Annotated in this window: 51 protein-coding genes (1 of these 51 running past the window's edge); 23 read left to right on the plus strand and 28 right to left on the minus strand. The window is 72.6% G+C overall.

Annotation, left to right across the window (positions count from 1 at the left end):
- Positions 1–186: 186 nt before the first annotated feature.
- The 6 genes from ACFVHO_RS16355 to ACFVHO_RS16380 all read left to right on the plus strand — a co-directional run bounded on the left by ACFVHO_RS16355 (position 187) and on the right by ACFVHO_RS16380 (position 7,389).
- On the plus strand, positions 187–1,239 hold the full coding sequence (locus ACFVHO_RS16355; RefSeq protein ID WP_385714127.1) for a BMP family protein: 1,053 nt from the start codon (positions 187–189) through the stop codon (positions 1,237–1,239).
- 246 nt (positions 1,240–1,485) lie between these two features.
- Positions 1,486–3,141, plus strand: coding sequence for an ABC transporter ATP-binding protein (locus tag ACFVHO_RS16360; protein WP_385714297.1), 1,656 nt, complete (start codon positions 1,486–1,488; stop codon positions 3,139–3,141).
- Complete coding sequence (locus ACFVHO_RS16365; protein WP_385714129.1) at positions 3,138–4,301, plus strand: ABC transporter permease; 1,164 nt, start codon at positions 3,138–3,140, stop codon at positions 4,299–4,301. The genes ACFVHO_RS16360 and ACFVHO_RS16365 overlap by 4 nt, the downstream gene beginning before the upstream one ends.
- Positions 4,298–5,560, plus strand: a complete 1,263-nt coding sequence (locus ACFVHO_RS16370) for an ABC transporter permease (protein ID WP_385714132.1) — start codon at positions 4,298–4,300, stop codon at positions 5,558–5,560. The genes ACFVHO_RS16365 and ACFVHO_RS16370 overlap by 4 nt, the downstream gene beginning before the upstream one ends.
- A gap of 82 nt (positions 5,561–5,642) precedes the next feature.
- The gene (locus tag ACFVHO_RS16375; RefSeq protein ID WP_385714300.1) at positions 5,643–5,984 is read left to right on the plus strand and encodes a cytidine deaminase; all 342 of its coding nucleotides are present in this window, start codon (positions 5,643–5,645) and stop codon (positions 5,982–5,984) included.
- 127 nt (positions 5,985–6,111) lie between these two features.
- The gene (locus ACFVHO_RS16380; protein WP_385714135.1) at positions 6,112–7,389 is read left to right on the plus strand and encodes a thymidine phosphorylase; all 1,278 of its coding nucleotides are present in this window, start codon (positions 6,112–6,114) and stop codon (positions 7,387–7,389) included.
- A gap of 180 nt (positions 7,390–7,569) precedes the next feature.
- Here ACFVHO_RS16380 and ACFVHO_RS16385 read toward each other — a convergent pair whose 3' ends face one another.
- A complete protein-coding gene (locus tag ACFVHO_RS16385) occupies positions 7,570–8,532 on the minus strand; it encodes a LysR family transcriptional regulator (RefSeq protein WP_385714138.1) in 963 nt (320 codons plus the stop codon).
- Between the two features lie 62 nt (positions 8,533–8,594).
- Between ACFVHO_RS16385 and ACFVHO_RS16390 the strand changes: the two genes are divergently transcribed.
- Together ACFVHO_RS16390 and ACFVHO_RS16395 are read left to right on the plus strand one after the other, a co-directional pair.
- Complete coding sequence (locus ACFVHO_RS16390) at positions 8,595–9,962, plus strand: MFS transporter (protein ID WP_385714141.1); 1,368 nt, start codon at positions 8,595–8,597, stop codon at positions 9,960–9,962.
- A 161-nt stretch (positions 9,963–10,123) separates the two neighbouring features.
- Positions 10,124–11,101 (plus strand): sigma-70 family RNA polymerase sigma factor, encoded by a 978-nt coding sequence (locus ACFVHO_RS16395; protein WP_385714144.1) that lies wholly within the window; start codon positions 10,124–10,126, stop codon positions 11,099–11,101.
- On the opposite strand, the gene ACFVHO_RS16400 is transcribed toward ACFVHO_RS16395, so the two are convergent.
- Positions 11,012–11,344, minus strand: coding sequence for an STAS domain-containing protein (locus tag ACFVHO_RS16400; protein WP_385714147.1), 333 nt, complete (start codon positions 11,342–11,344; stop codon positions 11,012–11,014). The two genes, ACFVHO_RS16395 and ACFVHO_RS16400, sit on opposite strands and share 90 nt — an antisense overlap.
- Before the next feature lie 367 nt (positions 11,345–11,711).
- Here ACFVHO_RS16400 and ACFVHO_RS16405 point away from each other — a divergent pair, with 367 nt between their 5' ends.
- The 4 genes from ACFVHO_RS16405 (at position 11,712) to ACFVHO_RS16420 (ending at position 14,619) form a co-directional block, all read left to right on the plus strand.
- Positions 11,712–11,849 carry a lasso RiPP family leader peptide-containing protein gene (locus ACFVHO_RS16405; RefSeq protein ID WP_385714150.1) on the plus strand — a complete coding sequence of 46 codons (138 nt, stop codon included), beginning with the start codon at positions 11,712–11,714 and terminating at the stop codon, positions 11,847–11,849.
- 34 nt (positions 11,850–11,883) lie between these two features.
- Complete coding sequence (locus tag ACFVHO_RS16410) at positions 11,884–13,788, plus strand: asparagine synthase-related protein (RefSeq protein ID WP_385714153.1); 1,905 nt, start codon at positions 11,884–11,886, stop codon at positions 13,786–13,788.
- Positions 13,785–14,114: a lasso peptide biosynthesis PqqD family chaperone gene (locus tag ACFVHO_RS16415; protein ID WP_385714156.1), complete on the plus strand. Its 330-nt coding sequence runs from the start codon at positions 13,785–13,787 to the stop codon at positions 14,112–14,114. The genes ACFVHO_RS16410 and ACFVHO_RS16415 overlap by 4 nt, the downstream gene beginning before the upstream one ends.
- A gap of 61 nt (positions 14,115–14,175) precedes the next feature.
- Positions 14,176–14,619, plus strand: coding sequence for a lasso peptide biosynthesis B2 protein (locus ACFVHO_RS16420; protein WP_385714158.1), 444 nt, complete (start codon positions 14,176–14,178; stop codon positions 14,617–14,619).
- Between the two features lie 58 nt (positions 14,620–14,677).
- Here the strand turns inward: ACFVHO_RS16420 and ACFVHO_RS16425 are convergent, their stop codons facing one another.
- On the minus strand, positions 14,678–16,528 hold the full coding sequence (locus ACFVHO_RS16425; protein WP_385714161.1) for an ATP-binding cassette domain-containing protein: 1,851 nt from the start codon (positions 16,526–16,528) through the stop codon (positions 14,678–14,680).
- A 207-nt stretch (positions 16,529–16,735) separates the two neighbouring features.
- Positions 16,736–17,497 (minus strand): alpha/beta hydrolase, encoded by a 762-nt coding sequence (locus tag ACFVHO_RS16430; RefSeq protein ID WP_385714164.1) that lies wholly within the window; start codon positions 17,495–17,497, stop codon positions 16,736–16,738.
- A gap of 103 nt (positions 17,498–17,600) precedes the next feature.
- Between ACFVHO_RS16430 and ACFVHO_RS16435 the strand changes: the two genes are divergently transcribed.
- Positions 17,601–18,794 (plus strand): adenosine deaminase, encoded by a 1,194-nt coding sequence (locus ACFVHO_RS16435; protein WP_385714167.1) that lies wholly within the window; start codon positions 17,601–17,603, stop codon positions 18,792–18,794.
- Positions 18,795–18,926: 132 nt separating this feature from the next.
- Positions 18,927–19,448: an ATP-binding protein gene (locus ACFVHO_RS16440; RefSeq protein WP_385714170.1), complete on the plus strand. Its 522-nt coding sequence runs from the start codon at positions 18,927–18,929 to the stop codon at positions 19,446–19,448.
- Positions 19,449–19,573: 125 nt separating this feature from the next.
- Here the strand turns inward: ACFVHO_RS16440 and ACFVHO_RS16445 are convergent, their stop codons facing one another.
- The 5 genes from ACFVHO_RS16445 to afsQ1 form a co-directional block, all read right to left on the minus strand.
- The gene (locus ACFVHO_RS16445; protein WP_030362876.1) at positions 19,574–19,774 is read right to left on the minus strand and encodes a PspC domain-containing protein; all 201 of its coding nucleotides are present in this window, start codon (positions 19,772–19,774) and stop codon (positions 19,574–19,576) included.
- A gap of 102 nt (positions 19,775–19,876) precedes the next feature.
- A complete protein-coding gene (locus tag ACFVHO_RS16450) occupies positions 19,877–20,428 on the minus strand; it encodes a VanZ family protein (protein ID WP_385714173.1) in 552 nt (183 codons plus the stop codon).
- Positions 20,429–20,517: 89 nt separating this feature from the next.
- A complete protein-coding gene (locus ACFVHO_RS16455) occupies positions 20,518–21,126 on the minus strand; it encodes a hypothetical protein (RefSeq protein WP_385714175.1) in 609 nt (202 codons plus the stop codon).
- On the minus strand, positions 21,123–22,730 hold the full coding sequence (locus tag ACFVHO_RS16460; RefSeq protein WP_385714178.1) for an ATP-binding protein: 1,608 nt from the start codon (positions 22,728–22,730) through the stop codon (positions 21,123–21,125). Before ACFVHO_RS16460 ends, ACFVHO_RS16455 begins: the two co-directional genes overlap by 4 nt.
- The gene (gene afsQ1, locus ACFVHO_RS16465; RefSeq protein WP_037659607.1) at positions 22,727–23,404 is read right to left on the minus strand and encodes a two-component system response regulator AfsQ1; all 678 of its coding nucleotides are present in this window, start codon (positions 23,402–23,404) and stop codon (positions 22,727–22,729) included. The genes ACFVHO_RS16460 and afsQ1 overlap by 4 nt, the downstream gene beginning before the upstream one ends.
- Positions 23,405–23,605: 201 nt before the next feature.
- Between afsQ1 and ACFVHO_RS16470 the strand changes: the two genes are divergently transcribed.
- Complete coding sequence (locus ACFVHO_RS16470; RefSeq protein WP_385714181.1) at positions 23,606–24,382, plus strand: SigE family RNA polymerase sigma factor; 777 nt, start codon at positions 23,606–23,608, stop codon at positions 24,380–24,382.
- A gap of 223 nt (positions 24,383–24,605) precedes the next feature.
- Here ACFVHO_RS16470 and ACFVHO_RS16475 read toward each other — a convergent pair whose 3' ends face one another.
- The 4 genes from ACFVHO_RS16475 to ACFVHO_RS16490 all read right to left on the minus strand — a co-directional run bounded on the left by ACFVHO_RS16475 (position 24,606) and on the right by ACFVHO_RS16490 (position 28,824).
- Positions 24,606–25,241: a uridine kinase gene (locus tag ACFVHO_RS16475; protein WP_385714184.1), complete on the minus strand. Its 636-nt coding sequence runs from the start codon at positions 25,239–25,241 to the stop codon at positions 24,606–24,608.
- A 210-nt stretch (positions 25,242–25,451) separates the two neighbouring features.
- Positions 25,452–26,684, minus strand: coding sequence for an alpha/beta hydrolase family protein (locus ACFVHO_RS16480; RefSeq protein WP_385714186.1), 1,233 nt, complete (start codon positions 26,682–26,684; stop codon positions 25,452–25,454).
- A gap of 152 nt (positions 26,685–26,836) precedes the next feature.
- Positions 26,837–27,511 (minus strand): response regulator, encoded by a 675-nt coding sequence (locus ACFVHO_RS16485; protein ID WP_385714189.1) that lies wholly within the window; start codon positions 27,509–27,511, stop codon positions 26,837–26,839.
- The gene (locus ACFVHO_RS16490; RefSeq protein ID WP_385714192.1) at positions 27,508–28,824 is read right to left on the minus strand and encodes a sensor histidine kinase; all 1,317 of its coding nucleotides are present in this window, start codon (positions 28,822–28,824) and stop codon (positions 27,508–27,510) included. The genes ACFVHO_RS16485 and ACFVHO_RS16490 overlap by 4 nt, the downstream gene beginning before the upstream one ends.
- A 340-nt stretch (positions 28,825–29,164) precedes the next feature.
- Between ACFVHO_RS16490 and ACFVHO_RS16495 the strand changes: the two genes are divergently transcribed.
- Positions 29,165–29,611 carry a hypothetical protein gene (locus tag ACFVHO_RS16495; RefSeq protein ID WP_385714195.1) on the plus strand — a complete coding sequence of 149 codons (447 nt, stop codon included), beginning with the start codon at positions 29,165–29,167 and terminating at the stop codon, positions 29,609–29,611.
- 353 nt (positions 29,612–29,964) lie between these two features.
- Here ACFVHO_RS16495 and ACFVHO_RS16500 read toward each other — a convergent pair whose 3' ends face one another.
- The 4 genes from ACFVHO_RS16500 to ACFVHO_RS16515 form a co-directional block, all read right to left on the minus strand.
- A complete protein-coding gene (locus ACFVHO_RS16500; protein ID WP_385714197.1) occupies positions 29,965–30,870 on the minus strand; it encodes an aldehyde dehydrogenase family protein in 906 nt (301 codons plus the stop codon).
- Entirely contained in the window at positions 30,863–32,299 is a 1,437-nt protein-coding gene (locus ACFVHO_RS16505; protein WP_385714303.1) for an aldehyde dehydrogenase family protein, read from the minus strand. The genes ACFVHO_RS16500 and ACFVHO_RS16505 overlap by 8 nt, the downstream gene beginning before the upstream one ends.
- Positions 32,300–32,319: 20 nt before the next feature.
- The gene (gene deoC, locus ACFVHO_RS16510; RefSeq protein ID WP_385714306.1) at positions 32,320–33,303 is read right to left on the minus strand and encodes a deoxyribose-phosphate aldolase; all 984 of its coding nucleotides are present in this window, start codon (positions 33,301–33,303) and stop codon (positions 32,320–32,322) included.
- A gap of 231 nt (positions 33,304–33,534) precedes the next feature.
- Positions 33,535–35,868 carry a glycosyl hydrolase family 18 protein gene (locus ACFVHO_RS16515; protein ID WP_385714200.1) on the minus strand — a complete coding sequence of 778 codons (2,334 nt, stop codon included), beginning with the start codon at positions 35,866–35,868 and terminating at the stop codon, positions 33,535–33,537.
- Positions 35,869–36,507: 639 nt separating this feature from the next.
- On the opposite strand from ACFVHO_RS16515, the gene ACFVHO_RS16520 reads away from it, so the two are divergent.
- Positions 36,508–37,083 (plus strand): PH domain-containing protein, encoded by a 576-nt coding sequence (locus tag ACFVHO_RS16520; protein WP_385714309.1) that lies wholly within the window; start codon positions 36,508–36,510, stop codon positions 37,081–37,083.
- A 102-nt stretch (positions 37,084–37,185) separates the two neighbouring features.
- On the opposite strand, the gene ACFVHO_RS16525 is transcribed toward ACFVHO_RS16520, so the two are convergent.
- The 5 genes from ACFVHO_RS16525 to ACFVHO_RS16545 form a co-directional block, all read right to left on the minus strand.
- Positions 37,186–38,247: an exo-alpha-sialidase gene (locus ACFVHO_RS16525; RefSeq protein ID WP_385714202.1), complete on the minus strand. Its 1,062-nt coding sequence runs from the start codon at positions 38,245–38,247 to the stop codon at positions 37,186–37,188.
- Between the two features lie 376 nt (positions 38,248–38,623).
- Positions 38,624–39,832: a hypothetical protein gene (locus ACFVHO_RS16530; protein ID WP_385714205.1), complete on the minus strand. Its 1,209-nt coding sequence runs from the start codon at positions 39,830–39,832 to the stop codon at positions 38,624–38,626.
- A gap of 193 nt (positions 39,833–40,025) precedes the next feature.
- The gene (locus ACFVHO_RS16535; RefSeq protein WP_385714207.1) at positions 40,026–41,693 is read right to left on the minus strand and encodes a phospho-sugar mutase; all 1,668 of its coding nucleotides are present in this window, start codon (positions 41,691–41,693) and stop codon (positions 40,026–40,028) included.
- Positions 41,694–41,799: 106 nt separating this feature from the next.
- Positions 41,800–42,624, minus strand: a complete 825-nt coding sequence (locus tag ACFVHO_RS16540) for a purine-nucleoside phosphorylase (RefSeq protein ID WP_030363584.1) — start codon at positions 42,622–42,624, stop codon at positions 41,800–41,802.
- 430 nt (positions 42,625–43,054) lie between these two features.
- Positions 43,055–43,492: a gamma-glutamylcyclotransferase gene (locus tag ACFVHO_RS16545; protein WP_385714210.1), complete on the minus strand. Its 438-nt coding sequence runs from the start codon at positions 43,490–43,492 to the stop codon at positions 43,055–43,057.
- 195 nt (positions 43,493–43,687) lie between these two features.
- Between ACFVHO_RS16545 and ACFVHO_RS16550 the strand changes: the two genes are divergently transcribed.
- Both ACFVHO_RS16550 and ACFVHO_RS16555 read left to right on the plus strand, forming a co-directional pair.
- Positions 43,688–45,136 (plus strand): NAD(P)H-quinone dehydrogenase, encoded by a 1,449-nt coding sequence (locus ACFVHO_RS16550; RefSeq protein WP_385714213.1) that lies wholly within the window; start codon positions 43,688–43,690, stop codon positions 45,134–45,136.
- Between the two features lie 216 nt (positions 45,137–45,352).
- Positions 45,353–46,342, plus strand: coding sequence for a DeoR/GlpR family DNA-binding transcription regulator (locus ACFVHO_RS16555; protein WP_385714216.1), 990 nt, complete (start codon positions 45,353–45,355; stop codon positions 46,340–46,342).
- A gap of 97 nt (positions 46,343–46,439) precedes the next feature.
- Here the strand turns inward: ACFVHO_RS16555 and ACFVHO_RS16560 are convergent, their stop codons facing one another.
- Together ACFVHO_RS16560 and ACFVHO_RS16565 are read right to left on the minus strand one after the other, a co-directional pair.
- On the minus strand, positions 46,440–47,024 hold the full coding sequence (locus ACFVHO_RS16560) for a TetR/AcrR family transcriptional regulator (RefSeq protein ID WP_385714218.1): 585 nt from the start codon (positions 47,022–47,024) through the stop codon (positions 46,440–46,442).
- A 209-nt stretch (positions 47,025–47,233) separates the two neighbouring features.
- Positions 47,234–49,006, minus strand: coding sequence for an acetyl/propionyl/methylcrotonyl-CoA carboxylase subunit alpha (locus ACFVHO_RS16565; protein WP_385714221.1), 1,773 nt, complete (start codon positions 49,004–49,006; stop codon positions 47,234–47,236).
- A gap of 356 nt (positions 49,007–49,362) precedes the next feature.
- Between ACFVHO_RS16565 and ACFVHO_RS16570 the strand changes: the two genes are divergently transcribed.
- Positions 49,363–49,791, plus strand: a complete 429-nt coding sequence (locus tag ACFVHO_RS16570) for a hypothetical protein (RefSeq protein WP_385714224.1) — start codon at positions 49,363–49,365, stop codon at positions 49,789–49,791.
- A 65-nt stretch (positions 49,792–49,856) separates the two neighbouring features.
- Here the strand turns inward: ACFVHO_RS16570 and ACFVHO_RS16575 are convergent, their stop codons facing one another.
- A complete protein-coding gene (locus ACFVHO_RS16575) occupies positions 49,857–50,465 on the minus strand; it encodes a Maf family protein (protein ID WP_385714227.1) in 609 nt (202 codons plus the stop codon).
- A 66-nt stretch (positions 50,466–50,531) separates the two neighbouring features.
- A complete protein-coding gene (gene mmpB, locus ACFVHO_RS16580; RefSeq protein WP_087887828.1) occupies positions 50,532–50,660 on the minus strand; it encodes a morphogenic membrane protein MmpB in 129 nt (42 codons plus the stop codon).
- A gap of 161 nt (positions 50,661–50,821) precedes the next feature.
- On the opposite strand from mmpB, the gene ACFVHO_RS16585 reads away from it, so the two are divergent.
- Positions 50,822–52,282 (plus strand): FG-GAP repeat protein, encoded by a 1,461-nt coding sequence (locus ACFVHO_RS16585; RefSeq protein WP_385714230.1) that lies wholly within the window; start codon positions 50,822–50,824, stop codon positions 52,280–52,282.
- 108 nt (positions 52,283–52,390) lie between these two features.
- On the opposite strand, the gene ACFVHO_RS16590 is transcribed toward ACFVHO_RS16585, so the two are convergent.
- Entirely contained in the window at positions 52,391–52,597 is a 207-nt protein-coding gene (locus ACFVHO_RS16590; RefSeq protein WP_380844738.1) for an acyl-CoA carboxylase epsilon subunit, read from the minus strand.
- Positions 52,598–52,642: 45 nt separating this feature from the next.
- A complete protein-coding gene (locus ACFVHO_RS16595; protein WP_385714233.1) occupies positions 52,643–54,262 on the minus strand; it encodes an acyl-CoA carboxylase subunit beta in 1,620 nt (539 codons plus the stop codon).
- A 150-nt stretch (positions 54,263–54,412) separates the two neighbouring features.
- Here ACFVHO_RS16595 and ACFVHO_RS16600 point away from each other — a divergent pair, with 150 nt between their 5' ends.
- Together ACFVHO_RS16600 and ACFVHO_RS16605 are read left to right on the plus strand one after the other, a co-directional pair.
- On the plus strand, positions 54,413–55,291 hold the full coding sequence (locus ACFVHO_RS16600; RefSeq protein WP_385714236.1) for a biotin--[acetyl-CoA-carboxylase] ligase: 879 nt from the start codon (positions 54,413–54,415) through the stop codon (positions 55,289–55,291).
- A 254-nt stretch (positions 55,292–55,545) separates the two neighbouring features.
- On the plus strand, positions 55,546–56,416 hold the 5' portion of the coding sequence (locus ACFVHO_RS16605) for a CHAT domain-containing protein (RefSeq protein ID WP_385714239.1). 1,865 nt of this gene lie beyond the right edge of the window; 871 of the gene's 2,736 nt are visible here — the first part of the coding sequence; the start codon lies at positions 55,546–55,548; the stop codon falls past the right edge of the window.

Genomic DNA, 56,416 nt, shown 5'->3' on the forward strand with positions numbered 1-56,416 from the left:
ACGCCTGGTGGCCACAGCTCGATAACGGACCGGACAGAAGGGTTCTTATGTCAGGTCTACGCGCGTTACGCTGCGGCGAAATCAGCGCCGGGTGAGGCGCACTGCACGTATGTGGCTCGTCGTGTGTCCCCAGGTCCGTCAAGCCGCGTCCGTACTCACGTCCTTGTACATAAGGAGTTCGTCTCTATGCGCCGGGTGTCCCGAATAGCGCTCGCGTCTGCCGCGACCGCCGCTCTCGCCGTTTCCGCCACCGCCTGCGGCGGTACCTCCAGCGATGCCGCCAAGAACGACGACGGCAAGAGCAAGGGTGTCGCGATCGCGTACGACATCGGCGGCGCCGGCGACCAGTCGTTCAACGACGCCGCCACCGCGGGCATGGACCGTGCGGCCAAGGACCTCAAGGTCGGCAAGAAGGCCGTCGAGCCCACCGACGGCGAGTCCGACGCCGACAAGGTCCAGCGCCTCACCGAGCTGGCCAAGCAGGGCTACAACCCGGTCATCGGGGTCGGCTACGCCTACGCGCCCGCCATCAAGGAGGTCGCGGCCAAGAACCCGGACGTCACCTTCGGCATCGTCGACGACGCCACCATCAAGGCGAAGAACGTCGCCGACCTGGTCTTCAACGAGGAGCAGTCCTCGTACCTGGCCGGTGTCGCCGCCGCGAAGGCCACCAAGACCAAGACCGTCGGCTTCATCGGCGGTGTCGACAACCCGCTGATCCGCAAGTTCGAGGCGGGCTTCGTCCAGGGCGTCCAGGACACCGACAAGTCGGTCAAGGTCAAGCGCCAGTTCCTCACCGAGAAGGCCGAGGACGGCGGCTTCTCCAGCCCGGACAAGGGCAAGGAGGCGGCCAGCGGCCAGATCGAGGGCGACGCCGACGTGGTCTACCACGCCGCCGGTCTCTCCGGTCAGGGCGTCATCGAGGCCGCCGCCGCCAAGAAGGTCTGGGCGATCGGCGTCGACTCCGACCAGTACAAGCAGAAGGCGCTCGACAAGTACAAGAAGTACATCCTCACCTCGGCCACCAAGGACGTCGCCGGAGCGGTGTACAACCTGGTGAAGTCGGTGAAGGATGACAAGGCCGAGGGCGGCGTCGTGCGCGCGGACCTCAAGTCGGGCGGTGTCGGCCTCGCCGACTCCAACCCCGAGTTCACCAAGATGAAGGACCTGCAGGCCGCCGTGAAGAAGGCCGAGCAGGGCATCACCAGCGGCAAGATCAAGGTCAAGACGGCGCTGTAATGGCGCCGTTACGGCGGCGGAACGGGGTGTGAGGACACTGGCCCGACGGCCTCCTCGCGCCCCGTTCGCGCGGCCAGGGCCTCAACCACCGTGCCCGGCGCCCCGGTTGACGGCGCACGACAGTCATGCGACGTCGTGCTCCGTGGGCCCGGGCGGCCGTCCGGTGGCGACCGAGGCGTGAAGCAGGGGCACACACCGCGTGTGCGGGTCCGGCCCCTTTCCTTAAGTCCTTCAGGAGAGTGCGCCATCGACGCGTCCACCAGCCCTCCGCCCGCAGACCGCCCCGCAGCCTGTGCCGTCGAACTCGTCGGCATCACCAAGCGGTTCCCGGGCGTCGTGGCCAACCACGACATCCACCTCAGCGTCCGCAAGGGCACCGTCCACGCCCTCGTCGGCGAGAACGGCGCCGGCAAGTCGACGCTGATGAAGATCCTCTACGGCATGCAGAAGCCGGACGAGGGCACCATCGCCGTCGACGGCGTCACGGTCTCCTTCAACAGCCCCGCGGACGCCATCAGCCGCGGCATCGGCATGGTCCACCAGCACTTCATGCTGGCCGACCAGCTGACCGTCCTGGAGAACATCGTGCTCGGCAGCGAGAAGCTGTACGGCATCGGTGCCGGGGCCCGCCGCAAGATCGCCGAGATCTCCGACCGCTACGGCCTCGGCGTGCGCCCCGACGCCTACGTCGAGGACCTCGGCGTCGCCGACCGGCAGCGCGTGGAGATCCTCAAGGTCCTCTACCGCGGCGCCACCACGCTGATCCTCGACGAGCCCACGGCCGTGCTCGTGCCCCAGGAGGTCGACGCGCTCTTCGACAACCTGCGCGAGCTCAAGTCCGAGGGCCTGTCCGTCATCTTCATCTCGCACAAGCTCGGCGAGGTCCTCTCCGTCGCCGACGACATCACCGTCATCCGGCGCGGTACGACGGTGGGCACGGCCGTCCCGTCCGAGACCACCCCGCGCCAGCTCGCCGAGCTGATGGTGGGCAGCGAGCTGCCGACGCCGGAGACCGCGGAGTCCACCGTCACCGACCGGCCGATGATCGAGGTCGAGGGCCTGAAGCTGCTCGCCGACGGCGAGTCGGGCCGCGCCCTCCTCGACGACATCTCCTTCACCATCCACGAGGGCGAAGTGCTCGGCCTCGCGGGCGTGGAGGGCAACGGCCAGACCGAACTCATCGACGCCCTCATCGGCCTCAAGCACGCCGACTCCGGCGTCATCAGGATGGCCGGCGAGGACATCACCGACTGGGTAACCCGCAGACGGCGCGAGGGCGGCGTCGGCTACATCCCCGAGGACCGCCACCGCCACGGCCTGCTCCTGGAAGCCCCGCTCTGGGAGAACCGCATCCTCGGCCACGTCACCGAGAAGCCCAACAGCCGGGGCCGCGGCTTCTGGCTGGACCCCAAGGGCGCGCAGGCCGACACCCGGCGCATCGTCGAGGAGTACGACGTCCGTACGCCCGGCATCGACGTCACGGCGGCCTCCCTGTCCGGCGGCAACCAGCAGAAGCTGATCGTCGGCCGCGAGATGAGCCACAAGCCGCGCTTCCTCATCGCCGCGCACCCCACCCGCGGCGTGGACGTCGGCGCGCAGGCGCAGATCTGGGACCAGATCCGCGAGGCGCGCCGCGAGGGCCTCGCCGTGCTCCTCATCTCCGCCGACCTGGACGAGCTGATCGGCCTCTCGGACACCCTCCGCGTGGTCTACCGGGGCCGGCTGGTCGCGGACGCCGACCCGGCGACGGTCACCCCGGAGGAGCTGGGCTCGGCGATGACGGGCGCGGCCTCCGGACACCTGGAGCACGTCGAGGACGGCGAGGCCGCGGACGCCGGGTCCGCTGCCGACGCCCCCGCCGACGCAACCGAAGAAGCCGCCCCGGAGGACGAGGCCCGATGAAGAAGTTCGACAAGGAGCGGGTGCTCCTCGCGGTGGCCGGACCGGTCATCGCGCTCATCGCGGCCGTCGCCCTGACGTCGGTCGTGCTGCTCGCCTCGGGCAAGAACCCGATCGAGCCGTACAGCCTGATGTTCGAGCAGGCCGGGTTCTCCGACGTCCAGGTCCTGATCATCAACCAGGCCGGGATGTACTACCTGGCGGCCCTCGCGGTGGCGATCGGCTTCCGCATGAACCTGTTCAACATCGGTGTGGACGGCCAGTACCGGCTCGCCGCGATGGTCACGGCCGTCGTCGGCGCGCACGTCTCGCTGCCGTCCGGCCTGCAGATCCCGCTGCTCATCCTGGTCGCGATGCTGACCGGCGCGTTCTGGGCGGGCATCGCGGGCGTCCTGAAGACCACGCGGGGCGTCAGCGAGGTCGTCTCCACGATCATGCTCAACGCCATCGCGACGAGCGTCATCGGCTACCTCACCCTCACCGAGAACTTCGGCGTCCCGGTGGGCAACAACCAGACCACCGGCGTCATGCACAAGTCCGGCTGGTTCCCCGGCATCTCGATGGGCGACTCCGGCGAGATCTACGGCTTCGTGATCATCGCGGCCCTCGGCGGCGTCCTGTACTGGCTGGTCCTCAACCGCACCCGCTTCGGCTTCGACCTGCGCGCCACCGGCGCCTCGCAGTCGGCGGCCGCCGCCTCCGGTGTGAACGCCAAGCGCATGGTGCTCACCGCCATGGTGATCTCGGGCGCGGTCGCGGGCCTCGCGGGCATGCCGATCCTCCTCGGCGACGTCCACACCTACAGCCTGAGCTTCCCCACCGGCCTCGGCTTCACCGGCATCACCATCGCTCTGCTCGGCCGCAACAACCCGGTCGGCATCGCGTTCGCCGCGCTGCTCATCGCCTTCCTCGACAAGGCGTCGCCCGCTCTCGACTACGCCCAGCCGGTGGCGTACGACAAGGAGATCGCGGTGATCATGCAGGGCCTGATCGTGATCGCGGTCGTCGTCTCCTACGAGGCGGTACGCCGCTGGGGCCTGCGCCGCCAGCAGCAGCGCGTCGGTGAGGAACTGGCCGCCGCGGCCCGTGCCACCGGTGCCGACAACGGCAAGCCCGGCAACCCCGGCGACAACGACTCCGTGAAGGAGGTGGCTGCCCGATGAGCACGGCAACCGTCACCAAGGCCGCGCCCGCGACTCCCAAGCCGGGCCGCCGCCGCATCTCGCTCCCCGTCCTGCTCCTGATCATCTCGGGCGTCCTGGTCCTCACCTCCGTGGTCCGGCTGATCACCGACGCCCACGGCATCACCTCCACCGGCCAGATGTCCGGCGCCCTGCGCCTGGCCGTGCCGATCGGCCTCGCGGGCCTCGGCGGCCTGTGGGCCGAGCGTGCGGGCGTCGTCAACATCGGCCTCGAGGGCATGCTGATCCTCGGCACCTGGTTCGGCGCCTGGGCGGGCTACCAGTGGGGCCCGTGGGTCGGCATCGTCTTCGGTGTGCTCGGCGGCGCGCTCGGCGGCCTGCTGCACGCGATCGTCACGGTCACCTTCAACGTCAACCACATCGTCTCCGGTGTGGCCCTGAACATCCTCGCCCTCGGCACCACGCGCTACCTCTCCACCTTCGCCTTCGAGGGCGTGGAGGGCGGTACGTCGAAGCAGTCGCCCGGCGTGGACTCCCTCGGCAAGTTCTCGGTGCCGGGGCTCTCGGACTGGCTGCACGACCTCAACCAGAAGCACTGGTTCCTGGTGTCCGACATCGCGGGCCTGCTCGGCGGTCTGATCACCGACGTGTCGCCGCTGACCCTCATCGCCGTCGCGATGGTGCCGCTGAGCTGGTTCATCCTCTGGCGGACCTCGTTCGGCCTGCGCCTTCGCTCCTGCGGCGAGAACCCGATCGCGGCGGAGTCCCTCGGCGTCAACGTCTACAAGTACAAGTACCTGGCCGTCATCATCTCCGGCGGCCTCGCGGGCCTCGGCGGCGCCTTCCTGTCCCTGGTCGCCTCCAACATCTACCTGGAGGGCCAGACCGGCCAGCGCGGCTACATCGGCCTCGCCGCCATGATCTTCGGCAACTGGATGCCGGGCGGACTCGCGCTCGGTGCCGGCCTGTTCGGTTACACCGACAGCCTGAAGCTGCGGGGCGGCGGCACGAATGTCCACGCCCTGCTGCTCCTGATCGCCATCCTTCTTCTCATCGGCGCGGCCTACCTGATCTGGCGCAAGCGCTACGTCCCCGCGGTCGTCACCGCGGCGGCATCGGCGCTGATGTTCCTCTGGTACGGCCTCACCGACGAGGTGCCGAACCAGGTCGTCACCGCCACGCCGTACGTCGTCACGCTGCTGGTGCTCTCGCTCTCCGCCCAGCGGCTGCGGATGCCCAAGGCGGACGGGATGCCGTACCGGAAGGGACAAGGGAAATGACGCACTCTGCCGAGGGGCGGGGACGGTGACCGCCGCCGCGGACGTCGACTGGGACGACCTGCGGGATGCCGCGCGCGAGGCCATGTCCCGTGCGTACGCGCCCTACTCGGGCTTCCCGGTCGGCGCCGCGGCCCGCGCCGACGACGGCCGCACCGTCACCGGCTGCAACGTCGAGAACGCCTCGTACGGCCTCGGCCTGTGCGCCGAGTGCGGCCTGATCTCCCAGCTGCAGCTCACCGGCGGCGGCCGCCTCACCCACTTCACCTGCGTGGACGGCAAGGGCGACATCCTCATGCCGTGCGGCCGGTGCCGTCAGCTCCTGTACGAGTTCGGCGGCCCCGGGCTGCTGCTCGAGACGTCGTCCGGGGTGCGGCCCCTGGGGGACATGCTGCCGGACGCGTTCGGGCCCGAGCACCTGAACTGAGCCCAACCGGGCAGGGCCCCCGCCGAGTTGGCGGGGGCCCTGCCGCTTCCTTGCTCTATGCGCGTAGAGTCGGGTGTGACGCACGCCGGTCACTGACGACCGGCACCGCCGGAAGGGAATTGCCGCCATGGACGTAATCTCCGTCATCCGTACGAAGCGGGACCGGGGCGAGCTGAGCGACGAGCAGATCGACTGGGTCATCGACGCGTACACGCGCGGCGCCGTCGCCGACGAGCAGATGTCCGCCCTCGCCATGGCGATCCTCCTGAACGGCATGAACCGCCGTGAGATCGCCCGCTGGACGGCGGCGATGATCGCCTCCGGCGAGCGCATGGACTTCTCCTCCCTCTCCCGCCCCACCGCCGACAAGCACTCCACGGGCGGCGTCGGCGACAAGATCACGCTGCCGCTCGCCCCGCTGGTCGCGGCCTGCGGAGCGGCCGTCCCCCAGCTCTCCGGGCGCGGCCTCGGCCACACCGGCGGCACCCTCGACAAGCTGGAGTCGATCCCCGGGTGGCGGGCGCTGCTCTCCAACGAGGAGATGCTGAACGTCCTGAACGACGCGGGCTCCGTCATCTGCGCGGCGGGCGACGGTCTGGCCCCCGCCGACAAGAAGCTCTACGCCCTCCGCGACGTGACCGGCACCGTCGAGGCGATCCCGCTCATCGCCTCCTCCATCATGTCCAAGAAGATCGCCGAGGGCACGGGGTCGCTCGTCCTGGACGTGAAGGTCGGCACCGGCGCCTTCATGAAGACCCTGGACGACGCCCGCGAGCTGGCCTCCACGATGGTCGGCCTCGGCACCGACCACGGCGTCCGTACGGTCGCCCTCCTCACCGACATGGCCACCCCCCTCGGCCTCACCGCGGGCAACGCCCTCGAAGTCCGCGAGTCCGTCGAGGTCCTCGCGGGCGGCGGTCCCGCCGACGTCGTCGACCTCACCCTCGCGCTGGCCCGCGAGATGCTCGACGCCGCCGGGCTGCCGGACGCCGACCCCGCGAAGGCCCTCGCCGACGGGTCCGCGATGGACGTCTGGCGCCGGATGATCTCCGCCCAGGGCGGCGACCCGGACGCGGCGCTGCCCGTCGCCCGCGAGACCCACACCGTGATGGCGCCCTCCTCCGGTGTCCTCACCCGCCTCGACGCGTACGACATCGGCGTCGCGGCATGGCGCCTGGGTGCGGGCCGGGCCCGCAAGGAGGACCCCGTCCAGGCGGGCGCGGGTGTCGTCCTGCACGCCAAGCCGGGCGACTCCGTCGTGGCCGGCCAGCCCCTCCTCACCCTCCACACGGACACCCCCGAACGCTTCGAGTACGCCCTGGAGTCCCTGACCTCCACGTACGAAGTGTCCCCGGCGGGGACCCCGTTCACGGCCCGACCCATCGTCTTGGACCGGATCGGCTGATCCCGGCGCCCCGGAAGGACTCCCCCCAGGGGGCTCCGCCCCCGGCCCCCCCGCCCGGAGGGCGAATCAGGGCGGGTGGGTGGGGAAAAGCCCGTCCGGCGATTGAGGACGAGCGCGGCAGCGCGACCGGCGTGGGGCTGTTCCACCCGCACGGGATGTCCCCCAAGGCGGGACGCCAGCTTATTCCGGGAGCAGGCGGCCCCTCCTGCTCAGGAGGAACTTCTTGAAGGCGGCGACCGGGGCCGTGTCGGGGTGGCCCTCGAGCCAGGCGACGCCGATCTCGCGGACGGCCCGCTGGCCGGTGACGGTGAGTTCGACGACGCCGGGCCGGGCGACGGCGGGCGGTGGCAGGAGGGCCACGCCGAGCCCGGCGGCGACCAACCCGCGTAGGGTCTCCGCTTCTTCGCCCTCGAAGGCGACGCGCGGACGGAACCCGGCCTCGGCGCACAGGTCGTCGGTGATGCGCCGCAGCCCGTACCCGGGTTCGAGCGTCACGAAGGTCTCGTCGGCGGCCTCGGCGAGCCGGATGCGCTTGCGGGAGGCGAGCCGGTGGTCGTCGGGGACGACGAGCCGCAGCCGCTGCTCGTCGAGCCGTCGGGCGACGAGCCCGGGCGCGTCCGGCACGGGGGAGGTGAGACACAGGTCGAGCTCCCCGGCCCGCAGCCGCTCCAGCATGGCTTCGCCGTAGTTCTGCACGAGACTGAACCGCACCCGGGGATGATCCGCGCGAAAGGCCCGGATGAGCCCGGGCACGGTCTCGGACCCCATGGTGTGGAGGAACCCGAACGCCACCTTCCCGGTGGCGGGATCCGCGTCGGCCCGCACGGACTCCGCGGCCCGCCCCACCTCGGCGAGCGCCCGCTCCGCGGAGGCGAGGAAGGTCCGTCCGGCGGGCGTCAGCGACACCGTACGACCGTGCCGGGCGAACAGGTCGACGCCCAGGTCCTGTTCGAGCCGCACCAGCGCGCGCGACAACGTGGACTGCGGCACCTCCAACTCCCGCGCGGCCCGCGTGACGTGCTCCGTGCGGGCCACCCCGGCGAAGTACGCGAGCCGAGGAGCAAGGAGTCGCACGATGTGAGCTGTGTCCTCTGTGTCACTGTTCTGCGACAGACGGGCGCCTGACCTCTGCTGATGCTGCATGGGAACGATTATGGCGATTCCATGCATTGGACGCATGAGAATCCTGGTCGTACGTTCGTGACATGCCTCCTGCCAGTAGCGGGGCGTCCGCCATCCACGCGGTCGCCCTCACCCCGTCGTCCCCTGCTTCTTCTGCTTCCCCTGCTTCCTCTTCGGTCTCCGCCACGTCGACCCAGCCGGTCGACCAGGCCGGGCCGGCCCGATCCACGAACGACCACGACACGCGCATGGCACCGGGAGGCCCGGGCTTTCGCCGCATGAGCTTCGCCCTTTTCCTGGCGGGCGTCGCCACCTTCGCGCTCCTGTACTCCACCCAGGCACTGCTCCCGCTGATCTCCGCCGACCTCGGCGTGAGCGCGTCCACGGCGAGCTGGACGGTGTCGGCGGCGACCGGCGCGCTCGCCCTGTTCGTGCTTCCGCTGAGCGCCCTTTCGGAGCGGTTCGGGCGGCGCACCCTGATGACGGTCTCGCTGACGGTGGCCGTCGCCGTGGGCCTGCTGGTCCCGTTCGCGCCGAACATCGGCGTACTGATCGCGCTGCGCGCCGTGCAGGGCGCCGCGCTCGCCGGACTCCCGGCGTCCGCGATGGCGTACCTCGCGGAGGAGGTCCGCCCCAAGGCGCTGGTCGCCGCGATCGGCATGTTCGTCGCGGGCAACTCCATCGGCGGCATGAGCGGCCGCATCGTCACGGGCTGGGCCGCGCAGGCCTGGGGCTGGCGCTGGGCGCTCGCCGTGGTCGGCCTGCTCGCGGTGGCGGGCGCGCTCGCCTTCCGCGCGCTGCTGCCCGCCCCGCGCCACTTCACGCCGGGCACGCTCAGCCCCAAGTCGCTGGCCCGCACGGTCCGTTCACACCTGTCGAACCCGCTCCTGTGCCGCCTGTACGCGATCGGCGCGCTGTTCATGACCGTCTTCGGCGCGGTCTACACGGTGATCGGCTACCGCCTCACCGAGGGCCCGTTCTCGCTCCCGCAGGGCGTCATCGGCTCGATCTTCCTCGTCTACCTCGTCGGTACGGCGTCGTCGGCGGCGGCCGGGAAGCTGGTGACGCGGCTCGGCAGGCGCGGCGCCCTGTACCTGGCCGTGAGCACCACCGCGGGCGGCCTGCTCCTGTCCCTGTCCACCTCGCTGGTCCTCGTGCTGCTCGGCCTGGTCCTGATCACGGCCGGCTTCTTCGCGGGCCACGCGGTCGCGTCCTCGTCGGTGAGCCGCACGGCCACCACGGGCCGCGCCCAGGCCTCCGCCCTCTACCAGTCCGCGTACTACGTGGGCTCCAGCCTCGGCGGCACCCTCGGCGCCATGGCCTTCCACGCGGGCGGCTGGGGCGGCACGGTCGGCCTCGGCATCCTCGCCGTCCTCGGCGTCGTGTCGATCACGCTGTACGGGAGCCGGGTGGCGCGCGTGGAGCGGGTGACGACGGCCCGCACCGCCTGACCCTTCCCGACCTTTACCGCAAACAACCCCTGTGAGCTGCCGTTTTCGCCGCTCCGCAGGCCATTGTCAGTGGGCTGGGGTAGCTTCCGAGGTGCTGGGACTTCCGCAGCCGCTACGACACGGGCACAAACGGGCACGCAGAGGCACAGGGGTGGGTTGGGATGAGTGACAGCGCGACGGTGGAGCTGGACGCGGGCCTGGAGAAGCACCGCACCGAACTGACCGGGTACTGCTATCGCATGCTGGGCTCGGCCTTCGAGGCCGAGGACGCCGTGCAGGACACGATGGTCCGCGCCTGGCGCAGCTTCGACAAGTTCGAGGGCCGCTCCAGCCTCCGCTCCTGGCTGTACCGCATCGCGACGAACGTCTGCCTGGACATGCTGAACGCGGGCAACCGCCGCGCCCGCCCCATGGACCTCACCGCCTCCACGCCCCTGGCCCAGGCGGCCCTGACCCCCCGCGCGGACAACGTCTGGCTGGAGCCGATACCGGACGGCCGGGTCCTGCCCACCATCGGCGACCCCGCCGAGGCCGCCGTCGCCAAGGAGTCGGTGCGCCTCGCCTTCATCGCCGCCCTGCAGCAACTGCCCGCCAAGCAGCGGGCGGTGCTGATCCTGCGCGAAGTCCTGGCGTGGAAGGCCAGCGAGGTCGCCGAGCTGCTCGGCACGACGGTCGCGTCCGTCAACAGCGCCCTCCAGCGCGCCCGCGCCACCCTCGCCGACCGCCCGGCCGACGACACGGCGACGTCGGACCCGCTGGACGAGGAGCAGCAGAAGCTCCTCGACCGCTACGTCACCGCCTTCGAGGGCTATGACATGGCGGCCCTGACCGCCCTCCTGCACGAGGACGCGGTCATGACGATGCCCCCGTTCGACCTGTGGCTGCGCGGCCCGCAGGACATCACGGGCTTCATGTCGACCATGGGCGCCCAGTGCGAGGGCTCCCGGCTGCTGCCCGTCGCGGTCAACGGCACCCCCGGCTTCGCGCAGTACAAGCCCGACCCCGACAAGGGCGGTTACATGCCCTGGGCGATCCAGGTCATCGAGATCTCAGCGGGCCGTGTCGCCGGATTCCACTGCTTCCTCGACACCCAGCGGTGGTTCCCGCTCTTCGGGGTCCCCCTCCACCTCGACGCATAGCTCCGCGAGACCGACGAGCCGGAGCAGCGCCCACAGGGCCGGGGTGGGATCCCGCAGCCGCAGCCCCACCCCCGCCCTGCGGGCGGCCAGTCTGAGCCGGGCCACCGCCTCCACGGTCACGAGGTCGGCGGTGGTCACCCCGCCGACGTCGCAGATCACCTCGGCGGCGCCGGACGCGAGCGCGACGGCGCGCAGGTCGGCGACCAGCCGCGGTAGGTCGTCCTGACGGACGGGCCCGCTCATGACCAGCAGGTTCGGCGAATGTGCTTGGGAGACTGCCACGTTAGGGGGACCGCTCGCGCCTCCGGAACTCATCGGTGGGCCCCGGACTCCTCCCGCGCCCGCCGGGCCTCAGGCCCGCCCCGGGCCTCTGTGGCGCGAACCGTTCCGGCTCTCCCGGGTCGCACGGGGTCCCCGCCGGCACCTGCCGACTCCGGGCGTGCACGGCGCATGCGGCACCACCCTCGTGCCTCCTCCGAGGGGCGAAAACCATCCACTTCACCGGATCAGGTGGGACGGGCGTCCCCGGTGCGTAGCGCCGAATCGCCCTGGGCACTGTCCGCTTCGGCGTGGGGTTCCACGCCAACGGCCAAAGAGAGGCAGGCCCTTCATGCAGCACGACGACGTGTACGAACCCCCGGCCATGGTGGAAGTCGGTGACTTCGCCGAACTGACCCGCGGCGAGCCCCTGGGCGCGTTCTACGAGGGCGGATTCCCGCCCTACGAGTGGTACCTCGGCCCCAGCTGACCCCAGACCGACAGCACATGACTGGTGACATGCCATGAGCGGTGACGTGTGGTTCACGGTCCTTCCCGACGGTGAATCCGGCGTGGCCGCGGCGCGGCTCCTGCGCCCCCGCGCCACCGAGACCATCGCCCACGCCTCCGGCCGGCCCTGGCTGCTGGGCAGTTGGCCGGACGGACACGTGACGGTGGGAACGGCGGGGGCGCGGCGAGTCGCGGTGATCGGGCGCTGCCCGGTCACCGCCGAGGAACTGTCCGCGCGGGCGGGACGCCTGCGTGACATCGAGGACTCCGACGGCGTGGAGCGGGCCGCCCGCGGCCTGACCGGCAGCTTCCACCTCCTCGCCACCGCCGACGGCACGGTCAGGGCCCGGGGGAGCGCGTCCGGGGTGCGGCGGCTCTTCCACGCCCGGGTGGCCGGGGTGTCCGTCGCCGCCGACCGGGCGGACCGGCTCGCCGCCGTGACCGGCGCGAGTCCCGACGAACGGCTCCTCGCCGCACACCTGTTGTCCTCGCCGCTCCCGTATCCGCTGGACGACCTCTGCGTGTGGCAGGGCGTGCGCGCCCTGCGGTCGCAGGACTGCCTGCTGCTCGACGCGGACGGGCGGGCCCGCACCCGGCGGTGGTGGACCCCGCCCGAGCCGGAGCTCGGGTGGCGCGAGGGCGTGCCCGCGGTGCGGGCGGCGCTGACCGCCGCGGTGGCGGCCTGCGTGGCGGGCCGGGGCACGGTGAGCGCGGACCTCACCGGTGGCCTGGACTCCACCAGCCTGTGCTTCCTGGCCGCCCGCGAGCAGGACCGCGCCCGGCCCGCCGGGGCGAAGCTGGTGACGCTGCGCTGGCAGAGCCTCGACCCGGAGAACGACGACGCGACCTGGGCCGCGCGCGCCGCCGCCCAGCTGCCCGACAGCGAGCACATCACGCCCGACCACGATCAAACGCCCCTCTGGTACAGCGACTTGACGGCCCTCACCGGCGCCGCCGTCCCCACCGACGAGCCGGGGCCGTGGGTGCGCGACGGCGCGAGGATGGCGGCGCTCTGCCGCCTCATGACCGGCCGGGGCTCCCGCCTGCACCTGATGGGCGGCGGCGGGGACGAGCTGTTCAGCACCTTCCCGCCCCACCTGCACGACTACGTACGAAGCCATCCGCTGGCCGCGTACAGCCGCATCCGCACCCAACGCGCCTCCCAGCACTGGCCGCTCGGACCGCTCCTGCGCCAGCTCGCCGACCGCAGGACCTTCGCCCAGTGGCTGACCGCGTGGGCCGAGGGCCTGGGCGTCGCCGAGCCGTCCTCGGCGGCCCTGGTCCGCGGTGCCCCTTCGACGGCGTGGGGCGTCGACCTGCGCATGCCGCCCTGGGCGACCCCCGACGCGGTCCGGGCCGTCCGCGGCCTGCTCCTGGAAGCCGCCGAGAACGCCGAGACCGCCGAACCCCTCGCGCCCCGGCGCGGCCAGCACACCGCGCTCGCGTGCGTACGCACCGGCGGGCGCGGCCTGCGGCAACTGGACCAGGTGACCTCCGCCCGCGGCCTGGGGCAGGCCGCGCCCTACCTCGACGACGCGGTGATCGAGGCGGCCCTCGCCATCCGCGTGGCCGAGCGCGGCTCCCCCGGCCGCTACAAGCCGGTGCTCGCCGAGGCGGTGCGCGGCACCGTGCCCGACGACGTCCTGCGACGCCACACGAAGGGCGAGTACAGCACCGACTTCCACACGGCGCTGCGCCACAACCGCGGCGCCCTCGTCGAGCTGTTCGACGACTCCCGGCTCGCCCGCGCCGGACTGGTCGACGACGCGGCCGTGCGCGCGTCGCTGCTTGGGGTGCACCCCACCCCGGAGGGCCTGCGCTCCCTGAGCTCCAGCCTGGGCACCGAGATCTGGCTCCGCGCCGCGCGCACCACCCGGCCGGACACCACGCCGACATCGACCACAGAAGGAGCACAGTGACCCCGCCCCGGCCCCCGATCCCGCCCCCGACCTCGCCCCCGCCTCCGGCACACCCGCTGCCCCGGCCCCTGACCCTGCGCCCCGACGTCTGCGCGACGGACACGGAGGACGGCATGGTCCTCCTGGACGAGGTCACCGGCCGCTACTGGCAGCTCAACCGCACCGCCGCCCTGGTCCTGCGCGGCCTCCTCGACGGCGCCGCACCCCCGGACACGGCCCGCGCCCTGCGCGCCGCCTACCCCCGCCTCACCCCGGAACGCGCCGACGCCGACACGGACTCGATCACCCGCGCCCTCCTGGCCGCCCACCTGGTGGTGCCCGCATGAACCAGACGAGCGCACACCCCGATGGTGGTGCCCGCATGAGCCAGCCGATGGCGGTGCCCGCATGAGCCAGTCGATGGTGCCCGCGACCCGCACCCGCCTGCCCCTGCGCCACCGTCCCCCCGCCTTGCTGGCCACGGCCGCGGCCCGCCTGATCGTCGCGTTCAGACCGCACCGCATCCGCCGCGCGCTGTCCATGGTCCGCCGCGGCGCCACCCCCGCCACGACCGACCAGGCCCTGGCCGCCCGCGCGGCCGTCGTCGCGGTCAGCGCCCGCTGCGCCGGCGAGGGCTGCCTCCAACGCTCCGTGGCGACCGCCCTCCTGTGCAGGATGCGCGGGGTGTGGCCGGACTGGTGCACGGGCGTGCGCACAGCCCCGTTCCGCGCCCACGCCTGGGTGGAGGTCGACGGCCGACCGGTGGGGGAGCCGCAGGGGCAGGGGCAGTTCCGGCGGATGATGGTGGTGGGGCCCCCGCCGGACAAGCACCTGCCGAGCAAGCAGAGCTGAGCCCGGGCGGGCCCCGGCGACCTACACCCCCCTCAACACCGGCGCCCCCGCGCCCCCCTCACCGATCCCGCGCCAACCGATAGAGCTCGGCGAAGAGCCCGTCCCGGGCCAGCAGCGTCGCGAAGTCGCCCTCCTCGCGGATGCGCCCCCGGTCCAGGACGACGACGCGGTCCGCGATGCGGGCGTTCTCCAGGCCCTGGGTGACGAAGACAGCGGCCTTGCCCGCCGCCAGTTCCTTGAAGCGGCGGATCACCAGGTACTCGGCGCGGGGGTCCATCGCCGAGGTGGGCTCGTCGAGCATGAGCATCGCGGCGTCGCGGTAGAAGGCGCGCGCGACGGCGATGCGCTGCCACTGGCCGCCGGACAGGTCGGTGCCGCCCCAGTGGGAGCCCGCGACCAGCGTGTCCAGGCCGTGCGGGGCGTCCGCGATGACGCGGTCGGCACCGGAGGCCCGGGCGGCGTCGAGGAGGAGGGCGTCGGTCTCGGAGCGGGGCTGGCCGAGGTGGATGTTGGCGCGCAGGTCCATCGGCCAGCGCGTGAAGTCCTGGGGTACGAGGCCGACCTTCGCCCACACGGTGTGCGGGTCGGCCTCGGCGAGGTCGGTGCCGTCCCAGCTGACCGTGCCGGTGGAGGCGATGCGAAGCCCGGTGAGCAGGGCGGACAGGGTGCTCTTGCCGGACCCGTTCTCGCCCACGAGCGCGACGAGTTCGCCGCGCCGCAGGGTGAGACTGACGCCGTCGACCGCCGGGGTGGCCGCGCCCGGATAGGTGTAACTCACCTTCTCGGCCCGGATCTCGGCGGGCCCCCCGTCCGGAATCGCCACGGACCCCCGCACCGCCCGCAGCGCCGCCGCCCGGCGCAGGAACGCCTGCCAGTCCTCCAGGTACAGGCTGGTGCGGAAGAGCCGGGCGGCGGCCAGGACCAGCGAGGTCAGCGCGCCGGTGGAGGTGCGGACGGCGACGACGGCCGTGGCCGCGAGCGCGAGGTCAAGCCGCCCGCTCGCGGCGAGCAGGCCGAGCGCGGCCCACGTCGAGACGAGCATCAGACCGCTGAGGCTCGCGCCGAGCAGCGTGACGCGCAGGACGCGGGGCGCGGCCCGGCGGTGGGTGGCCTTGATCCGGCCGGTGATCTCCGCGTACCAGTCGGAGAGGAACGCGGCCATCGTGGTGGCGCGCACCTCGGCCGCGGTGCGCTGGTGCGTGGCGTGGTGCCGCAGCAGGTACCGCAGATGGCTGTCCGCGGTGTTCTGGTGGTCGGCGCGGTGCTGGATGCGCGCGGTGGTGACGGCGGCGGCGCCCTTGGGGGCCACGGCGAGGACGAGGAGCGGCAGCAGTACGGGGTGGAGCAGGGTCAGGACCGTGGCTGCGGCGGCGAGTTGGCCGAGCGCGGACACCAGCGCCTGGGCGTCGGCGATCAGGTTCTCGGTCGCCTCCGCGCCGCGCCCCGCGGCCTGCAGCCGGTCGCCGAAGCCGGGTTGGTCGTACGCCTCCAGCTCCACCCGAGGCGCGGCCGCCAGGATCTGGAGGTCCGCCTCGGACGCGACCTCCGGGGCGAGCCGGGCGGAGGCGTAGGCGCCGACCGCGTCGGCCCCGGCGCGCACCCCGGCGGCGACGGCGACCACGACCAGCGCGGGAGCGGCCGCCGCCACCCGCTCCGCCACCGGCCCCCCGTGGAACAACTGCGCCAGCGCGCCCGGCAGCGCGGCCAGCCCCACGGCCGCCGCCGCCACGACGGCCACCTGACACCCGGCGAGCCACAGCATCGCGGTCCGGTCGGCGGCCCACCCCAGCCGCGCGGCGGCCCCGAGCGTGCGGGGCAACCGCCCGGCCATCCGCCACCAGGACGCGTCAGCGATGTCCTCGAACCGCGGATCACTACGAAGGCCCACCTGCTGAGGGGAATTGGTCACCCGCTCATGCTGGAGCGCCAGGTCACGCGTGTGGGCCCAAAGCCCCCAAACACCCCCGCAAGGGGTGAAGTTGGCAGTCGCGGCACCTTTCAGCCCGCCTCGGGGAAGTTCTCAGCCCGTCCGGCGTTTGAGGACGAGGCCGCAGGCCGATCGGCGGAGGACGGTCCCACCCGCACCGGACGCCCGCCCAGCGCAGTGCAACGTCCCTCAGCGCAGCGTCTTACCGAAGCCAGAAGCCAACGGCATCCGTAACCCCAACGGCGGCGGCGCGGCCAACGCGTCCTCGACCGGCCGGGCGTACCGATGCCCGAACAACGCCCCCTGCACGAAGTTCGCGGCCAGCGCCTGCACCTCGGCGTGATGCTGACTGAGCCGATGCCCGTCCGAGTGGACCTCGAACCGGCACACGTCCCGGTTCGCCTTCTTGGCCCGCTCGGCGAGCCGGAACGACAGCTCGGGGTCGGTCCGCTCGTCATTGGTGCCGTGGACGATCATCACGTGCCGCCCGACGAGCTGCTTCACCGGCTCCGGCGGCGCGGCCACATCGTCCTCGGGCAGCCAAGGGGCCAGCGCCAGCACGGAGTTGACGGCACTGTGCCCGGCGGACCGCAGCGCCGCCCGGCCGCCCATGTCGACGCCGACGAGACACACGGGCACATCGCCGTAGCGGCGTACGACCTCGTCGGCCGCCCACTCGGCGTCACGCGCGAGCTGCGCCTCCGCGCCGTTCCAGCCGGCGACCCGATAGTGCACGACGTGCGCCGCGAGCCCGTCGGCCTGCCCGGACCGGGCGAGGTGCCGCCCGAGGGAACGTATCGCCGCATGGGCGAGGAGGGAGGGCTTGCGGGTGGACGTCTCGTGGCCGCCCGGAAGGAGCAGCGCCACCGCGCTCACCGTCGAGGGGCGCGTGCCGACCACACGCCCGAGCCTGGCCGTGCGCACGGGACGGGACGTCGCTTGCTGTGCCATGGCAGAACAGTGTCAGAAGTCATGGTGTATGCCACCTGTCCGCAGGGTCACTGTTACATATCGACCCAGTGAGTTCTACGCGCGTAGGAGTTAGAGTGCGGAAATGACGAGCCAGACCAGCAAGATCAGCGCAGCGAGCGACCGCCCGGGCCGCCCGGGCCACCCCGGCACCCCCGACTCGGAGCAGATCCGCCGCGCCCCGAAGGTCCTCCTCCACGACCACCTCGACGGCGGCCTGCGCCCCGGCACCATCGTCGACCTGGCCCGGGAGAACGGGTACGAAGGCCTGCCCGAGACCGACCCCGACAAGCTCGGCGTCTGGTTCCGCGAGGCGGCCGACTCCGGCTCCCTGGAGCGGTACTTGGAGACGTTCGCCCACACCTGCGCCGTCATGCAGACCCGCGAGGCCCTGTTCCGCGTCGCCGCCGAGTGCGCCGAGGACCTGGCCGAGGACGGCGTCGTCTACGCCGAGATCCGCTACGCCCCCGAGCAGCACCTGGAGGGCGGCCTCAGCCTCGAAGAGGTCGTCGAGGCCGTGAACGACGGCTTCCGCGAGGGCGAGCGCCGCGCCAAGGCGAACGGCCACCGCATCCGCGTCGGCGCGCTCCTCACCGCCATGCGGCACGCCGCCCGCGCCCTGGAGATCGCCGAACTCGCCAACCGCTACCGCGATCTCGGCGTCGTCGGCTTCGACATCGCGGGCGCCGAGGCCGGCTTCCCTCCCACCCGCCACCTGGACGCGTTCGAGTACCTGAAGCGGGAGAACAACCACTTCACCATCCACGCCGGTGAGGCCTTCGGCCTGCCGTCGATCTGGCAGGCCCTGCAGTGGTGCGGCGCCGACCGCCTCGGCCACGGCGTGCGCATCATCGACGACATCAAGGTCGCCGACGACGGCACGGTCCAGCTCGGCCGCCTCGCCTCCTACGTCCGCGACAAGCGGATCCCGCTGGAGCTGTGCCCGAGCTCGAACCTGCAGACCGGCGCCGCGGCCTCGTACGCCGAGCACCCCATCGGCCTGCTCCGCAAGCTGCACTTCCGGGCGACCGTCAACACCGACAACCGCCTGATGTCCGGCACCAGCATGAGCCGCGAGTTCGAGCACCTGGTCGGCACCTTCGGCTACACGCTCGACGACATGCAGTGGTTCACCGTCAATGCGATGAAGTCGGCGTTCATTCCTTTCGATGAACGACTTGCCATGATCAATGACGTCATCAAGCCCGGCTACGCCGAGCTGAAGTCCGAGTGGCTCTTCCGCCAGACGGTCTCGACCAGCGGGTCCGTCGACAGCTAAACGGATTTTGTACGTCAACACGGCGGTCGGGAGGAGTAACTCCCGGCCGCTTTCGACTGTTTGCGGGCTGTACCAGCGGGTGCTTACCGTCGAGCCCCGCTCAACGCCCCCGTCATCAAGGACGCATTCAACATGAAGCAGTCTGCCGTCAAGACCCTCGGTGTCGCCGCCCTCGGTGCCGCCTTCGCCGCCACGGGCGCCGGTGCCGCGAGCGCCGCGGCCGGGCCGGACGCCGTGGGCGCCCTGGGCACGGTCGCCTCGACGCTGCCGCTGGAGGAGACCGCCCAGAGCCTGCCCGACGGGGCCCCCGAGGCCCTGGCCGCCGGTCACAGCGCGCTCCAGAGCGGCCTGAAGTCCGCCCAGCCCACCACCGACAAGCTCCTCCCGCTCGGCGGCGACGACGAGGGCGAGGACGGCGCGGCCGACCGCGCGCTCGGCACCAAGCCCGCGCCGAAGCCCGCCGACCCGGTCAAGGGCCTGCTCGGCGGCATCCCCGTCGCCCAGGGCCTGGGCACCAACGCCCTCCCCACCGACACGGTGACCGGCGCGCTGCCCACGAACGCGCTGCCCACGAACGCCCTGCCCACGAGCGCGCTGCCCACCCAGGGCCTGCCGCTGGGGAGCCTCCCCGTCCAGGGCCTGCCGCTCGGCTGACCCGAACCGCACGGCACACGCACGACGGGGCGCACCCTGTAGGGGGTGCGCCCCGTCGGCATGCGCGGGTCCTGCCCGTGCCGTACGTGGGTCCTGTCCGTCGGCGTACCGGACAGCTGCCGTCGTCACCAGGCCGTCTTCGCCTTGTTCTCGTTCGGGAGCACGATCCACATGGCGATGTAGAGCAGGAACTGCGGTCCCGGCAGCAGGCAGGAGAGCACGAACGCGACGCGCACGGTCGTGGCGGACCAGCCGAAGCGGCGGGCGATGGCAGCGCACACGCCGCCGATCATGCGGCCGTCGGTGGGGCGGGCAAGGGCGGACATGGGGGCTCCTTGTGGACCGTGGTCGGGTCTGGGCGGGAGGCTTCGGCTTGTCGTCGCCTCGATGTACCCAAGGTAGGTCCGCGAAAGGGGCAAAGCGTCAGGCTACGGAGCGATACCGACCCTGGGAATCTTCGGGGTCGCCCCCTGCGGGGCGTCCTCCCTGAGGCGGGCCGCACGGGGCCGCGCGGAGGACCGGCGGCGGCGCAGCCGGGCCCGTGCCGCGGGCACCACGGCGACATGGGCGAGCGCCACGCCCAGCGTGTTCAGGAGCAGCGAGTCGACGTCCACGACCTGACCGGGCACCCCGGTCTGCAGCAGCTCGATGCCCAGGGACAGCAGCGCGCCCGCCGCGACCGTACGGGCGAGCGACGCGAGCCGCGAGACGTCGAGACGCCCCCCGACCAGCGGAAGCAGCACCCCGAGCGGCGCGAGAAGCAGCAGCGCCCCGCCGATCTGCCGGGCCGCCTGCTCCGGGCCGCGCTCCAGGTCCGCCTTGATGCCGGCCAGCGGCTCCAGGTTCGCGGCGCTCACCCAGGGCACGTCCAGCGGGCGCAGCGTGATCCACGCGACGACCAGGAGATGCGCGGCGAGGAGTACCCCTCCCGCCGCGCGAAAGCGAATGGCGGCACCGCGCCCGCCCGAGCCTTGACGCACGCCCCCCAAGACGCCGACGGCGGCGGGATCGGTTCCGTAGCCGCTCGACCTCCTGCGGGCGAGGTCGGGAAGGCCGCGGCCCCCGGACGCTAGGAATCGAGCGACTGCGACGGCGGCGACACCGTGCCGGGGCGGGCCCGCACGGCCTGTGTGCACTCGTAGCGCTCCAGGCCGGTCCCGGGAGGTCCGCCCAGGACGACGGAGCCGTCGCCGTCCGACGCGGCGCTGTCCGCGTAGGTGCACACGATCTGCGCGAGCGCGTGCGAGGAGAGGCTCTGCGGGCGGGTGCTCAGCCGCAGCGCCTCGTCCGGGTCGTTCCGCTGGGGGCCGGTGACGGTCATGCCGCGGCGCACGTCCGTGGAGTACCCGGCTTGCTTCGCGGCCTGGGACGGCGGCACCGACAGCTCGTCGAGGAGCGCCTGCGCGATCCGCACCCGGTCCGTGGACGCCTTCTCGGTGGGGATCCGCACCGTCCGGTCGACGATCACCAGCTGCGACGCGCACACCAGGAAGATCTGCACGGGCACGCCGGTGGACTCGGCGCGCGAGGAGACGTCCGGGCCCGACGCCACGCACGGCACCCGCGAGGGCGCGGGACCGAAGTCGGTCGGCACCTCCGTGGAGCGGATGCCGCAGCCGGCCAGCGTGGCGGTGAGCACGGCGGTGGCGAGCGCGGCGCTCAGCCGTCGCCTGGTCATGTCGCTTCCTTGCCTTCCTCGGAGCGCTCCTCGCCCCGTTCCCCGTCGGCGTCCGCCCCGGCCTCCTGGTCGGGACCGGGCTCCGCCGTCAGCGGCGAGGCGTCCCGCGGCAGCCGCAGCGTGAACACCGCGCCCCCGGCCGAGGAGTTGGCCGCGGTGATCTCACCGCCGTGGATGTGCGCGTTCTCCAGGGCGATGGAGAGCCCGAGCCCGCTGCCCTCCGACCGCGGCCGGGACGCGCTGGCCTTGTAGAACCGGTCGAAGACGTGCGGCAGGACGTCCTCGGGAATGCCCGGACCGCCATCGCGTACGGAGATGACCAGGCTGTCGCCGTCCAGGCGCACCGACACCTTCACCGGGGAGCCGCCGTGCTTGAGGGCGTTGCCGATGAGGTTGGCGAGGATCACGTCCAGGCGGCGCGGGTCGAGGCGGGCCATGGTGCCGCGCTCGGCGTCGAGGTCGACGGCGTCGAGCCAGGCGCGGGCGTCGATGCACGCGGTGATCTGGTCGGCGATGTCGACGTCGTCCAGGACGAGGCGGGCGGTGCCCGCGTCGAAGCGGGTGACCTCCATCAGGTTCTCGACCAGGTCGTTCAGGCGCCGGGTCTCGCTGACGACGAGGCGCACGGCGGGCTCGATCATGGGGTCGACGGAGCCGGTCTCGGCGTCCAGCTCCTCCTCCAGGACCTCCGTGACGGCGGTGATCGCGGTCAGCGGGGTGCGCAGCTCGTGCGACATGTCCGCCACGAAGCGGCGGCTCGCCTCGTCGCGGGCGCTCATGTCCGCGACCTTCTTCTCCAGGTTCTCCGCGGTGCGGTTGAACGTACGCGACAGATCCGCCAGCTCGTCCGTGCCCGACACCCGAAGGCGCGTGTCCAGCTTGCCCTCGCCGAGCCTGCGCGCCGCGACCCCCAGTCGGTGCACGGGTTTCAGGACGGTCGTCGCGGCGGCCTGCGCGAGCAGGGCCGAGCCGACGAGGGCGAGCGCCGTGGCGATGGCCAGGGACCAGCCGAGCGAGCTGAGGTCCTTGGCCTCCGGTTCGAGCGACTTGAGCATGTAGCCCGTCGGCCCGCCGCCGATCACCTTCGCCCCGCCCACCAGGTACGGCGTGCCGTGGTCCACGGTCCGCTGCCAGTACAGGTGGTACGGGCTCTTGTTGCCGGAGGAGAGCGACTGCTCCTTCTTGACGGCGTCCCGCAGCGACTTCGGCACCTTGGCGAGCGTGAAGGCGTCCAGGTCGGAGTAGCCGTACACCTGGTCGCCGCTGGCGTTCTCACTGATCAGGAGCACGCTGTAGCGCTGGCTGCTGTTCGCCATCTGCCCGGCGGCGGCCTGCAGCTCGTCCTGCGTGGGGTTCAGCGGCAGCGCGCCCGCGCGGGTCTGCAACTGCTGCCGGAAGTCCTTCAGGGCCGCGTCCTGCGCGCGCGTCAGGACGGCCTCGCGGTTCAGCCAGTACGCGATGCCGGACGCGGACACGGCGGCGGTCAGCGCCACCAGCGCGAACACCACGACCAGACGCAGCCGCAGACTGGTGAAGCGCAGGCCGGACAGGATCGCCTTGCGGGCCGCGGGCAGCCCGCGGAGCTTGTCGTGCGGTTTGGTCACTGAGGCGTGTCCAGCCGGTATCCCACGCCGCGCACCGTACGGATCAGCGTCGGCGAGGACGGCACGTCCTCCACCTTCGCGCGCAGCCGCTGCACGCAGGCGTCGACGAGCCGCGAGTCGCCGAGGTAGTCGTGCTCCCACACCAGGCGGAGCAACTGCTGGCGCGACAGCGCCTGCCCGGGCCTGCGGCTCAGTTCGAGCAGCAGCCGCAGCTCCGTCGGCGTCAGCTGCAGGTCCTCGCCGTTCTTCGTCACCGTCATCGCCGCACGGTCGATCACGAGCGAACCGAACGTCGCCGCGTCGTTCGCCTCGCGCTCGCCGCGGCGCAGGACCGCGCGGATACGAGCGTCGAGCACCCGCCCCTGCACGGGTTTGACCACATAGTCGTCGGCCCCGGACTCCAGGCCCACGACCACGTCGATGTCGTCGTTGCGCGCGGTCAGCAGGATGATCGGCAGCTGGTCGGTGCGCCGGATGCGACGGCACACCTCGAAGCCGTCGATGCCCGGCAGCATCACATCCAGCACGATCAGGTCCGGCCGCTGCTCGCTGAGCAGCTTGAGACCGTCCTCGCCGGTGGCAGCGGTGGCCACCCGGTGTCCCTGGCGCGTCAGCGAAAGCTCCAGGGCCGTCCGGATGGCGTCGTCGTCCTCGATCAGCAACAGGGAAGGCACAAACGTCATTCTGTCCCATGGTGCGGGCCCAGTTCGACTGTTGGCGGGGGTCTCACACCGCACCCACACGAGTAAGGGGAGCCCTTTCGGTGCCACGAGGCCTGTTGCAGGCCTGTGACAGTCGGGGGACACCGCCATGAAGTGGGCCGGGCAGAGTTTTGGTCACACGGAAATCCCAGACTCCACGACGGGGGGCGCGAGATGAACACGCTGCACAGCACCAGCTCAAGCGCAGTTGTCACGCGTCTGCACGACGTCCACCGGAGTTCTGAGAAGCACGAGAAGTCCGGTGCCGTGAGCGGGCGGGGGTGCGCTCGCGGCACCGGGCGTCAGCACACCACGTACATGACGGTGGTTGACGCACTCAAGGGCGGCGGTGACGGGGGAGCTCACGGGGGAGCCGCGTACAGGGAGGTCTCGGGGGAGCGGACGCAGTCCCGGACGGCGAGCGAGGACGCCGAAGCGGCGTTCACCGCCTACGTCCAGGAGCGCCGCGCCTCCCTGTACGCCACCGCCTACCACCTGACCGGTGACCGGTTCGAGGCCGAGGACCTGCTGCAGAGCGCCCTCTTCTCCACGTACCGCGCCTGGGACAGGATCAGCGACAAGGCCGCCGTCGGTGGCTATCTGCGGCGCACGATGACGAACCTGCACATCAGCGCCTGGCGCCGCCGCAAGCTCAACGAGTACCCGACCGAGGAACTGCCGGAGACGGTGGGCGACACGGACGCGATGCGCGGCACCGAGCTGCGCGCCGTGCTGTGGCAGGCCCTCGCCCGGCTGCCCGAACTCCAGCGCACCATGCTGGTCCTCCGTTACTACGAGGGCCGTACGGACCCGGAGATCGCGGACATCCTCGACATCAGTGTGGGCACGGTGAAGTCCAGCATCTGGCGGTCGCTCCGCCGGCTGCGCGAGGACGAGGTCCTCAGCTTCGGCCGTGACCAGGAGGAGTCCTTCGGCGAACTGGTCGCCTGAGGACGGGGGGACACGGGGCCGCCGCTTCGGGGGAAGCGGCGGAAGCAGTTGATGGGGGACCACCCGGGGGAACTGGGGGGTGGTGGGACCTCATGGGGGGAAACGGGGTCCACGGGGGACACGGGGACCCACGGGGGAAACGGGGAAGAACAGACAGCGGGACCGGAAGGCCGGGGGGTCTTTCCGGGCCCGCTGTTTGGCGTTCGCGCGGCGCGTGCCCCGCTCAGGCCGCCGCGCGGGCCTTGACGCAGCGGCCCGCCGCCGCGGCCGCGAGGCGCCCGAGGGCCTCCTCCTTGCCGCAGGCGTGCGCGCCGAGCGCCGTCTGGCGGGCCACGATCGAGCGCTCGGCGCGCATCAGGCGCCAGCCCCGGCGCAGCAGGAACGGCACGGACTTGCGGCCCTCGCGCAGATCGCGCAGGAGGCGGCGTCGGAACGTCGTCGAGGGGCGGCCGCGCAGGCAGATCGCGTCCGCGAGCACCCCCATCTCACGGCAGCGGTCCACGATGTCGGCGGCGAAGATGCCCTCCGCGACGAACAGCGGCGTGCGCTCGATGTCGAGGGACTCCTCGCCGGTGCGCGAGCTCGTGGCGATGTCGTACACCGGGACCCGGGTGCGGCCGGTGCGGCACAGCTCGCCGATCGCGGCGAGGGCGACGTCGGCGTCCCAGGACAGCGGGGAGTCCCAGTCGATGTCCGAAGTGCCGGCGACCTGAGGCAGCGACGGGTCGGTGCCTTCCTTGTAGAAGTCGTCGAGGCACAGCACGGGCAGTCCCGTGCGGGACGCGAACGACGACTTGCCCGAGCCGGAGGGGCCGGCGAGCAGCACGACTCGGGTGGGTATCGGGGGATGGGAACCCAAAGCTGTGAACCTTTTCACCAGTGGTCTCGCCGACGGGGCGGCTGTGGCTGTCCCCTTTCGGCCCTGCTGACCCCCGTGGCCCTGGTCGGCCCCGCCCTGCGGGCATGGCTCGTCGGCGGTGGTCCGCGCCATTATCAACCGGTGTGCGCCGGGTGCCCAGACCCGGGGCGGCGACAATGTGCGGCCGCCCCGGACCGGCTTGCGGAAGCGTTACTTCTGTGCACCGGGGCGAGACTTCTGTGCACCGGGGCGGGCGAGATGGTGGAAGGCGACCTCCGGGTTCGTGGCGCTCGGGCCGTTCAGGATGGGCCGGGGGCGGTCGCGCAGGTGCTGGTCGAAGAAGGCGCCGACGTAAGCGCCGGTGATTGATGCGGCGCGGTGGCCCGGGAGGCCGTCCGGGGTGTCCTCGCCCAGTTGGCCTGCCAGTGGTGCCAGGTCGGTGAAGGCGAAGTGGTCCGCGCCCGCCACCCGGAGCCAGCGCTTCCAGCCGCTGAGGCTGTTCCAGGTGGCCTCCCAGACCTTGTCCCGGCCGCTGTGGTCCGCCGCCGTGCCCATCATCAGCATCGGGCGGCCCGACAGGTCGGACGCGGGTCCGACGTCGACGAACGGCCCGTCCATGTTCACCGCCGCCCGCACCCGGGCGTCGCCCGCCGTGGCCGCCGCCGCGCCCGCGCCGCCGAGCGAGTGCCCGGCCATGCCGACGCGCTTCTTGTCGATCAGGTCCGCGTGCCGCCACACCGGGCGGGCTCCGGTCAGCCGGTCCAGGACGAAGCGCAGGTCCTTGGCGCGGCCCTTCGCGGCGGGCCCGACGGTGTTCTCGTCGACCCGGCCGCAAGCCGCGCACGGCAGGATCCCCCGGCCGGGGAACTCCACGCCGACGGCCTCGTAGGCGTGGTCGACGACCGCGACGACGTACCCCCGGCTCGTCAGCTCCTCGGCCAGGCCCGTCAGGGTGGTGCCCGGCACGGAGAAGCCCGGTGACAGGACCACCAGGGGGTACGAGCCGGGGGCGGGGCGCGCGCCGGTGCGGGTGTGGGTGCGGGTGCCGCTCAGGACCTCCGCCGGGACACCCTCGATGCCCCGGTCCTCCAGGAAGAGCCGGGCGCCCTTCACGCTCATGTACGTCGCCGGGGTGCCGGTGCCCTTCCGGGCGGGGTAGTACAGCGACACCATCAGCTCCCGGTCGCCGGACCTCGGCACCCACGGGTCGCGGCGGCTGTGGTCCGTCAGGTGGAGGGACGTGCGGCCGACGGCGCGGGGGCCGGTCGGCTTCGGCAGGCGCAGTTGCGGGCTCGGGACCTGGGGCCGGGCGTTCGCGGTACTGTCCCGGGCGGCCGCTGCGGTGACCGGGGCCGCTTGGGCTCCGGTGGCGAGGGCCGTGGCCCCGCCGGTGAGGGCGCAGGTGAGAAGGGCGGCGAGGGCCCTGTGACGGTGCGGATTCATGGGTGTGGGCTCCTGGTCTCACGGCCGCACCCGTTCGCTGCGGGCGGCCTCGGCGACTTCAACGTAGGAGCCGGGGGCGGCCGGGCGAGTCCCGCCGGAGAGCCAACTCCGGGCGTGGCTCCGGGGAGCCAGTCGGCCCGGGGCGCCCGTCCTCAGCCCCGCCCGCCACCCGGTACGACGAGGCCGCACTCGTACGCGAAGACCGCCGCCTGGGTGCGGTCGCGCAGGTGGAGTTTGTGCAGGATCCGGCCCACGTGGGTCTTGACCGTCTCCTCGGCGACGGTGAGCGCCGCGGCGATCTCCGTGTTGGACAGGCCCTGCGCGATCCGGGCGAGCACCTCCGTCTCCCGGCCGGTCAGCCCCTCGACGCGGGCGCCGGAGGCCCGCACAGGTCCGGTGCCGAGACGGGCGAACTCCGCGATGAGACGCCGGGTGAGGTCCGGCGAGAGCAGCGCGTCGCCGCCCGCCACCACGCGCACCGCCTCGGCGAGTTCGACGCCCGACGCGTCCTTGAGCAGAAAGCCCGCGGCGCCCGCGCGCAGCGCCTCGTACACGTACTCGTCGAGGTTGAAGGTGGTCAGGACCAGGACCTTCGGATGGGTGTCGGGGTGCGCGGTGATGCGGCGGGTCGCGTCGATGCCGTCGACGCCGGGCATGCGGATGTCCATGACGATCACGTCGGGACGCAGGTCCGCCGCGAGCTGTACGGCCTCCGCCCCGTCCCGTGCCGTCCCGACGACGTCGATGTCCGGCTGGGCGCCGAGCAGGACCGAGAAGGCGTCCCGGACCATCGCCTGGTCGTCGGCGATCACCACGCGGATCGTCATGCGGGGGAGTCCTTGTCGGTGCGGGGGGAGACGGTGGGGGTGGGTGCGGGGGTGGTGCGGGTGGGGAGGGTCGCGGTCACTTCGTACCCGCCCTCCGGTGCGGGGCCCGCGACGAAGTCGCCGTCGAGCATGGCGACGCGCTCCCGCATGCCCGTGAGGCCGTGCCCCGCGCCCGGCGAGGGCGGGGCGGTCCCGGCGGCCGGGCCGTTGGTGACGCGCAGGGCCAACGTGGTGCGACCGTAGCCGAGTTCCACCGTCGTGGGGGCGCCCGGGGCGTGCCGCAGGGTGTTGCTGAGCGCCTCCTGGACGATCCGGTACGCCGACAGCTCCACGCCCGGCGGGAGCGCGCGGCGCGTTCCCGTCACGCGCGCGGACACCGGCAGCCCGGCCGCCCGCACCTGGGACACGAGGGCGTCGAGCTGGTCGAGGGAGGGCTGCGGGGCGGTGTCGGCCGGGGTGCCGTCGGTGGACTCCGCGCGAAGCAGGCCGAGCAGTCGGCGCAGCTCGGCCAGGCCCTCCAGGGCGTTCGCGCGGATCGACGCCAGCTCCGTGACCAGCTCGCGCGGCGGGTCCTGGACGCGGTAGGGGGCTGCGTCGGCCTGGATGGAGATCAGCGACATGTGGTGGGCCACCACGTCGTGCAGCTCGCGGGCGATGCGGGCGCGCTCCTCCAGGACCGTGCGCCGCGCCCGCTCCGCCGCCGTCGCCTCGATCTGTTCGGCCAGGCGGGCGCGGTCCTCGCGGCGGCCCCGGCGGATCGCTCCCGCGAGGAGGGCCCCGGCGTACAGGGCGGTGCCGGTCGCGACCGTCGACCACGAGCCGACGCCCGCGCCGAGGAGTTTCAGGGCCGCGCCCAGGGCCGCGCTCAGGACTGCCGCCGTCGTCGCCGGGAGCAGGGGGACGCGCAGGGCCAGCAGGAACAGGACGCTCGCCTGCACCACCCAGGCCCACAACTCGTTGTCGTGCGTGGGCGGGTGGCCGAGGGCGACGGCCGTGAAGCAGGCGAGCGACAGCCAGTACGCGAGGGGCGGCCTGCGCAGGGCGAGCAGCAGCGTGGCCGCGTGGGCCACCGCCAGGAGCCGTGCCGTGAGGTCGGCGCCCGTCGCGGAGAGCGCCACGGCCACGAGGGCCACGAGGGCGTGGGGGAGGTGGCGGAGGGGGCGGGGCCAGGTGAGTGGGGGGAGGGGGGTGGGGGTGGAGGTGAGGAGGGGCTTGAGGGAGATGAGGAGGGGGCTGAGGGGGGCGAGGAGGGGTTTGAGGGGGGTGGGGAGTCTGGTGGGGCGGGAGTCGTTCGTAGGTCGGGTGGCGGGCACGGTGAGGTCCTTCGGGCGGGGCGTGGTGGGTGCCGGTGGGCCCGGTGGTGGTGACGCTATGCGACCGCGGGGGTGGTGCGCGTCCCGCTCAGGGGCGGTTTCGGGGGGTAGCTCCCTAGGGGGAGGCGGAGGGCCGGGGTGGGGCTTTTGGTGGGGGTTTGGGGTTCTGTGGGGTGGTCAGGATGGGGGTTTTGTTTGGTTGTGGGCGGGGTTTCGTGAGGTGGGGGGCGAGGTTTCGTGAGGTGGTGGGGGTGGAGGTGGTCTTTGATATGCGGGGGCCGGTTCAACTACTCTTCGTGCACGCTCGATTACCTATGTGTGCTCCGTAGAGGCGGTCCTCATGGCTCGAAACCCTGCACGTGACTCGGCGCGGCACGCGGCGTCGAAGACTTCCCCCGCGTCCCGGGCGCTGCTGCGCGCGGGGCTCGGTGTCTCCATGGCGGGGGCGGCGTTGGGGCTGGGGAGTGGGGTCGCCGGGGCGGCGCCCGCGGTGGTGCCGGCCGCGGGGCTGGCCACGCCGGTGGGGGACGTCGATCCCAACACGGCTGGGAACGCGCTCGCCGATGGGTTGCATCGGGCTACTGCCGGGGGGTTGGGGGCCGCGAAGAATCTGCGGCTCAATCCGTTGGCCGGGACGGGGGTTGATCCGCTCGACAACGCGGTGGGGACTCAGGTGGCCGACTTCAAGCCGGTGTCCACGGCGATGGCCACGGGGCCGTTGACCCAGGGTGGGTCGTTGGCGGAGATGCCGGTTGTGGGGGCGGTGGTTGGGGTGTTGCCCGGATAGGCCCTGCGGGGCATTCCCCAGTCCCGCCCCTTCTCCGAAACCGGGGCTTCGCCCCTGGACCCCGGGGGTGGGTGTCCCGTGCGGGTGGGACGGTCCGCCGCCGGATCGGCGCTTCGCGCCTCGTCCTCAAACGCCGGACGGGCTGATATGGGGCGGGCCAGGGCTGATATGTGCCGGGCCAGGGCGGAAGGTGCCCGTTCAGGGCCGGAAGGTGCCGGTTCAGGGCCGGAAGGTGCCGGTTCAGAGCCGGAAGGTGCCGGTTCAGGGCCGGAAGGTGTCGGTGTGTCCCGGCTGGAAACGCCCTCAGCCCGCCCTGGACGGCGGGCGGGCTGAGGGGGTCGGGGGTGGGTGGGTCAGTACGCCGAGCCCGAGGCGCCCAGGGAGCCCGTGGGGTGCCAGACCGTCTTGGTCTCCAGGAACGTGGTCAGGCGGTGGGTGCCGGGGGCGGTGGTGAAGTCCGCGTCGGTTTCCACAGCCTGTGGACGCAGTACGCGCTTGAGGTTGTCCGCCGCCGCGATCTCCAGGTCCTTCGCCAGGTCGGCGTCCGCGCCGGCCAGGTCCAGGCCGTTCACGTCCTGGTGGGCGGCGAGGGGGAGGGCCAGCTCCGCGGTCCGGCCGCTGAGGACGTTGACGACGCCGCCCGGCAGGTCCGACGTGGCCAGGACCTCGCCGAGGGAGAGGGCAGGGAGCGGGGACTTCTCGGAGGCGATGACGACCACCGTGTTGCCCGCGGCGATCGCGGGGGCCACCACCGACACCAGGCCCAGGAACGAGGACTCCTGGGGCGCGACGACGGTGACGACGCCGGTCGGCTCGGGCGTGGAGAGGTTGAAGAACGGGCCCGCGACCGGGTTCGCCCCGCCCACGACCTGCGCGACCTTGTCCGTCCAGCCCGCGTACCAGACCCAGCGGTCGACGGTCGCGTCCACGACGGCGGCCGCCTTGGACTTCGACAGGCCCTCCGCCTCGGCGACCTCGCGCACGAACTGCTCGCGGCGGCCCTCCAGCATCTCGGCCACGCGGTAGAGGATCTGGCCGCGCAGGTACGCCGTCGCCGTCGACCAGCCGCCGAAGGCCTTGCGCGCCGCCACGACGGCGTCCCGTGCGTCCTTGCGGGAGGAGAGGGGGGCGTTCGCCAGCCAGTTGCCCTTTGAGTCGCTCACCTCGTACACCCGGCCGCTCTCGGAACGCGGGAACTTGCCGCCCACGTACAGCTTGTAGGTCTTGAACACAGTCAAGCGCTCGGACTTCTCAGACATCGAGGTACGCCTCCAGGCCGTGGCGGCCGCCCTCGCGGCCGAAGCCCGACTCCTTGTAGCCGCCGAAGGGCGAGGTCGGGTCGAACTTGTTGAACGTGTTGGCCCAGACGACCCCGGCACGGAGCCTGTTCGCGACCGCGAGGATGCGCGAGCCCTTCTCGGTCCAGATGCCCGCCGACAGGCCGTACTGCGTGTTGTTGGCCTTGGCCACGGCCTCTTCCGGGGTGCGGAAGGTGAGGACCGACAGGACCGGGCCGAAGATCTCGTCGCGGGCCACGGTGTGCGCCTGCGTGACGTTCGTGAACAGCGTCGGGGCGAACCAGTAGCCCGACGTGGGGAGTTCACAGGGGGCCGACCAGCGCTCGGCGCCCTCCGCCTCGCCCGTCTCGGCGAGCGCCGTGATGCGGGCCAGCTGCTCGGCGGAGTTGATCGCGCCGATGTCGGTGTTCTTGTCGAGCGGGTCGCCGAGGCGGAGGGTCGACAGACGGCGCTTGAGGCTGTCGAGGAGTTCGTCCTGGATCGACTCCTGGACCAGGAGGCGGCTGCCCGCGCAGCAGACCTGGCCCTGGTTGAAGAAGATGCCCGTGACGATGCCCTCGACGGCCTGGTCGATCGGCGCGTCGTCGAAGACGATGTTCGCGCCCTTGCCGCCCAGCTCCAGGGTGAGCTTCTTGTCCGTGCCCGCGACCGTCCGCGCGATCTGCTTGCCGACGGCCGTGGAGCCGGTGAAGGCCACCTTGTTCACGTCCGGGTGCGCGGTCAGGGCCGCGCCCGCGTCGCCGTACCCGGGAAGGATGTTGACGACGCCCTTGGGCAGGCCCGCCTGGCGGCAGATGTCCGCGAAGAACAGCGCCGAGAGCGGGGTCGTCTCGGCGGGCTTGAGGACCACCGTGTTGCCCGTCGCGAGGGCCGGGGCGATCTTCCACGCCAGCATCAGGAGCGGGAAGTTCCAGGGGATGACCTGGCCCGCGACGCCGAGCGGGCGCGGGTTCGCACCGTAGCCGGCGTGGTCGAGCTTGTCGGCCCAGCCCGCGTAGTAGAAGAAGTGCGCGGCGACCAGCGGGAGGTCCGCGTCGCGGGTCTCCTTGATCGGCTTGCCGTTGTCGAGGGTCTCCAGGACGGCGAGCTCGCGGCTGCGCTCCTGGATGATGCGGGCGATGCGGAAGAGGTACTTCGCACGCTCGGCGCCCGGCAGCGCGGACCACTTCTCGAAGGCCTTGCGGGCCGCCTTCACGGCGCGGTCGACATCGGCCTCGCCCGCCTGCGCGACCTCGGAGAGGACCTCCTCGGTCGACGGCGAGACGGACTTGAAGACCTTGCCGTCGGCCGCCTCCGTGAACTCGCCGTCGATGAACAGGCCGTAGGAGGGGGCGATGTCGACGACCGAGCGGGACTCGGGTGCCGGTGCGTACTCGAATGCAGATGACACGTTTTCGCTCTTCATGGGTCTCAGTCCACCGTCACGTAGTCGGGGCCGGAGTAGCGTCCGGTGGCCAGCTTCTGGCGCTGCATCAGCAGATCGTTGAGCAGGCTCGACGCGCCGAAGCGGAACCAGTGGTTGTCCAGCCAGTCCGCGCCCGCGGTCTCGTTGACCAGGACCAGGAACTTGATGGCGTCCTTGGACGTCCGGATGCCGCCGGCGGGCTTCACGCCCACCTGGACGCCGGTCTGCGCGCGGAAGTCGCGGACGGCCTCCAGCATCAGGAGGGTGTTCGCGGGGGTCGCGTTCACCCCGACCTTGCCGGTCGACGTCTTGATGAAGTCCGCGCCCGCGAGCATGCCGATCCAGCTCGCGCGCCGGATGTTGTCGTACGTCGAGAGTTCGCCGGTCTCGAAGATCACCTTCAGGCGGGCCTGCGCGGAGGCCTCCTTCACGGCGACGATCTCCTCGTACACCTTCATGTAGTCGCCGGCGAGGAACGCGCCCCGGTCGATGACCATGTCGATCTCGTCGGCGCCCGCGGCCACCGCGTCGCGGACGTCGGCCAGCTTCACGTCCAGGGCCGCGCGGCCCGCCGGGAACGCCGTCGCCACCGAGGCGACCTTCACGTCCGTGCCCGCCACGGCCTGCTTCGCCGTGGCCACCATGTCCGGGTACACACAGACCGCGGCCGTGCGTGGCGTCGTGCGGTCCGTCGGGTCCGGGTGGACGGCCTTCGCGCCGAGTGCGCGGACCTTGCCCGCGGTGTCGGCGCCCTCCAGGGTCGTCAGGTCGATCATGGAGATGGCCAGGTCGATGGCGTACGCCTTGGCCGAGGTCTTGATCGAACGCGTCCCGAGAGCGGTGGCGCGGGCCTCCAGGCCGACCGCGTCCACGCCCGGCAGGCCGTGCAGGAAGCGGCGGAGTGTCGATGCCGACGTGGTGACGTCAGCGAAGGGTGGCGGCGGCCCTGCGGGCGCGGCTGTCCTTGGGGGTGATGGCGTCGTCGGCATAGTCACGAGGGGAGCATATCTACGCGCGTAGCGGCCTGTACAGGGGGCGGTTCGGGATGTGGTGCGGGTGGGGGCCTCGCGGGGGCGCCCCAGGCCCGCCCCTTCTCCGAAACCGGGGGCTGCGCCCCCTGGGCCCCGCTTGTCGGCGCTTCGCGCCTCGTCCTCAAACGCCGGACGGGCTGAAAACAGCCCGCCCGGCGTTCGAAGGTCACCTCCGTCTGCTCGTGAACGTCACCGCAGGCCGTTGTCCAGTGCTGTCATGAGGGTGCCTGTGGGGGTGTCGCCCGACATCTCCCAGACCATCCCGCCGAGCAGGCCCTTCGATCTGATCCACTCGGTCTTCTTGCCGATGGACCACGGGTCGTCGAAGCTCCACCACTGGCCGCCGTTGCCGGTGTAGCCGTAGGTGGATATGGACTGTTCGTCGTGGTGGACGGTCAGGTTCGGGACGGTGGTGAGGAGGTTGTGGTAGCCCTTGGTGCCTGCCTCCTCCGGGAACTGGCCGGGGGCCGCGCCGTTCGCCGACTGCCACTCGCCCTTCACGCCGCCGTCGGCCACTTCCTTCCAGCCGCGGCCGTAGAACGGGAAGCCGATGGTGAGCTTGCGCGGATTGACCCCGGCGTCCAGATAGGTCTGGACCGCCTTCTCGACGCTGAAGTCGAAGGGGTAGGGGTCCTGGGCGTCGCGGCGGAGATTGGCCTGGTGGCCGGTGCGCTTGGGCTCCCAGGAGTTGTCGCTGCCGGCGCCGTGGAAGTCGTAGCCCTGGACGTTGGCGAAGTCCAGGTACTCGAAGATCTTCCTGATGTCCCAGCCCGCCTCGATCTTCACCGGGTCGGCCGGGGTGAACGCGGTCAGGAGCTTGTGGCTGCCGCCCGTGGCGTCGAGCTGCTTGCGGAACTCGGCGAGCAGCGCCGTCAGGTTGTCCTTGTCGGCCGGGCCGTAGCGGTTGCCGGGGTGGCCCTCGGAGCCCGGCCACTCCCAGTCGATGTCGATGCCGTCGAAGACGCCCGCGCCGCTGCCGGGGCCGCCCGCGCCGTTGTAGACGGGCAGGTCGCCCTTGATCCAGGTGTCCACGCAGGACTTGACGAACTTCGCGCGCGACGCCGGGGTCGCCGCCGCGTCCGCGAAGAACTTCGAGAACGTCCAGCCGCCCAGCGAGACCACGACCTTCAGGTGCGGGTGCTTGGCCTTGAGCTTCTTCAGCTGGTTGAAGTTGCCGCGCAGCTTGCCCCAGCCGTCGTCCGCCACCCCGTCCACGGACTGCGCGGCGGAGAAGGCGCGGCCGTAGTCCGCCTCGGCGTCGCCCGCGCCCGTGCCCTCGTCCGGGTCCTGCGGATTGCCGGAGACGCCCTTGACCACTCCGGCCAGGCAGGTGTGGTTGACCGGGTCGACGTTCTCGAAGGCGTAGTTGATGACGTCGAGCTTCGCGGCCGCCCCGGACGTGTCGAGGTTCTTCACGAAGTGCTGGCGGCCGTAGATGCCCCACTGCGCGAAGTAGCCGACCTTGAGGTGGTTGCCGGGCCCTGCCGCGTCGTCCGTGGTCACGCTCACGGCGTTCGACGCGGGGGAGGCGTTGTCGGCCGTGTCACGCGCCTTCACGGTGAACGTGTAGGCGGTCGCGGGCGTCAGGCCCTCTACGGTCGCCGTGGTCGCCGAGGCCGGGACCGTCTTCGCGAGGGTGCCGCCGCGGTAGATGTCGTACGCGGCCACGGCCACGTTGTCCGTCGACTTCTCCCAGGCCAGGGCCGCAGAGACCTGTGTCTTGCCGGTGGCGCGCAGATTGCCCGGCGCGGTCGGCGGGGTCGGGTCGGTCGCCGGGTCGACGGTCGTCGCGGTGACCGGGGGGCTCTCGGGGCTGGTGTTGTCGCGCCGGTCCTTGGCGCGGACGGTGAAGGTGTAGCGGGTGGCCGGGGTCAGGTCGGTGACCGTCGCGCTGTTCGTCGCCGACGTCGCCACCACGCTGCCGCCGCTCAGGACCTCGTACTTGGTGACCGGGTAGTCGCCCGCCCCGGCCAGGGGCCAGGTCAGGGAGATCGTGCGGGACGTGGCGGTCGTGACCGTCGGGCCGCCGGGCGCCGTCGGGGGCTTGTCCGGCGTGCCGTCGCACTTGTCGCCGTTGATGGTGCAGCCCGTCGGCGTCCCGACCGGTCCCCGTCCCGTGAACGTGTAGCTGTACGGCTCGGTCGTGCCGCCCGCCGGGACCCGGCCGTTGTAGTACGCGTTCTTCACGGTGACGTGGCTGCCCGAGACGGTCGCCTCGCCGTGGGTGTGGCCGCTGACGGTGACGCCGGGCGGCAGGTCGAACTCCAGCGTCCAGGCCGTGGACGGGGCTGAGCCGCTGTTGCGGACGACGTACTTGCCCTGCCAGGACGAGCCGCTGCCCTCCGTCGTGAAGGTCGCGGTGAGCGTGCCCGCCGCGTGCGCGGGGGCCGCCGTCAGGGCGGTGAGCAGGGACAGGGGGAGCAGCAGGGCGACGAGCAGGGCGGCGGTGCGGCCGCGCGTGGCCTCGGTCGCTCTTCGTAAGACTCCTGGCGTTCTCCCGGATCCTCTTTCTGTGGGGGTCATGACTCTCCTCGGGGGTGTGGCGTGCGGGTTGCTCCTCGGGGTTCGGGTGGCGCCGGTGCGTTGTGTCGCGCGGGATTGTCGGCGTACATGACAACCCTCGACCGTACTAGGTCTGGACCAATCCCCATACCCCCGCCGCGCGCGGCCGACCTCATCGCGTCAGGCAGAATCAGGCCCATGACGAGCGACCCGCAGCCCACTCCGGCGGAGCAGGACCCGGCGACCCCGGCGAGCCCGGCCGATCCGGAGACGCCGGCCGCCCCGAGCAAGCCGACCGAACCGGAGCCGTCGGCCGCCCCGGAGAAGTCCGCCGCCTCGGAGAAGTCCGCTGCGCCGGAGAAGTCCGCTGCCCTGGACGAGTCCGTTGCTCCGGATGAGTCCGCTGCCCCGGAGAAGTCGACCAGCGCGGAGCCGTCGGCCGCCCCGGAGGGCTCGGCGGCCCGAGGGAAGTCGACCGCCGCGGAGCCGTCGGCCACGGAGCCGTCGGCCACCCGGAAGAAGCCGACCGCCCCGGAGGGCTCGGCAGCGCGGGCGAAGTCGACCGCCGCGTCCGACCGGACCGCCGCGGCCGGCCGCACCGCCCCGGCCGACCAGACCGACCCGGCCTACAAGGACCGCGTCTACCGGTCCCACGGAGCCATCGCCGGAGGCGTCCTGCTGCTCGCGATCGGCATCTGGCTCGGCGTCGACGCGCTGTTCCGGGGCGAGGGACGCACCCCGTGGGTGGCCCTCGCCGGGCTGCTTTTCGCGGTGCCCCTCGTCATCGCCTACACCCTCCGGCCCGCCGTCTACGCCAACGAGGACCGGCTCCGCATCCGCAACCCGTTCCGCACGATCACCCTGCCCTGGGGCGCGGTCTCGGGACTGCGCTCCGGGTACTCGAACGAGGTCTTCACCCAGGACGGCACCAAGTTCCAGCTGTGGGCCATCCCCGTCTCGCTGCGCGGCCGCAAGAAGGCCGCACGGCGCCACGCCCAGCAGGTCGCCGCGGACGACCCGATCGCGAGCCGGGTCCGGCCCGGCGCCCGGGGCACGACACAGCCCCACGCCCGCGACTCCGGCGACCAGTCCATGGACGACCTGCGGGAGATCGCCGAGCGGCGCGAGGGCGCCGAGGCCGCGCAGGGCGAGCCGGTCGCGCACTGGGCGTACGAGATCCTGGCGCCGAGCGTCGCCGGAGCGGTGCTGCTCGCGGTGCTGCTCGCCGTGGGCTGACGGGGCCGTGGGCCGACGGTTCCGCGGGCTGACGTGCGTGGGTCGATGGGGTCCGTGGGTCGATGTGTCCGTGGGCCGACGGGTCCGAAGTCCCCGGCGTCGTCAGTCCCCGCGGCCCAGCCGGAACCCCCGCCAGTGCACCCCGTCCGTCGATATGCGGAACCCGTTCCCGCCGAAGCTGTCCCGCCACAGCCAGCCCACCGGTGTGCCGACCACCGAGCCCGCCGGCGACCTGGCCGTGACCCGGCCGAACGTCCGCGCCCCGTCCGTGCTGCGCCACCCCCCGTCCTCGCCGTGCACCGTCAGGCTGGAGTCATCGGCCACCAGCAGATCGCCGACGAGCGTGCGGGGCTCGACGCCCTTCCTGTGCTTCCACAGCCGCGTCCACGTCAGGCCCTCGTCCTTGCTGACGTGCATCGTGACCAGGCCGTTCTTCGCGGGCGGTGACACCGGGCCCTGCTGGGTCGCGTACAGCCCGCCCCGGCCCGCGACCACCCGGAACACCGCGCCCCCGGCGCCTACTCCCGTCAGGTGCGGCCGCTGCCACGTGCGGCCCCGGTCCGTGCTCCTGGCCAGCGCGGGCAGGCCCGTGCGCCGGTCCGTGCCGGAGACGAACAAGCCCGCCCTGCGGACGTCACCGGCCTGACGCAACGGCCCCTTCAGCGGCGGCTGGTGGGCCAGGACGTGATGCCGACCCGTCCTCGGCGACACGGCGAGCAGCCGCTCCCGCGCGCAGTCGTTCGGGTCGGACCGGTCGCGCTCCACACACTCGGGGACGAGCACGCCGCCCCGCGCCACAGCCGCCGCCGTACCCGCCGCCCCCGTCGTGCCGCGCCGCCACGTCCGGCCACCGTCACCCGTGAACCACGTGCGCCCCGGCGTGTCCGCGCGCTCCGAGCCCTCGCCTATCAGCGCCCGCCCCGGCCCGAGCACCGTCAGGTCCGCCGACACGCCCCGGTCGCCCGTCACGTCCCGCAGTGGCGAACTGCCCCGGCGCCACCCCTTCGCACCCCGGTCGAGCACCGCGACCCGCTGGCGGCACCGGCGCTCCGAGCACTCGGCGAGCAGCGCGAAGCCGGAGCCGTCCGCCGCGAAACCGATGCCGAACGGTGAGCCGGGCAGATCCGGTGCCGACGGGATCCGCGGCGCCGAAGCCCGGCCCACCGCCTTCCCCGCTCCCCGGCCGACCGAGGACCCCGGGCCCCCGCCGCTCGCTCTGCCCTCCGCGCCTCCTGTGTCCCCTGTGCCCCTAGCGCCCCCTGCGCCCTCTCCACCCCCGCACGCCACCAACACCCACACCCCCACCAGGGCCACCGCTCCCCGAAGCCCACGCCCCTTCATGCGACGCCCCCCACTCCACGACGAACCGGCAACTACTCCTGGTACACCGCTCACCGCCCCGAGGTTCCCAATCCCGGACCCCCGATTTCCCTCGACTTCCCGCGACCCCAAGCCCCCCCGATCCCGCGATCACCTGGATCGCGCGGACCACCCGCGCCATCCGCGCCATGCGGAGTTCACGTCCCGCAGACCCCCCACGTCACGGCGGACCCAGCCACACCAGCAGCATGTGCCCGCCGAACGCCGCCGACGTCAGCGCCGCCGCCGAGAGGACCGCGAGCGTCACCCGCGTACGCGCCCGCGCGAGCGCGAGAGCCAGTGGCAGGAGGAGCGGGAAGCCGGGCAGCAGGAAGCGGGCGCGCGGGAAGTAGACGCCGCTGGAGCCGAGGACGATCGCGACCAGCAGACCTGTGAACACCAGGAGCGGGAGCGGCTGTTCGCGTCCGGTCACCGACAGCGCGTACAGGACGAGCGCGCCGAGCAGGACGAGCGTCACCATCACCAGGAACAGCTGCGGGCGCTCCACCAGGAACAGCTGCTTCATCCAGCGCAGCGTGCCGATGCCGCCGTCCCACTCGTTGTGCCACAGCTTCTGCACGGCGAAGTAGCCGTCCCAGCGGCCGAGGCGCGCCCCCACCCAGCCGACGTACGCGAGCCAGCCGAGCGGCGCGAGCAGCGCCCCGGTCAGGGCGCGGGCGTCGAAGCGGCGGCGCAGCGCGAGCAGCGCGGTGACGGACACGGCGGCGGCGACGGCGATCCCGGTCGGCCGCGTCAGGCCCGCGAGCGCGGCGAGGGCTCCCGCCCACACCCAGCGGCCGGTGAGCACCGCGTACAACGACCAGGCCGCGAGGGCCGTGAACAGCGACTCCGTGTAGCCCATCCACTGCACGAGCGCGACCGGCAGACAGGCCCACAGCGTCACCAGGAGCACGCCCGCGCGCCGCCCGTGCAGCCGGTCCCCGACCTTGAAGATCCCCCACGCCGCGAGGAAGGAGCAGCCGACGGCGAGCGCGAGGCCGACGGCGCCGCGCGGTGCCGGGAGCAGCGCGTCGCCCGCCCTGATCAGGAGCGGGAACAGCGGGAAGAACGCCAGGTTGTTGGCGTCGAAGGCGTGCCCGAGCGTGTCCGCGTAGCCGTGCGCCGCGATCTTCAAGTACCAGTCGCAGTCCCAGGACTCGGCGAGGAGATGCCACAGCTCACGGTGTTCGCGGCGGGCCCAGACGGCGAGGACGAGCAGGCCCACGACGCGGACGGCGGCGTATGCGAGGAGCGCGGGCGCCGCGTACCGCAGCGCGCGGGCCGCACGCCGGTGCGCGGCGGCGCGCGGGGCCGTGGCGCGGGGGCGGCGGGAGGCGGGTACGCGGGACGGCGCGGTGGTCGAGAGGTCGGAGGGTGGTCCGTACGGCACTGCGGCTCCCGGTACGAGAAGGTGCGCTACCGGTCGACCCTTCCCGAGGGACCGGTGGCGCACCGGGGAGCAGCGTCAGGCGTCGTACCGGAACCACCCCTTCGGGTGGCAGGGGGTGCGCCCACCCGTACGGGGGGCGGGGGCGGGTCCGGGCTGACGTCACCCGCGCGGCCGCACCCGCCCCCCTCGTGCCTCAGATCCCCGCAGCCTCCGCCAGATCGCGCTTCAGCGCCGCGAGCAGCTCCGCCGCCTTCTCGTGGGCCTCCGGCAGCGCGGCGCGGTCCGCCACCGGCACCACGACCTCCAGGTAGCACTTGAGCTTCGGCTCGGTGCCGCTGGGGCGCACGATGACGCGGGCGCCGTCGAGGGTGTACCGCAGGCCGTCCGTGGGCGGCAGCGTCTCCGTGCCCTTGGTCAGGTCCTCCGCGCGGGTCACCGCGAGCCCGGCGAGGCGCTCCGGCCGCCCCTCGCGCAGCCGGCGCATCGCGGCCGCGATCAGCGACAGGTCCTCCACCCGCACCGACAGCTGGTCGGTGGCGTGCAGACCGTGCTCCACCGCCAGGTCGTCGAGCAGGTCGAGGAGGGTGCGCCCCTCCTCCTTCAGCCCGGAGGCCAGCTCCGTGACGAGCAGTGCCGCCGTGATGCCGTCCTTGTCGCGTACGCCCTCGGGGTCGACGCAGTAGCCGAGCGCCTCCTCGTAGCCGTACCGCAGGCCGTCGACGCGGGCGATCCACTTGAAGCCCGTCAGCGTCTCCTCGTAGCCGAGGCCCGCCTTCTCGGCGATGCGGCCGAGCAGCGACGACGACACGATCGACTCGGCGAAGGTGCGCGGCCCGTCCGCGGCGACACCCCTGCGGACCAGGTGCGCGGCGAGCAGCGCGCCGACCTCGTCGCCGCGCAGCATCCGCCAGTCGCCGTCGCCCACCGGCACGGCCACCGCGCAGCGGTCCGCGTCCGGGTCGTTGGCGATCACCAGGTCGGGGCGGGCCTCGCGGGCCGTGGCGAACGCCAGGTCCATCGCGCCCGGCTCCTCCGGGTTCGGGAAGGCGACCGTCGGGAAGTCGGGGTCGGGCTCCGCCTGCTCCGCGACGAGCACGGGCTCGGGGAAACCGGCCCGCGCGAACGCCGCGAGGAGCGTGTCCTTGCCGACGCCGTGCATGGCCGTGTAGACGCTCCGGGCGGTCCGCGGGGAGTCCTGGGCCAGAACGGCGTCCGTACGCGCCAGATAGGCCTCCAGGACGTCCTCGCCGAGGGTCTGCCAGCCGCTCTCCGGACGCGGTACGTCGTGCAGGCTGCGCACCGCCGCGATCTCGGCGGCGATCTCGCCGTCGGCGGGCGGCACGATCTGCGAGCCGTCGCCCAGGTAGACCTTGTAGCCGTTGTCGCGCGGCGGGTTGTGGCTGGCGGTGACCTCCACGCCCGCGACCGCGCCCAGGTGCCGTATGGCGAAGGCGAGGACCGGGGTCGGCAGGGGGCGCGGCAGGACGGCGGCGCGCAGGCCCGCGCCGGTCATCACGGCGGCGGTGTCGCGCGCGAAGTCGGCGGACTTGTAGCGGGCGTCGTAGCCGATCACGACCAGGCCGTCGGTGTGGCCCTTGCCCTTCAGGTACGCCGCCAGGCCCGCGGCCGCGCGGATGACCACGGAACGGTTCATCCGCAGCGGGCCCGCGCCCAGCTCGCCGCGCAGACCGGCGGTGCCGAACTGCAGCGTGCCCGCGAACCGCGCGGCAAGGTCGGCGAGGACGGCCGGGCTGCCCGGCGCCGCGTCGACGAGCTTCGCCAGCTCCTCGCGGGTCTCCGGGTCCGGGTCCTCGGCCAGCCAGGCCTGGGCGCGGGCGATGAGTTCTCCGTGGTCCTGCACGTCTGGTCGGCCTCTCCGTGACGGGGGTCTTGCTCTTCCGGCTTTCCCGCCCGGCGCGCGTCGGTACCCGCCGCGCGGCCGGACGGGGTCAGGTGGGGCGGGTGGGTCAGATGCGGCCCAGGACCTGCCCGAGCAGCTCGCCCATCCGCGTGGCGGAGTCGCGGCCCGCCTGCAGGACCTCCTCGTGGTTCAGCGGCTCGCCCGTCATGCCCGCGGCGAGGTTCGTCACCAGGGAGATGCCGAGCACCTCGGCGCCCGCCTCGCGCGCGGCGATGGCTTCGAGCACCGTCGACATGCCGACCAGGTCCGCGCCGATCGTGCGGGCCATCCGGATCTCGGCCGGGGTCTCGTAGTGCGGGCCGGGGAACTGGGCGTACACGCCCTCTTCCAGGCTCGGGTCGATCTCCTTGCACAGCGCGCGCAGCCGCGGCGAGTACAGGTCGGTCAGGTCCACGAAGTTCGCGCCGACGATCGGGGACGTCGCCGTCAGGTTCAGGTGGTCGCTGATCAGCACGGGCTGGCCCGGGCGCATGCCCTCGCGCAGGCCGCCGCAGCCGTTCGTCAGCACGATCGTCTTGCAGCCGGCGGCCACGGCGGTCCGTACACCGTGCGCGACCGCGGCGACGCCGCGGCCCTCGTAGTAGTGCGTGCGGCCCAGGAAGACCAGGGCACGCTTCTCCCCGATCTTGAAGGAGCGGATCCGGCCGCCGTGGCCCGCCACGGCCGGCGGCGGGAAGCCCGGCAGCTCGGTGACCGGGAACTCGGCCTCGGGAGCGCCGAGCGCCTCCACGGCGGGTGCCCAGCCGGAGCCCATCACGAGGGCTACGTCGTGGGTCTCGGCGCCTGTCAGCTCGCGCAGGCGGGCGGCGGCGGCGTCGGCGGCGGCGTAGGGGTCGCCCTGGATGTCGTCCGGAATAACTGAAGCGTTCACGCCGACGAGGGTAGCCGGTTACGCCCTACGCGCGTAGATGACGATGCCCACGGGATCCGGATCGTTGCCTTGTCGTTTCCCACAAGGGGGTGCGGGGCGCTGTCCTTCGCGGGGCGCCCCAGTCCCACCCCTTCCCGAAACCGGGGCGCTGCGCCCCCTGGACCCCAGCCCCCGCGCACGCGTCCCGTGCGGGTGGGACAGCCGCCGCCGATCGGCCTTCGGCCTCGTCCTCAAACGCCGGACGGGCTGAAGACTTCCCCCGGGGCGGGCCGGAGAGGCGCGGCGGCGTGAGCCGTTTCGGGGCTGAGGGTGCCGTGCGGTTGCTCAGCTGGTGCAGGTGGGGGCGGGTGGGTGGGAGAGCCTGTCCGGCGTTTGAGGACGAGGCGCGAAGCGCCGATCGGGGGGCGCCCTTGCGCAGGGCAGGAGTGGCTCAGCAGGGGTGTTTGCGGAGGTTCATCACGTAGTCGTGGGGCGCCCCGGCCGACTCCGCGGCGTCGGCGAGTTCGCCGAGGTAGCGGGCGGAGGGCAAGCCGCCCTCGTAGCCGTTGAGTACGTACACCCAGGCGGCCTCCTCGCCCTCCAGGGTGTGCACACGGACCCGCATGCGCCGGTAGATGTCGAGCCCGACACCCTCCCACCGGTCCATGGAGTCCTCGTCCATCGGGGCGATGTCGTACAGCGCGACGAACACCTGCGAGCGCGGCGCCTCGACGATCGTCGCGAGCGCGCCCTCCCAGCCCATGTGCTCGCCGCCGAACGTCAGCCGCCAGTCGTTGAGCCAGCCGGTCGCGCGCAGCGGCGAGTGCGGGGCGCGGCGCGTCATCAGCCGCGCGTCGAGATTGCCGGCGTACGCGGCGTAGAGCGACATGGGACCGAGGGTACGTCTTCCTGGCGTGGGCGCCTTACGCCGTGGGGTTTCTCATGGGGCTGCGCCCCTTTCCCCCTCGTCGGCGCTTCGCGCCTCGTCCTCAAACGCCGGACGGGCTCTGCCCCCCGGGCCTCGTCCTCGATCGCCGGACGGCTTTGCCCCCCGGCTCGTCGTCGGCTCGGGCTGTGCGGGACAATGGCGTATGTGACTCGGATCGTGATCATTGGCGGCGGACCCGGCGGATATGAGGCGGCCCTGGTGGCCGCCCAGCTCGGCGCGGAGGTGACCGTCGTCGACTGCGACGGTCTGGGCGGGGCGTCGGTGCTCACCGACTGCGTACCGTCGAAGACCCTGATCGCGACGGCCGAGGTGATGACGACCTTCGACTCCTCGTACGAGGAGCTGGGCATCATCGTCGAGGACGACACGCCCCACATCGACCAGGCGGCCAGGGTCGTCGGCGTGGACCTCGGCAAGGTCAACCGGCGTGTGAAGCGGCTCGCGCTCGCGCAGTCGCACGACATCACGGCGTCCGTGACGCGTGCGGGCGCCCGGGTCATGCGCGGCCGCGGCCGTCTGGAGGGCCAGCAGGCCATGGACGGCTCCCGCAAGGTCGTCGTGCGCGCCGCCGACGGCTCGGAGGAGACGCTCGTCGCCGACGCCGTCCTGATCGCGACCGGCGGCCACCCGCGCGAGCTGCCCGACGCCCAGCCGGACGGCGAGCGGATCCTGAACTGGACGCAGGTGTACGACCTCGACGAGCTGCCCGAGGAGCTCATCGTGGTCGGGTCGGGTGTGACGGGCGCCGAGTTCGCCGGTGCCTACCAGGCGCTCGGCTCGCGGGTCACGCTGGTGTCGTCGCGCGACCGGGTGCTGCCGGGCGAGGACCCCGACGCCGCCGCGGTGCTCGAGGACGTCTTCCGGCGGCGTGGCATGAACGTCATGGGCCGTACCCGCGCCGCCTCCGCCAAGCGCGTGGGCGACCGCGTCGAGGTCACGCTGGCCGACGGCCGCGTCATCTCCGGCTCGCACTGCCTGATGGCCGTCGGCGCCATCCCCAACAGCGACGGGATGGGCCTGGAGGAGGCCGGGGTCAAGCTCAAGGACTCCGGGCACATCTGGACCGACCGGGTGTCCAGGACCTCCGCCCCCGGCGTGTACGCCGCCGGTGACGTCACCGGCATCTTCGCCCTCGCGTCGGTCGCCGCCATGCAGGGCCGCATCGCGATGTACCACTTCCTGGGCGACGCGGTCACCCCGCTCAACCTGAAGACCGTCTCGTCGAACGTCTTCACCGACCCGGAGATCGCGACCGTCGGCTACAGCCAGGCCGACGTCGACGCCGGAAAGATCGACGCCCGCGTCGTCAAGCTCCCGCTGCTCCGCAACCCGCGCGCGAAGATGCAGGGCATCCGCGACGGCTTCGTCAAGATCTTCTGCCGTCCGGGTACGGGAATCGTGGTCGGCGGAGTCGTCGTATCGCCCCGCGCCTCGGAACTGATCCACCCCATCTCGATCGCGGTCGACAACAATCTGACGGTGGAGCAGATCGCTAACGCCTTCACCGTGTACCCATCGCTTTCGGGCTCGATCGCCGAAGTCGCCCGTCAGTTGCACACGAGTAAGGTCGCCGGGGAGGCCTGATCCCGACCGTTCGGTCAGAGCGCGCCGACCGGCCGATGTGATCGTCCGGTCGGCCGGATTCAACTCTCCGCAGGTCACAGCCTGTTGCCGAGCATTCGCGCGGCATAGGCGGGGTGAGTACCCCCTATACCACTTCCACCCCTACTGTGCGAACAACTTCTGTAATTCGGCGCAAACTGCTGAAAGCAGACGGTCGTTGGGGTTACTGTCAGTTTCGTGTTCGCTGCAGAACGTCGCCAATTGATCCTCGAAATGGTGCGAGCCAACGGAGCGGTGTCGCTCCGTGAGCTCGCCCGCGTCGTCCAGACCTCCGAAGTGACCGTACGGCGGGACGTGCGCGCGCTGGAGGCAGAAGGACTCCTCGACCGCCGGCATGGCGGTGCGGTATTGCCGGGCGGATTCACGCGGGAGTCCGGCTTTCCGCAGAAATCACATCTCGCGTCCGCCGAGAAGACGGCCATCGCCGATCTCGCGGCGGGTCTCGTCGAAGAGGGCGAAGCCATCGTCGTCGGGGCGGGTACGACCACGCAGGAGCTGGCCCGACGGCTCGCGCGGGTGCCCGGCCTGACCGTCGTCACCAACTCCCTGTTGGTGGCACAGGCGCTCGCCCACGCCAACCGGGTGGAAGTCGTCATGACCGGCGGCACCCTGCGCGGTTCGAACTACGCGCTGGTGGGCAGCGGCGCCGAGCAGTCCCTCCAGGGGCTCAGGGTGTCGCGGGCGTTCCTGTCGGGCAGCGGCCTGACCGCCGAGCGCGGCCTGTCCACCTCCAACATGCTGTCGGCGAGCGTGGACCGTGCGCTCGTGCAGGCCGCCGCGGAGGTGGTGGTCCTCGCCGACCACACCAAGCTCGGCACCGACACGATGTTCCAGACGGTGCCGACGGACGTCATCACCCGTCTGGTCACGGACGAGCCGCCCGCGCACGACGACCGCGCGGCGACCGAGTTGCAGGCACTGGCCGACCAGGGCGTGCAGATCGCGGTCGCCGGAGCGTCGACGGGCCCCGGCCAGGCCCCCGGAGTTGACTCCGTCCCAGCAGGCCGGCAGGCACGCAGGGACGTGCCGTTGCCCGGTCAGCGGCGGGGGCACGGGGGCCATGGTGCGGGGCCCGGCGCCGGGCCGCAGTTGCGCAGCGCGTCCGTGCTCGGCGAGCAGCCCGCCGGGGAGCGTGCGGCTCGGGTCGCCGACCTGCGGCGCCGGTAGGAGGCCTGGCCCCTGGGCCTTGGGCGGGCTCGGCCGGGTCGGCCTGGTCCTGCCCCTGGCCGGGGGCGCCGCCGCATCGGCGCTGCGCGCCTCGTCCTCAAGCGCCGGACGGGCTGTTACCTGCTTGCCCGGTGGAGTCTGCCTTCAGGCCGCGTAGCGTCAACATCAAGAGGCGGTCCGCCAACTCCGGGTCGTCCGGGGACTCCTCCGCCGCCAGCGCGATCGCGTTCGTCAGCTGGAGCAGGTCGTCGATCGACACGTCCTGGCGCACCGCGCCCGCCGACTGGGCCCGTTCCAGGAGTCGGGTGCCCGCCTCCCGCATCGGGCGGCTGCACCGCGCGAGGGCGGAACTGTCGTCCCGCGAGGCCGACATGAGGGCGTGGGCGAGGCCCCGGTACTCACCCGCATGAGTGATGATCGCCCGTAGCCACTCCACCAGGGCCGTGCAGGGCTGCGGGGCGTCCTGGAGGGCTCGGGAGCGGGTCAGGAGGTCGCTGACCGCGTCCTCGAAGACGGCGCTCAGCAGGGCGTGGCGGGTCGGGAAGTGGCGGTACAGGGTGCCGATGCCCACGCCCGCCCGGCGGGCCACGTCCTCCAGGGAGGTGTCCGTGCCGTGTTCCGCGAACGCGGTGCGGGCCTCGCTCAGGAGCCGGTGGTGGTTGCGGCGGGCGTCGGCGCGCATGGGGTCTCCTCGCGGGGGCGCCCCAGTCCCGCCCCTTTCCCGAAACTGGGGCTCCGCCCCAGACCCCGCTCCTCAAACGCCGGAGGGGCTGAAATACAGCCGCACATCATCTAGCCCGTCCGGCGATTGAGGACGAGGCGCGAAGCGCCGACAGCGGGGGTCTGGGGGCAGCGCCCCCAGTTTCGGGAAGGGGCGGGGTTGGGGAGAACTCAGTCCTTGATCTCGCAGATCGCGGCGCCCGACGTCAGCGACGCCCCGACCTCCGCCTGCAGGCCCTTGACCGTACCGGAGCGGTGGGCGTTGAGGGGCTGCTCCATCTTCATGGCCTCGAGGACCACGATGAGGTCGCCCTCCTTGACCTCCTGGCCCTCCTCGACCGCGACCTTGACGATCGTGCCCTGCATGGGCGAGGCGAGGGTGTCGCCGGAGGCGGCGGGCCCGGACTTCTTGGTCGCGCGGCGCTTCGGCTTGGCGCCCGCCGAAAGCCCCGTACGCGCGAGGGACATGCCCATGCCGGCGGGCAGGGAGACCTCGAGGCGCTTGCCGCCGACCTCGACGACGATCGTCTCGCGATCGCCGTCCTCCTCCTCGGCGTCGCCGCCGACGGGGGCGAACGGCGGGATGTCGTTGACGAACTCGGTCTCGATCCAGCGGGTGAAGACCGTGAACGGCTCGTCGGAGCCGGTCAGTTCGGGCGCGAACGCCGGGTCGGTGACCACCTTGCGGTGGAACGGGATGGCGGTGGCCATGCCCTCGACCTCGAACTCGGCCAGGGCGCGCGCGGCCCGCTCCAGGGCCTCCTTGCGGGTGCGGCCGGTGACGATCAGCTTGGCGAGCAGGGAGTCCCAGGCCGGGCCGATGACCGAGCCGGACTCGACACCGGCGTCCAGGCGGACACCGGGACCGGACGGGGCGTCGAACTTGGTGACCGTGCCGGGCGCGGGCAGGAAGCCCCGCCCCGGGTCCTCGCCGTTGATGCGGAACTCGAAGGAGTGGCCGCGCAACTCGGGGTCGCCGTAGCCCAGTTCCTCGCCGTCGGCGATGCGGAACATCTCGCGGACCAGGTCGATGCCCGCGACCTCTTCGGTGACCGGGTGCTCGACCTGCAGACGCGTGTTGACCTCCAGGAAGGAGATCGTGCCGTCGGCGCCGACCAGGAACTCCACGGTGCCCGCGCCGACGTAGCCGGCCTCCTTCAGGATCGCCTTCGAGGAGCTGTACAGCTCCTCCAGCTGGGCGTCCGACAGGAACGGGGCCGGGGCCTCCTCCACCAGCTTCTGGTGGCGGCGCTGCAGCGAGCAGTCACGGGTCGAGACGACGACCACGTTGCCGTGCTGGTCGGCCAGGCACTGGGTCTCCACGTGCCGCGGCTTGTCCAGGTAGCGCTCCACGAAGCACTCGCCGCGGCCGAAGGCCGCGACGGCCTCGCGCACCGCGGAGTCGTACAGCTCCGGCACCTCTTCGAGGGTGCGGGCCACCTTCAGACCGCGGCCGCCGCCGCCGAACGCCGCCTTGATGGCGATCGGCAGGCCGTGCTCCTCGGCGAAGGCCACGACCTCGTCGGAGCCGGAGACCGGGTCCGGCGTGCCCGCGACCAGCGGGGCACCCGCGCGCTGCGCGATGTGCCGGGCGGCGACCTTGTCGCCCAGGTCCCGGATCGCCTGCGGCGGCGGGCCGATCCAGGTCAGACCGGCGTCCAGGACCGCCTGGGCGAACTCCGCGTTCTCGGAGAGGAAGCCGTAGCCCGGGTGGACCGCGTCCGCCCCGGAGTCCTTGGCCGCGGCGAGCACCTTCGCCATGTCCAGGTAGCTGGTGGCCGGAGTGTCACCGCCAAGAGCGAACGCCTCGTCAGCGGCCCGCACATGCAGTGCGTCCCGGTCGGGGTCCGCGTAAACGGCAACGCTCGCGATCCCGGCATCCCGGCACGCCCGGGCGACCCGGACAGCGATTTCGCCACGGTTGGCGATGAGCACCTTGCGCACGATGGCTCCCTCCTTGAAACAAGCCGAGTTTAGGGACTGCCGACACGGCCTTACGACCCGTCCCCAATGGTGAGCTTGCCCACACGGAGCGTGATCCGAGGCCCTGTCGATCCCCGAAATCCCTTGTCGCACCGTGGTACGCAGGGTCCTTTCCCGGCAGCGTAGCCCTCCGGTGTGGTCAAGGTCTCTGTGAGGCAGCGCTGCGGCGCGAGGTCATTCTTTGTGGAGTCCCTACGAATGGCCCAAGATTTCTTTGCCTGCGGTGCAGCCCTTGTCCCTGGGTTTACCCGTTAGTAGCGTGCCGATGTCTCAACGTACTGGCGGTAACAGCGGTCGGCAGAGAGTGGGTGGGCGCCGTGGCGCGCAGACCAGTGGCGTGGGTGGGCGCGATCGCGCTCTGGGCCGAGGCGGTCGGGATCGTCCTGCTCAACTGGTTCCTGGGGCTCGTCGTCGACAAGCAGGACATGTCCATGGGCGGGCTCGACCCGCACGCGATGAGCGTGGGCGCCTGGGTCGCGGGCGGCCTCTTCGGGCTCTACCTCGCGCTGTGCGGCCTCGTCCTCGCCCGCACCGCCGCCACCGACCGCGCGCCCGGACGCCTCGGGAAGATCCTGCTGATCAGTGCCGCCGTGACGCACGGTCTGCTCGGCGCGTTCTCGATCGGCCTGGTGGGCTGGCTCGCGTTCGTCCTCATGATGGCGGTGCTCGGCCTCATCGTGCTGCCGCTCATCGCGTACGACAGGAGGGACGCCGTGGGTGTGGACGGTGCCCCGCAGGCTGCCTGAGCGGTCCTACGGGGCTGCCCGGGCGGGTCGGGGGGTTCTGCCCCCGTGTGTGCCCTCGCGCGCCCCTAGTCCGCCCACAACTCCGTGATCCCGACGCCCAGTTCCCCGAGCAGGCGCCGCAGCATCGGCAGGGAGAGGCCGATGACGTTGCCGTGGTCGCCCTCGATGCCGTCGATGAACGGCGCCGAGCGGCCGTCGAGCGTGAACGCGCCCGCCACGTGCAGCGGTTCGCCGCTGGCGACGTACGCGGCGATCTCCGCGTCGGACGGCTTGCCGAAGCGGACCACCGTCGACGCGGTCGCCGCCACGTGCTCGCCGGAGAGCGTGTCGTACACGCAGTGTCCGGTCTGCAGGACGCCCGCGCGGCCCCGCATGTCCTGCCAGCGGGCGGTGGCCTCCGCGACGTCCGCGGGCTTGCCGAGGGCCCGGCCGTCCAGCTCCAGGACCGAGTCGCAGCCGACGACCAGGGCGCCCTTGGCCTCCGGGCGGGCCGCGACCACCGACGCCTTCGCCTCGGCGAGGGCCTTGGCCAGCTCGGCGGGGGTCGGCGCGGTCACCGCGTCCTCGTCGACGCCGCTGACGATGACCTCGGGCGCGAGGCCCGCCTGGCGCAGCAGGCCGAGCCGGGCCGGGGACTGGGAGGCGAGGACGAGACGGCGGGTTTGATCGCTCATGCGGTCACCCTAGCGAGCGCCTCGGGGCGGTTCGGATGACGCCCGGGGCGAGCACGGCCGGGCGGTTCAGATCACGCCCAGGACGAGCATCGCCACCACCATCGCGAGGGCGAGCAGGACACCCGCACGGCGCATCTTCGCCTGCATGTCCCGCATGTCCTTGGGCGGGTCGTTCTCCGGGTCGGACCACAGCATGGCTCCGATGGTGCGACCGTGCCGCGCCCCGCGCCTGAGTACGCGTACTCAACTTCACGCGCTTCCCGCCCCCGGTCCGTTCACCCGTACAACCCCCGCGCGCCGCCCGGTGTCAACCAGCCGAGGGATTCCAGGGAACGGAGAGAACCGATATGCGCAAGATGCGCAGAACTGTCCTGACCACGGTGGCGACGGCCGCGACGGCCACCGCGGGTCTGCTGGTCCCGCTGTCCGGCGCGGCCGCGGCGGCACCCGCCGCACCCGCCTCAACCGCCGCCCCGAAGGCCGCCGACTTCAACGGCGACGGCTACGGAGACGTGGTGCTCGCCACCCCCAAGGCCACCGTGAACGGCGTCAAGAAGGCCGGGCACGTCGCCGTCCTGTACGGCACCGCGCGGGGCGTCGAGGGCGGCCGCAAGGCGCTGATCAGCCAGGCCTCCGCCAAGGTGCCGGGCAGCCCGGAGGCCGGGGACCAGTTCGGCGGGGCGTACGACACCGGGGACCTCGACGGCGACGGGTACACCGACCTGGTCGTCGGCGTCCCGGGCGAGAACGACAACGCCGGGCTCATGACCGTCCTGTGGGGCGGCCGGGGCGGGCTGAACAACGGCGGCCTGAGCACGGCGACCCCGCACCAGAGCCTCGACCTGCACTACGGCCAGTCCGTCGTGGTCGGCGACTTCGACGGCGACGGCAAGCAGCAGCTCGCCACGCACTCGTACTACGGCGCCGTGAGCCTGTCCGGCGACGGCTTCACCCGCACCTGGGCGCCGAAGCAGCAGCGCCTCGCCCTGGGCGGCAGCGACAGCTTCCGGGTCGCCGAGCGCCTGGACGCAGGTGATTACGACGGCGACGGCGACGACGACCTGCTGGCCTCCGGCATCGAGAACATCGAGGGCGACGAGCTGGACGGCTGGTTCGGCCACTGGGCCGGGGGCCGCGACGGGATGACGTTCACCGACCAGCCCGCCGCGCTGCCCCCGACCCGCATCGGCCTGAAGGGCTCCGGCGACATCGACAAGGACGGCTACGCCGACGTCGTCGTCACCGACTACGACCTCGCCAAGGGCGGCGGCGTCGGCGTCTACTACGGCGGCCCCGCGGGCCCCGGCACCGGCGGCAGGACCGTCATCGACCAGGACAGCCCGGGCGTACCCGGAGTGGACGAGGGCGGCGACGAGTTCGGCGCGAGTGCCGCGGTCGGTGACGTCGACGGCGACGGCTACGCGGATGTCGCGGTCGGCGCGCCCGCCGAGGACGTGGACGGCCGGGTCGCCACCGGCGCCGTCACCCTCCTCAAGGGCTCCGCGTCCGGCCTCACCGGCGCAGGCGCGCAGGCCCTGAACCAGAGCACCGCGGGCGTGCCCGGCGCCGCCGAGGACGACGACCGCTTCGGCTCCGCCGTCCGCGTGCAGGACACCGACGGCGACGGCCGTGCCGAGGTCGTCGTCGCGGCGGCCGGCGAGGACGTGTTCCCCGGGGCGCGCTGGTCCGACGGCTCGGACTGGGTGCTGCGCGGGTCTTCGGCCGGGGTCACGGCGACCTACGCGTACGCGCTCAGCGAGAAGGCGTTCGGCCTCACCTACCAGAACAAGGGCTTCGGGTCGGTGCTCGGGAGCTGACCCGGGGGCCGGGCCGTGGGGCGCGCACGGATCGCGCGCGCCCCACGGACAGCTCGGGTCACCCCGGCCGGACAGCTCGGGTCACGCCGACCAGACGGACCTCTCGGGTCACCCCGGCCAGTACGTGCGGCTCCACGCCGCCGCGCCCGGTGCGGGCATCCGCTCGCGGGCCACCCGCGCCGGGTCCGCCCAGGCGGCCGGGACCGGGGGCGCGCCGGACGGCGCGTGCGCTGCCGCCGCGGCGCGCGCCTGGACCACCGCCAGGGCGGCGGCCAGCTCCTCAGGGGTGGGATTGCCCCGTACGACCTTGATCACAGTGGCTCCCTTCGGGAACGAAGCGGACGAAGCGGACGGTGCGGACTACAGCGGGATGTTGCCGTGCTTCTTCGGAGGCAGGGATTCCCGCTTCGTCCGCAGCTGACGCAGTCCGCGTACGAGGTGCGAGCGGGTCTCGGACGGCAGGATCACGGCGTCGATGTAGCCGCGCTCGGCCGCGGTGTAGGGGTTCAGGAGCGCGTCCTCGTACTCCTGGATCAGCCGGGCCCGGGTGGCCTCCTGGTCCTCGGGCTCCGCCGCCGCGATCGTGCGGCGGTGCAGGATGTTCACCGCGCCCTGCGCGCCCATCACCGCGATCTGCGCCGTCGGCCAGGCGAGGTTCAGATCGGCGCCCAGGTGCTTGGAGCCCATCACGTCGTACGCCCCGCCGAACGCCTTGCGCGTGATGACGGTGATGAGGGGGACGGTGGCCTCGGCGTAGGCGTAGATGAGCTTGGCGCCGCGCCGGATGATGCCCGTGTGCTCCTGGTCCACGCCCGGCAGGAAGCCCGGCACGTCCACGAAGGTGATCACGGGCACGTTGAACGCGTCGCAGGTGCGCACGAACCGCGCCGCCTTCTCGGACGCGTCGATGTCCAGACAGCCCGCGAACTGCATCGGCTGGTTGGCGACGAGACCCACCGGGTGGCCCTCGACGCGGCCGAAGCCCGTGATGATGTTCGGCGCGAACAGGGGCTGCGTCTCGAAGAACTCGGCGTCGTCCAGGACGTGCTCGAGGACCGTGTGCATGTCGTACGGCTGGTTCGCGCTGTCCGGCACGAGCGTGTCGAGCTCGCGGTCCTCGTCGGACGGTTCGAGGTCCGCTTCCTCCGGGAAGGCCGGGGGCTCGGTCAGGTTGTTCGACGGCAGGTACGAGAGCAGCGACTTCACGTACTCGATGGCGTCCTTCTCGTCGCCCGCCATGTGGTGCGCCACGCCGGAGGTCGCGTTGTGCGTGCGGGCGCCGCCCAGCTCCTCGAAGCCGACGTCCTCGCCGGTGACCGTCTTGATGACGTCCGGGCCCGTGATGAACATGTGCGACGTCTGGTCGACCATGACCGTGAAGTCCGTGATCGCGGGGGAGTACACCGCGCCGCCCGCGCACGGGCCGACCACGAGGCTGATCTGCGGGATCACACCGGACGCGTGGGTGTTCCTGCGGAAGATCTCCCCGTACATCCCGAGCGCCATCACGCCCTCCTGGATGCGGGCGCCGCCCGAGTCGTTGATGCCGACCACCGGACAGCCCGTCTTCAGGGCGAAGTCCATCACCTTCACGATCTTCTGGCCGAAGACCTCGCCGAGCGCGCCGCCGAACACGGTGAAGTCCTGCGAGAACACCGCCACCGGGCGGCCGTCCACCGTGCCGTACCCGGTCACCACCCCGTCGCCGTACGGCCGGTTGGCCTCCAGGCCGAAGTTCGTGGAGCGGTGCCTCGCGAACTCGTCGAGCTCGACGAACGAGCCCTCGTCCAGAAGCAGTTCGACCCGCTCGCGCGCCGTCAGCTTCCCCTTCGCGTGCTGCTTCTCGACCGCCCGCGCGGAACCCGCGTGCTTCGCCTCGTCGATGCGGCGCCGCAGATCGGCGAGCTTGCCCGCCGTCGTGTGGATGTCGATCTCAGTGTCGGGCGTGTCGGCCCTGTTGGGCTCTTGCGGCTCGGACATCGGGTCGCGGCTCCCTGCCTGCTCAATGGGGACTGGGGCGGGTGACGGCGTGCTCTGGTGGCACGCGGTGCCAGCTGGCTACTGCCCCGTAGCGTATCGGCGCGCATACGCCTGTGCAGTGCGGCGTTTACCACACCTAGGGTGGCTTGCATGACGCCGCCGAATGACTCAAACGACCCCCCGAGCCGCTGGTCCGACCTGGACCGGCCGCCCCTCGCCGCCGCCCCGCTGCGCCGCGCCCTCATCCGCGAGGGCGGCCTGTGGACCTCCCTCGACGTCGTCGCCGCCACCGGCTCCACCAACACCGACCTCGCCGCCCGCGCCGACGAACTGCCCGAGGGCGCGATCCTCGTCGCCGAGGAGCAGAGCGCGGGGCGCGGGCGCCTGGACCGGCGCTGGAGCGCGCCCCCGCGCTCCGGCCTGTTCTTCTCCGTCCTGCTCAAGCCGGACGACGTACCCGTGGAGCGGTGGGGGTGGCTGCCGCTGCTCGCCGGCGTCGCCGTCGCCGCGGGCATCGCCCGCACCGCCGGGGTCGACACCGCCCTGAAGTGGCCCAACGACCTCCTGGTCACTGTGGACGGAGAGGAGCGCAAGGCAGGCGGCATCCTCGCCGAGCGCGCCGGGTCCGTCGGCGGCGGCGGGATCGTCGTCGGCGTCGGTATCAACGTCTCCCTGCGCGCCGACGAACTGCCCGTGCCCGGGGCCGGGTCCCTCGCCCTCGCCGGAGCGGCGGGCACCGACCGCGATCCGGTGCTGCGGGCCGTGCTGCGCGAGCTGGAGGACTGGTACGGGAAGTGGCGGGCGGCGGGCGGCGACCCGGCGTCGACGCGGCTCCAGGAGGCGTACGCGGCCGGGTGCGCCACGCTCGGCCGCAGGGTCCGCGCCGAACTCCCCGGCGGCCGGGACGTCACGGGCGAGGCCGTGGCCGTGGACGGCGACGGGCGGCTGGTTCTGGCCACGGAGGACGGGGTGCGGGAGCCGGTGGGGGCGGGGGATGTGGTGCATCTGCGGGCTGCTGGGGAGGGCTGAGGCCGGGGTGGGGCGGTGGAGGTGGGCCGGGCTGAGGGGGCCTCTTGGCTCGGCAGGGATTCAGCGGGGCCTCTGGGCCTCGGTGAGGATTCAGTAGGGCTTGAGCGGGGCCTGAGCGGGGGCCAGGGGGCGTGCGCGTGGCAGCCGGGCGCTGACGCGCGGGCCGAGCGCACCCAGGGGGAGGGCGTGGTGCGCGCCCCGCGCACAGGGGCGCCGAGCCCTCGCCCGGGCCGCCGCTCTGCCAGCATGCACGCGTGCCCACGGCGAACGACCACGCCCAGGACTGGACCCGTTTGGCCGCCCGTACGGACCAGGTGGTCACCGCGGGCCGGACCTGGCTGCGCACGCGACGCCTCCCCGACTTCGACACGTACGCGGACGCCGCGATCCCGTTGATCGAGGAGGAACTGCCCGCCTATCTGGCGCGGTGGGGCCACCGGTCACCGGGGCCGGGTCTCGACCCCGTGCCCGTCCCGCCGGCACAGATCGCGATCCCGCTGGTCCAGCAGCACCAGGTGGCCGCGGACCACCACACCGTCGCCGGCCGGCTCCCCGAGGCACGGACCTTGCGGACGCGCGGTGAGGCGCTGGCGGACCGGCATCTGACCGACGTACAGCGGGCGGAGCACTGGTCGGGGGTGCGCGCGGAGCACCTCTTCGGCGAGGGGAAGGTCGCCCGGGCCCTGGAGGTCCTCGGCCGGGCCGATGGGCTGCTGTGCGCCCACGGCAGGCGGCTCGAGGCCGTGAGCGTGCGGCTGCTGCACGCGGGGCTGCTGCGGGAACTGGGCGACCACGACAAGGCGCTGCTCCTGCTGCGGGGCTTCGAGGAATCGCTGGGAAGCGAGCCGCCCGACGCGGACCAGGTACGGGCGGCCCGGCTTGCCGCGGAGGCGCGCATCCGGGAGGCGGCCGGGCCGGGGGCCGCCGAGGCCGTCGCGCGGGCCGTGGAACTGGAGCGGCGGTCCCAGCTCCACCAGCGACTGCGGGGTCTGAAGGCGGGACTCCTCGCGGACACGGGGCGGTACGCGGAGGCGGAACGGCTGTTCCAGGAACTCCTGCCGTTCATGGGGCCGTTCGCGGAGTTCCACCTGGCCTCGCTGGCCTGGCGGCGGGGCGAGGGAAAGC

This window comes from Streptomyces sp. NPDC127108 (assembly GCF_042677545.1).
Classification (GTDB): domain Bacteria; phylum Actinomycetota; class Actinomycetes; order Streptomycetales; family Streptomycetaceae; genus Streptomyces.

Coding starts and splice junctions, on each gene's coding strand:
- ACFVHO_RS16435 (WP_385714167.1), top strand. CDS start 17,601: ATGACGAGCCAGACCAGCAAGATCAGCGCAGCGAGCGACCGCCCGGGC.
- ACFVHO_RS16380 (WP_385714135.1), top strand. CDS start 6,112: ATGGACGTAATCTCCGTCATCCGTACGAAGCGGGACCGGGGCGAGCTG.
- ACFVHO_RS16575 (WP_385714227.1), bottom strand. CDS start 50,465: ATGAGCGATCAAACCCGCCGTCTCGTCCTCGCCTCCCAGTCCCCGGCC.
- ACFVHO_RS16400 (WP_385714147.1), bottom strand. CDS start 11,344: ATGAGCGGGCCCGTCCGTCAGGACGACCTACCGCGGCTGGTCGCCGAC.
- ACFVHO_RS16440 (WP_385714170.1), top strand. CDS start 18,927: ATGAAGCAGTCTGCCGTCAAGACCCTCGGTGTCGCCGCCCTCGGTGCC.
- ACFVHO_RS16385 (WP_385714138.1), bottom strand. CDS start 8,532: ATGCAGCATCAGCAGAGGTCAGGCGCCCGTCTGTCGCAGAACAGTGAC.
- ACFVHO_RS16495 (WP_385714195.1), top strand. CDS start 29,165: ATGGCTCGAAACCCTGCACGTGACTCGGCGCGGCACGCGGCGTCGAAG.
- ACFVHO_RS16545 (WP_385714210.1), bottom strand. CDS start 43,492: ATGTCGCTCTACGCCGCGTACGCCGGCAATCTCGACGCGCGGCTGATG.
- ACFVHO_RS16585 (WP_385714230.1), top strand. CDS start 50,822: ATGCGCAGAACTGTCCTGACCACGGTGGCGACGGCCGCGACGGCCACC.
- ACFVHO_RS16390 (WP_385714141.1), top strand. CDS start 8,595: ATGCCTCCTGCCAGTAGCGGGGCGTCCGCCATCCACGCGGTCGCCCTC.
- mmpB (WP_087887828.1), bottom strand. CDS start 50,660: ATGCTGTGGTCCGACCCGGAGAACGACCCGCCCAAGGACATGCGGGAC.
- ACFVHO_RS16410 (WP_385714153.1), top strand. CDS start 11,884: ATGAGCGGTGACGTGTGGTTCACGGTCCTTCCCGACGGTGAATCCGGC.
- ACFVHO_RS16485 (WP_385714189.1), bottom strand. CDS start 27,511: ATGACGATCCGCGTGGTGATCGCCGACGACCAGGCGATGGTCCGGGAC.
- ACFVHO_RS16365 (WP_385714129.1), top strand. CDS start 3,138: ATGAAGAAGTTCGACAAGGAGCGGGTGCTCCTCGCGGTGGCCGGACCG.
- ACFVHO_RS16370 (WP_385714132.1), top strand. CDS start 4,298: ATGAGCACGGCAACCGTCACCAAGGCCGCGCCCGCGACTCCCAAGCCG.
- ACFVHO_RS16420 (WP_385714158.1), top strand. CDS start 14,176: ATGAGCCAGTCGATGGTGCCCGCGACCCGCACCCGCCTGCCCCTGCGC.
- deoC (WP_385714306.1), bottom strand. CDS start 33,303: ATGCCGACGACGCCATCACCCCCAAGGACAGCCGCGCCCGCAGGGCCG.
- ACFVHO_RS16515 (WP_385714200.1), bottom strand. CDS start 35,868: ATGACCCCCACAGAAAGAGGATCCGGGAGAACGCCAGGAGTCTTACGA.
- ACFVHO_RS16375 (WP_385714300.1), top strand. CDS start 5,643: ATGTCCCGTGCGTACGCGCCCTACTCGGGCTTCCCGGTCGGCGCCGCG.
- ACFVHO_RS16480 (WP_385714186.1), bottom strand. CDS start 26,684: ATGAATCCGCACCGTCACAGGGCCCTCGCCGCCCTTCTCACCTGCGCC.
- ACFVHO_RS16355 (WP_385714127.1), top strand. CDS start 187: ATGCGCCGGGTGTCCCGAATAGCGCTCGCGTCTGCCGCGACCGCCGCT.
- ACFVHO_RS16395 (WP_385714144.1), top strand. CDS start 10,124: ATGAGTGACAGCGCGACGGTGGAGCTGGACGCGGGCCTGGAGAAGCAC.
- ACFVHO_RS16500 (WP_385714197.1), bottom strand. CDS start 30,870: ATGTCTGAGAAGTCCGAGCGCTTGACTGTGTTCAAGACCTACAAGCTG.
- ACFVHO_RS16455 (WP_385714175.1), bottom strand. CDS start 21,126: ATGACCAGGCGACGGCTGAGCGCCGCGCTCGCCACCGCCGTGCTCACC.
- ACFVHO_RS16405 (WP_385714150.1), top strand. CDS start 11,712: ATGCAGCACGACGACGTGTACGAACCCCCGGCCATGGTGGAAGTCGGT.
- ACFVHO_RS16600 (WP_385714236.1), top strand. CDS start 54,413: ATGACGCCGCCGAATGACTCAAACGACCCCCCGAGCCGCTGGTCCGAC.
- ACFVHO_RS16560 (WP_385714218.1), bottom strand. CDS start 47,024: ATGCGCGCCGACGCCCGCCGCAACCACCACCGGCTCCTGAGCGAGGCC.
- ACFVHO_RS16595 (WP_385714233.1), bottom strand. CDS start 54,262: ATGTCCGAGCCGCAAGAGCCCAACAGGGCCGACACGCCCGACACTGAG.
- ACFVHO_RS16445 (WP_030362876.1), bottom strand. CDS start 19,774: ATGTCCGCCCTTGCCCGCCCCACCGACGGCCGCATGATCGGCGGCGTG.
- ACFVHO_RS16470 (WP_385714181.1), top strand. CDS start 23,606: ATGAACACGCTGCACAGCACCAGCTCAAGCGCAGTTGTCACGCGTCTG.
- ACFVHO_RS16430 (WP_385714164.1), bottom strand. CDS start 17,497: ATGGCACAGCAAGCGACGTCCCGTCCCGTGCGCACGGCCAGGCTCGGG.
- ACFVHO_RS16550 (WP_385714213.1), top strand. CDS start 43,688: ATGGCGTATGTGACTCGGATCGTGATCATTGGCGGCGGACCCGGCGGA.